The organism is Nocardioides sp. REDSEA-S30_B4 (assembly GCF_001627265.1).
Lineage (GTDB): Bacteria > Actinomycetota > Actinomycetes > Propionibacteriales > Nocardioidaceae > Nocardioides.
Genome location: NZ_LUPI01000054.1, coordinates 1 through 52,807 on the forward strand (window position 1 = coordinate 1; position 52,807 = coordinate 52,807).

A 52,807-nucleotide genomic window follows, 5' to 3' on the forward strand; every position below is an offset into this window, starting at 1 on the left:
GGGGAGGTCGTCGGACGGGAGCCGCTGGACGCCGCGCGGGAGCGGCACGCCCGCTCGCGCGACGCGCTGCCGCTGGCGTCGCGGGCTCTCCTGCGCGGCGAGCCGGTGCTGCCGACGGTGCGCGTCTCCTAGGGTCGGGGCATGACCCGCAGCCCTGACTCCGTGCCCGGCCTCGACGTCTCGCTCGAGCAGGGCGTGCTGCGCCTGACCTTCAACCGTCCGGAGGTCTTCAACGCGCTCTCCGGCGAGATCGCCCTCGCGCTGGCGGACCTGCTGGAGTCCGTGCCGTCGCGCGACGACGTGCGCGTGGTGGTGCTGACCGGCGTCGGCGCCGCCTTCAACGCCGGCGCCGACATCTCCGGCGAGGACGCGCACGAGAAGTTCGACGTGCGGGCGATGGACGTCACCAACCGGATCATCCGGGCCATCGTGGCGTGCGACCGGCCGGTGCTCGCCGCGGTCAACGGCGTGGCGGCCGGCGTCGGCTGCGGGATCGCCCTGGCCTGCGACATCGTCGTGGCGGCCGAGTCCTCGTCGTACCTCCTGGCCTTCACCCGCATCGGCTTCATGCCCGACGGCGGCACGTCCGCGACCGTCGCGGCCTCGATCGGACGGGCCCGCGCGATGCGGATGGCCCTGCTCGCCGAGCCGCTGTCGGCGCAGGAGGCGTACGCCGCCGGGCTGGTCACGCATGTGGCCTCCGACGAGGAGTTCCCGACGCTGGTCGACACCCTCGTGCGACGCATGGCCTCCGGTCCCCCGCTGGCCTTCGCTGCCACCAAGAAGGCCGTCAACGCCGCCACCCTGATCCCCCTCGAGGACGCCCTCGAGCGCGAGCGCACCGGGCAGGTCGTGCTCATGCGCACCGCCGACGTCGCCGAGGGGATGCGCGCCTTCTCCGAACGACGCAAGCCGGTGTTCCGCGGGGAGTAGCCCGCGGCGGTCGGCGGGCCGGAAGGTTCATCGGCGCCCCGATGAAACTCACGCTCCCCCGATGCAGCTGCAGCGGCGTACCGAAAGGCTCGTCGGGGCCCCGATGAAGCTCACAGGTCCAACCCCCAAAGAACTGTTTGACAGTCCCTGCCGCCAGGGTGTCCACTACTCCCCAAGAACTCTTGGAGGGTCAATGGCGGACACCCAGCCCGGGCAGGGCGAGAAGATCGGCGAGATGCGCGCCCTCGCGCACCCGGTGCGGCTGCGGATGCTCTCGCTGCTGACGGGCACGGCGATGAGTGCCGCCGAGGTGGCGCGCGAGCTCGACCTGACCCACGCCAACGCCAGCTACCACCTGCGGGTCCTCGCCGACGCCGGGGAGCTGGTGGTCGACGGCGAGGAGAAGGTGCGCGGCGGACTGGCCAAGCGCTACCGCTACCCGCACGAGCACGAGGGCCGCCACGTCGCCCCGCCGACCGAGCGCAATCGCGACGACGAAGCGCTGCACCTGCGCGCCACCTTCACCGAGCTCGAGCGCCGCATGACCACCAGCACCCCCCGCACCTGGATGTCCGACCTCGAGGGCTGGGTCGACCCGGAGGTCTGGGAGCAGGCCCGCGAGCACATGTACGCCGCCTCCCGGCTGCTCCACGACGCCAACCGCCCGCCCCGCACCGAGGGCACCGTCCACGTCAGCTTCACGGCCTTCGCGTTCGCGATGCAGCCGCCCACCCAGAGCCACACCCAGCCCCCCGCCACCCCCGACGAGGAGCCCGAGCACACCGAGGAACCACGATGACCTGGTCCGCCAGCCTGGCGCCCCTGCGGGAGCCCAACTTCCGCTACTACTTCCTCTCGCGCCTGGTGAACATGATCGGCAACGCGATGGCCTCCCTCGCGCTGGCCTTCGCGGTGCTGCAGGTGACCGACGACGACCCGGCCGCCGTCGGCTACGTCCTGGCCGCCCACACCGTGCCCATGGTGCTGCTGCTCCTGTGGGGCGGGGTCGTGGCTGACCGGTTCGGCCGGGTGGCGGTGCTGCAGTTCTCCAACATCGCCTCGGCGGTGAGCCAGGGCATCATCGCCGCCCTCGTCATCACCGGCACCGCCGAGCTCTGGTCGCTGGTCGTGCTGAGCCTGGTCCACGGCATCGTGTCGGGCGTCGGGTTCCCCGCGATGGCCAGCATGCTCCCCTCGGTCGTCGCCAAGGAGCACCTGCAGCCGGCCAACGCGCTGGTCTCCCTCGCCCGCTCCGGCATCGTCATCATCGGCCCGACCCTGGCCGCTCTGCTCGTCGTCAGCGTCGGCCCCGGCTGGGCGCTGGCGGTCGACGCGACCACCTGGCTCGTCAGCGGGCTGCTGCTGGGCCTGGTCCGGCTGCCCGCCGTCGTACGCCGCAGCACCGGCGCCAGCACGTTCACCGAGCTGCGCGAGGGCTGGTCCTACGTGCGCCGCACGCAGTGGCTGTGGGTCGTGGTCCTGGGCTTCTCGGTGCTCAACGCCATCCACGCCGGCGCCTGGTTCACCCTCGGTCCGGCGCGCGCGAAGGAGACGATCGGCGAGCAGGGCTGGGGCCTGGTGCTCTCGGCCGAGGCCGTCGGCCTGCTGCTGATGACGCTGGTGCTGCTGCGCGTGCGGCTCGAGCGCCCGCTGCTGGTCGGGATGATCGGCATCATGGCGCTCGGCCTGCCGATCTACATGCTCGGCGCCCACCCGCACCTGCTGTGGTTGCTGCTCGCCACCTTCATCGCCGGGGCCGGCACCGAGCTGTTCAACATGGGCTGGAACCTCGCCATGCAGGAGCAGGTCCCCGACGAGATGCTCTCGCGCGCCTACTCCTACGACGCGCTCGGCTCCTTCGCCGCGATGCCGGTCGGGCAGGTGCTGTTCGGGCCGCTCGCGGTCGCGTTCGGGTTCACCGACGTGCTGGTGGTCAGCGGCATCGTCTACGTCGCGGTGTGCGGGCTGGTCCTGCTCTCCCCCGAGGTACGCCGCTTGGCGCGCGCCCCGCAGGCCGACCCGGCCCCGGCGCCGGCCTGACCGCGCGCCCGACTCAGCACCACTTGTCGACCAGGGCGGCGACGACCGTCGGGTTGCGCCAGGTCGAGGTGGTGCCGAGGCACTTCTCGACCAGCGGGTTGGTCAGCTTGGTCCCGTGGACGCCGTCCGCGCTGACCAGCAGGTGCAGCGCACGACCGCCGACCTCGATCCGCTCCCCCGGCTGCGCCTTCTCCCGCAGCCACTCGACGCCCTCGGCGGTCGGCTCGTCCCGCAGCAGCGCGACGTAGTGCTGGCCGTCGTGGTCGACCGCGGAGGCGTGCGTGTGGACCTCGCGCAGCTCGCTCCCGGCGTACACGATCGTGGGGACCTCGAAGCCGCGGTCGGCGAGGTAGGCCTCCTCCAGCGCCCGCTCGATGCGCGCACGGGAGCGCATGCGCGTGCTGAGGCGGACGTTGCCGGTGTTGATGTGGGTGGCGACGTCCTCGAACCCGGCTGCCTCGGTCGCCGCGACGATGTCGTCCTTGGGGAACTTCCGCTTCGCGCCGAGGTTGATCGCGCGCAGGAACGCCACGTAGGTCGCCATGGGCCCGATCCTGCCCCACCCCGGGGACAGTCGTGCCCCTCAGCGGGCGCCATGGCGCCCGCTGAGGGGCACGACTCCCATCACAGGTTGCCGCGGCGCTCCTGCTCGCGCTCGATCGCCTCGAAGAGCGCCTTGAAGTTGCCCTTGCCGAAGCCCAGCGACCCGTGCCGCTCGATGAACTCGAAGAAGACGGTCGGCCGGTCCCCCATCGGCTTGGTGAAGATCTGCAGCAGGTAGCCGTCCTCATCGCGGTCGACGAGGATCTTGCGCTTCTTCAGCTCCTCGATCGGCACCCGCACCTGGCCGATGCGTGCGCGCAGCTCGGGGTCGTCGTAGTAGGAGTCGGGGGTCTCGAGGAACTCCACACCGTTGTCGCGCAGCACGTCGACGGTGCGCAGGATGTCGCCGGTGGCCAGCGCGATGTGCTGGCAGCCGGCGCCGTCGTAGAACTCGAGGTACTCGTCGATCTGCGACTTCTTCTTCGCGATCGCGGGCTCGTTGAGGGGGAACTTCACCCGGTGGTTGCCGCTCGCGACCACCTTGCTCATCAGCGCGGAGTAGTCGGTGGCGATGTCGTCGCCGATGAACTCGGCCATGTTCGTGAAGCCCATGACCTTGTTGTAGAAGCCGACCCACTCGTCCATCCGGCCGAGCTCGACGTTGCCGACGCAGTGGTCGACGGCCTGGAAGAGCCGCTTCGGGTGGCCCTCGCGGCGGGTCACGGTGGTGGAGCGGGCCTCGAAGCCGGGGAGGTAGGGGCCGGAGTAGCGGCTGCGGTCGACGAGGGTGTGCCGGGTCTCGCCGTACGTCGCGATGGCGGCGGTGCGCACGGTGCCGTGCTCGTCGGAGACGTCGTGCGGCTCCTCGAGGATCGTGGCGCCCATGGCGCGGGCGTGGTCGATGCAGCGGTCGACGTCGGGGACCTCGAGCGCCAGGTCGACGACGCCGTCGCCGTGCTTGCGGTGGTGGTCGAGGACCGGGCTGTCGGGGGTGACGCCGCCGGTGAAGACGAAGCGGGCGCTGCCCGAGCGCAGGACGTAGGTCTTGTCCTCGCGGTGACCGGTCTCGGGGCCGCGGTAGGCCTCCAGCTCCATGCCGAGCGCGAGCTGGTAGTAGCCGGCGGTCTGGGTGGCGTTGCCGACGACAAAGACGATCGCGTCCATCGCGGTCACGGGGAACGGGTCGCGGCTGGCGTCGTACTCCACGAGTCCGACCAGCTCCTTGAGCTGCTCGAGGGAGAGGTCGGCCTTGAGCTCGTCTGGGGTCAGCGTCATGCGCGCATGGTGGCCGCGGTCACACAGAGTGTGCAACAGTCGCCCGAGACACTGGACAACCTGCACAGTCGAAGGTGGGCGCATGGACGAGCTGGACGTCAGGTTGATCGACCTGTTCACCGCCGAGCCGCGGGTGGGGGTCCTGGAGGCCTCGCGGCGGCTCGGCGTGGCCCGCGGGACGGTGCAGGCGCGGCTCGACCGCCTCGCTGAGCGCGGGGTCGTGACCGGGTGGGGGCCCGACCTCTCACCCGAGGCGCTGGGACACCCGGTGACCGCGTTCCTGACGCTGGAGATCCGTCAGGCCGCGGCCGACGCCGGCGAGCGTGGCCACGACGTCGTCGGCTCCCACTTGGCCGAGATCGCCGAGGTGCTCGAGGTCCACACCATCACCGGCGCCGGCGACCTGCTCGCCCGCGTCGTCGCCCGCTCCAACGACGACCTGCAGCGCGTCATCGACCGGGTCCTGGCCCACCCGCTGATCACCCGGTCCTCGACGGTCATCGCGCTCGCTACGCAGGTGCCGTACCGCGTGCTGCCGCTGGCGCGGGCGAGCGTGGGATCGGGATAGTCCGCACGCAATCTCACCCTCAGCTCGAGCTGAGGGTGAGAACTCGTGCGGACTACCCCGCGACGCCCGCCGTCCCCGTCGACGCCAGCAGCGCGGCCACCTCGTCGGCGGCAGCGACCACCTGAGGGGCCACGACGGACTCGTCGAGCACCCCGAGGGTGACGATGCCGACCGAGGCCTCGAGGCCGTCGACCTTGCGCACGGGCGCGGCGAGGCCACGGGCGCCGGTCTGCAGCTCCCCCGTGGTCGTGACGTACGCCGGAGCCCGGCCGCCCGCGGAGCGCCCGAGCAGCACGGCCTTCCCGGCCGCGCCCTGGGCGAGCGGGTGGCGGGTGCCGACACGGTAGGAGACGTGGAAGTCGGTCCACGACGGCTCGACGACCGCCAGGGCGAGCGCCTCGGCGCCCTCCACGACGGTCAGGTGCGCGGTGCAGCCGACCTTCTCGGCCAGTCGCCGCAGCACCGGCTGCGCCAGGTCGCGCAGCACCGGCTGGACGGCTCCTGCCAGGTGCAGGATGCCGAGGCCGATGTGGAGCCGCCCCTTGGCGTCGCGTCGCAGGAGCGCGTGCTGCTCGAGCGTGCTCACCAGCCGGTAGACGACGGTGCGGTTGACCCCGAGCCGTCCGGCGAGCTCGGTGACGGTGAGCCCCCCGGGGGACCCGGCCAGCACCTCGAGCACGCGGAGGCCGCGGTCGAGGGTCTGGGAGGTCTCGGCGGACATGGGCCGCAGTCTAGGGACGCGGCGTGTCAGGCACGTTTCCCGGTGGCGAATCTCAGGCCGCGAAGATCATGCAGCTCGACGTGGCGTGGGCGACCAGCCTGCCGGCCTCGTCGACGAGCTGGGCCTCGGCCAGCGCCGTACGCCGACCGCGCGACACCACACGCCCGACCGCCCGGAGCCGACCCGACGCCTCGGTGGCGGGCCGCAGGAACTTCACGGTCAGGTCGAGGGAGGTGTAGCCCTCCCCCGGCGCCAGGGTGGAGTGGACCGAGCAGGCGGCGGCAGTGTCCAGCAGCGTGGACAGCACGCCGCCGTGGACGGTGCCGAGCGGGTTGTAGTGCCGCAGCTCGGGCACGAGCTCGACGGAGATCGAGCCCTCCTCGCCGCCGAAGTTGACCATGCCCAGCGTCTCGGCGATCGGGGCCGGTGGGATCAGGCCGTCGACCATGGCCTGCAGCTGCTCCATCCCGGTCATGGAGGCGAGGTCGGGCATCTGGGTCTCGGTCATGGACCCAGCTTGGGTCGACGATCTGGGTCTGTCAACGAGACTCAGCGTCGCTATCCTGTGGGCATGCCCACATCCCCCACCCACCCCGCGGGTCCGCCGGCGATGGCCTGGAGCACCGACAACTGCACCGTCGGCCGCACGATGGCGATCCTCGGCGAGCGGTGGACGGTCGTGGTCCTGCGCGAGGTCTTCAACGGCGTACGCCGCTTCGACGACATCCGGCGCCACAGCGGCATCCCCCGGCAGGTGCTCAGCAACCGGCTCGCCTCGTTGGTCGAGCAGGACATCCTGCGCCGGGAGCCCTACCGCCCCGAGAGCGGCGGCCGCACGCGCCACGAGTACCGCCCCACCGCCAAGGGCCTGGACCTCTACCTCGTCCTGGTCGCCGTGGCCGAGTGGGGCGACACCTACCTGGCCGATCCCGAGGGCCCGCCGGTGGAGTTCGTGCACCGCGACTGCGGCGAGCAGGTGCACCCCGTCGTCGAGTGCGCCGCCGGGCACCGGATCGACACGCCCCGCGACGTGGTCGGTCGCCCGGGCCCGGGCGCCAAGCCGTTCGAGGGGTAGGGCCCCGGGTCAGGAGGTCTTGCGCGCCGCCCAGTCGCGGACCCGGTCGATCCGGGCGCGCAGCTGGTCGGCGTTGGCGACGGCGGCCGCCGGGCCGCCGCACTCCTTGCGCAGCGCGGCGTGCGTGACGCCGTGCGGCTGGCCGGTGCGGTGGTACCACGCGCCGACGAGGCCGTTGAGCTCACGACGCAGGACCGCGAGCTGCTCGTGGGTGGCCGTCTCCTGCACCGTCTCCCGGGCCGGCTCGGACGCGGCATCAACCGTCGGCCGCTTCGAGGACTTCGCCCGGTCGGCCTGGCGCTGGCGCAGCAGGTCGCGCATCTGGTCGGGCTCGAGCAGGCCGGGGATGCCGAGGAAGTCCATCTCCTCCTCCGAGCCGACCTGCACCTCCCCCTCGTGACCGAAGGTCGCCCCGTCGTAGAGCACGTGGTCGAAGCGGGCCTCGGAGCCGATCGCCTCGAACGTGCCGAGCAGGTCGTCGGAGGCGCCGTCCTCGGCGTTGGCCGCGGCGAGCAGGTCGTTCTCGGCGGCGAAGATGTCGTCCTCGTCCTGCACCTTGCGGCCCAGCACGTGGTCGCGCTGCACCTCCATCTCCGAGGCGAAGCCGAGCAGGTTGGGCACAGACGGCAGGAAGACGGACGCGACCTCGCCGCGGTTGCGGGCCCGCACGAAGCGGCCGACTGCCTGGGCGAAGAACAGCGGCGTCGAGGTGGTCGTGGCCCACACGCCGACGGCCAGGCGGGGCACGTCGACGCCCTCGGAGACCATCCGCACCGCGACCATCCAGCGCGAGGTGTCCTCGGCGAAGGTGCTGATCTTCTTCGACGCCGCCTTCTCGTCCGAGAGCACCACGGTCGCGGCCTCGCCGCTGACCTGGCGCAGGATCTTGGCGTACGCGCGGGCGGAGTCCTGGTCGGTGGCGATCACCAGTCCCCCGGCGTCCGGGACGTGGCGGCGCACCTCGGAGAGACGCTTGTCGGCCGCGGCCAGCACCGAGGGGATCCACGAGCCGGTCGGGTCGAGCGCGGTGCGCAGGGCCTGGTTGGTGAGGTCCTTGGTCAGCGGCTCGCCCAGCCGGGCCGCGACCTCGTCGCCGGCGCGGGTGCGCCAGCTCATCTCGCCGGAGTAGGCCAGGAAGAGCACGGGACGGACGACGTGGTCGGCCAGCGCGTGGGAGTAGCCGTAGGTGTAGTCGGCCGCCGAGCGCGGGATGCCGTCGGGCCCCGGCTCGTAGGTGACGAAGGGGATCGGGTTGACGTCGGAGCGGAACGGCGTGCCGGTCAGGCACAGCCGCCGAGCCGCGGGCTCGAAGGCCTCGCGCACGCCCTCGCCCCACGACAGCGCGTCACCGGCGTGGTGGACCTCGTCGAGGATCACCAGGGTCTTGAAGCGCTCGGTGCGGATGCGCATCGCCAGCGGGTTGACCGCGACGCCGGCGTACGTCACCGCGACGCCCACGAAGTCGCCGGAGGTGCGGCCCTTGCCGGCCGAGAAGGTCGGGTCGATCGGGATGCCGGCGCGTGCGGCGGCCTCGGCCCACTGCAGCTTGAGGTGCTCGGTGGGCGCGACGACGATGACGCGGTCGATCAGCCGGCGACCGAGCAGCTCGGAGGCCACCGACAGCGCGAAGGTGGTCTTGCCGGCGCCGGGCGTGGCGACGGCGAGGAAGTCACGCGGCAGGTCGGCGAAGTACTTCTCCATCGCCGCCTGCTGCCAGGCACGCAGCGACGGCGCGGTGCCCCAGGCCGCACGGTGCGGGAAGGCCGGGGTGAGCGCAGGCGTGAGCGAGGGCCCCGACTCGTCGTCGGGTCGCGGGGCGGCGCTCACGCGTCGGAGCCGCTGTCGTCGTTCAGGGACTCCCAGACCTCTTTGCACTCCGGGCAGACGGGGTACTTCTCCGGGGTGCGGCTGGGCACCCAGACCTTGCCGCACAGGGCCACGACCGGCGTGCCCATGACCATCGCCTCGGTGAGCTTGTCCTTGTCGACGTAGTGGCTGAACCGCTCGTGGTCGCCCTCGTCGGTCGGGACGGTCCGACGGTCCTGCTCGACCCGCTCGTCGAGAGCCGTGCCGCTGCCGAATCCGAATCCACTCACGGGGCGTGACTCTACGTGAGTCGGGCCGTCAGTTCAGGTCCGGATCGGCCGGACGTGTGGAGTGCCACGCCAGCTCGCCCGGCTGGCGGCGCAGCACGTCGCGGGCGAGGTCGACGGCGTCCTCGCGGGTCAGGTCGCCGGCCTCGGCGGGCACGACGTACCAGGCGCCCTCCTCGATCTCCTCCTCCAGCTGACCGGCTCCCCACCCGGCGTACCCGGCGAAGATGCGTACGCCGGCGAGCCGGCCGGCCAGCGCGTCGACCGGCGTGTCGAGGTCGACCAGCCCGAAGGGCCCGGCGACCGGGCGGAACCCGGCATCGGGGACGACCACGCCGTCCTCGAGCAGTGCGACCGCGAGCGCCCCCTCGGTGGAGACCGGGCCGCCCTGGAAGAGCACCTCGGGCTCGGCCACGACCGGCCCCCAGTCCGGGAGGACCTCCTCGACCGGGACCGGGGTGGGACGGTTGAGCACGACGCCGATGGCGCCCTCGTCGTCGGCGTCGAGCAGCAGCACGACGGTGTCGACGAAGTTCGGGTCGAGCAGCGTGGGAGCGGCCACCAGGAGCATGCCCGGGGCCGGCGGGAGCCCGGCTGCCGTCGTACCGCTCATGGCCCCATGATGCGGCACGACCCCGACCCGACGCGGGGAGGGTGCGGTCGTGGGGACCGCGAGGGAGGGAGCGTGTGGGCGGTCGTCTCCGGGACGGGCGCCAGCACCCAGCCGGCACGGGCCTTCTCCTCGATGCGCGCGCCGACGGCGGCGGCGCCGGAGTCGTGGGCACTGGCCTGGCCGGCCATGACGGCCAACAGGATGCGCTCCTTGGCGGTGGCCTTGTCCATCGCGGCGGCCATCTGCTCGTCGAGCGGCTCGGCGCGGTAGTGGTCGACGATCGCCCGGATGCCGGGCAGCTCGGCGGCGGTGGCGCGCCAGGCGTCGACGACGGCGGCCTCGAAGGCCATCGGACGGGCCATCAGCTCGCGCTCGATGCGGCCGGCGAGCCGGGTGTGCCAGCGCAGCTGCAGGGCGCCGAGCAGGGTGAGCTCGTCGCCGAAGGACTCGGCCACGCCCTCGACGTCCCACGGGAGCAGGCCGTCGCGGCGGGCGTCGGCCGTGGCGATCACGGTGCGGAGGATCTCTCCACGGTTGCGGTACGAGGTCCAGGTCATGGGGGGCGCCCTTCTCGTAGGTCCAGCTCGGGTCCAGCCGGGGGTCCGGCCAGGTCACGGCATTCGCATACCGCGAGTACGTACCGAGAGTACGGAGCCATACTCGCGGTATGCAAACACCTCGGGGTGGTCCGTCAGGTGATCCCGCACACGGTCCCTGAGCAGCCCTCCGACCGCCTGTGACGCCGCTCTCGCGACGGCTGCCTGCCCCTTCGGAGCCGCCGCACGGTGGGTGCCCGGGCGCGGCGCGACGGACACCTCCGAGAGGCTGAGACCCAGGTCACTAGACTGCCGGTATGGCCAGGTCGAGCGTGTCCAAGCTGGTGCCCAAGGTGCCTGGGGTCCCTGGCGTCCCCGGAGCGTCCCTGCGCCAGCAGTACTCCGCCTCGACCAAGCGCGGTCTCGTCGACGTCGCCGAGGAGCTCTTCACCGAGCACGGCTACGCCGCCACCTCCCTGGACGCCATCGTCAGCGGCGCCCGGGTGACCAAGGGCGCGCTCTACCACCACTTCAGCGGCAAGCAGGCGCTCTTCGAGGCCGTCTTCGAGCGGGTGGAGTCCGACGCCGCACGCGCGATCCAGAAGGCACTGAAGGGCAAGAGGGACCCCTGGGAGAAGGCCCGCGCCGGCCTGGAGGCGTTCCTCGCCGTGGTGCAGGAGCCGCGCTACCGGCGGATCGTGGTCCAGGAGGGCCCCTCGGTGCTGGGCTACGAGCGCTTCCGGGAGCAGGAGGAGCGCTCGACCTTCGCCAACGTGGTCGACATCGTCCGGGCGGTGCTCAGCGCCGGCACCTGGGAGCTCGACGAGCCGATGATCCAGACCTTCGCGCGGATCTTCTTCGGCGCCATGTCCGCCGCCGGCGAGTCGGTGGCCTCCGCCGACGACGCGATCGTCGCCGCGACACGGGTCGAGGCCGCGATCGGGTTCATCATCGCCGGCTTCCAGTCGCTCGCCGACGCCGGCGTACCCCTCCCCGACCCGGGTGCCGCGATCCTCGAGGTCCCCACCGCGGTCGACGAGTAGGAGCGTCCCGGGCGCAGGACTCAGCCGACGGTGACCGAGCCGGTCGCCTCGGGGACCAGCTCGATCCAGGTCCGCCCGGCCGGGACGCGCAGGGTGCCGAAGCGGTTGCGCAGCTCCAGCGGCGCACCGACGTCGGACTTGGACCAGGTGCCGGAGATCGCGCGGCCACCGTGCAGCAGCAGCGCCTGCCCGCGACCCTCGAGGAAGGTCTCGGGGACCGGGTTGCCGGCTGGGTCCTTGTAGCCGGCGTCGCCGACGCGCACCCGGAGCACCAGCACCGAGTCGGCGAGGAACTGGTCGTCGGCGGCGGCGAAGGTGTTGACGTTGCGGTACCTGCCGTTCTCGAAGGCCCACGTCGTGGTGTGGCCGTAGGAGAAGCGCGCCTGCAGGCTGCGGCCCGGCCGGCCCTTGGGCAGGTCGGCCGCGTCGCCCCACGGCAGGTAGTCGTCGGGCCGGGTGGCGGCCCGCTTGACCAACGTGGCGGTCTCGGCCAGGTCGGTCATCAGGTTGTACGGCGCGGAGCGGGAGGAGTCCCGGAAGAACCCCTTGGCCCCCTCCCCGAAGAACCGGATCCCGGCCTGCTGGATGCGCCGGATCGTGATCGGGGCGGCGCCGCTGGTCACCACCGCGGCGTCGACCGGCTTGACGATCCCGATGTCGCTGGCGCGCATCGAGCGCACCGGCCCGACGGTGCCGGGGATGTCGGAGTAGAAGAACGCCGCCAGCCGGGTCAGGCCGCCCTCGACCAGCTCCTCGACGACCAGGTCGGCGCTGCCGAGGCCGCGCTGCGGGGCGCTGGAGGAGGTGTTGTCCATCTTCAGCACCATCACGGGGAACCGTGAGGCCGCCGACCGGCCGCCCTTGACGGGCAGCCCGGTCAGCGGCCAGGTCTCGGGCGTCACCTCGGCGCCCTTGCTCACCTGCTGGGTCGGCGTCGAGGAGGGCGCGGCCTCCGGCGCCGGCCCGTCACCGTCTCCGCTGCAGGCGCTCAGGGCGAGCGAGGCGGTGAGCAGCGCGGCGGTGGCCACGCCGGCCCGGCGACGGTGACGGATCGGCACGGAAGGGTCCTCCAGAGGTGGTGCTGGGTCGATCGGGGGCGGTCAGACGCCGAGGCTGATGCCGCCGTCGACGTACAGGGTCTGGCCGGTGATGTACGACGACTCGTCGGAGGCCAGGAACGTCACCGCGGCGGCGATGTCCTCGGGGTACCCCACCCGCTTGACCGGGTTGGCGTCCGCGTTCATCTTCCGGAACTCCTCGACGTCGAGCTTGAGGCGCGCCGCGGTGGCGTCGGTCATCTCGGTGGCGATGAAGCCGGGGGCGACGGCGTTGGCGTTGATGCCGAAGGGGCCGAGCTCGATGCCGAGGGTGCGGGTGAAGCCCTGCACGCCCATCTTGGCGGCGGAGTAGTTGGCCTGGCCGCGGTTGCCCAGCGCCGAGGTCGAGGAGATGTTGACGACCTTGCCGTAGCGCTGCTCGACGAAGTGCTTCTGCGCGGCCTTGGTCATCAGGAACGCGCCCTTGAGGTGGACGCCCATCACCATGTCCCAGTCCTGCTCGGTCATCTTGAACAGCAGGTTGTCGCGGGTGATGCCGGCGTTGTTGACCAGCACGTGCAGGCCGCCGAGCTCGCTGACGACCCGCTCGACGGCGGCGTCGACGCTCTCCGGGTTGCTGACGTCGCAGCCCACGCCCACGGACTTCGCACCGTCGACCAGCGACAGCTTGCCGGCGGCCTCGGCGGCGGCGGCCTCGTCGAGGTCGATGATCGCGACCGAGGCACCCTCCTCGGCGAAGCGGTTGGCGGTGCCGAAGCCGATGCCGCGCGCGGCTCCGGTGACGATGACGACGCGACCGTCGAAACGACCCATGGTGGTGGTGCTCCTTCGTGGAGGGGACTGTGGAGGCCCGGCAGGGCCTCCAGCACCTTAGACGGGCCGGCTGAGCCCGCTGCCGGGAGTCCGCCCCCGCGGCTCGGCGCGCTTCACGACGTTGTGCAGGAAATCGGGCGCCTTTTCCTGCAGAACGTCGTGGTCGAGCCTGTGGATGAGGCCGAGCGTGCTCCGGCCACAGTGGGCAGGGTCGAGGCATGGACGTCGGACGGGGTGCTCACGGGGTCACGTGGCCCGTGCCGGTCGACCCCACGGGGAAGGCCGGTCCCACCCGGCACGACACCACCACCGCGCCGTGGCGGCGGAGCAGTCGCGGGTTGTTCGTGCCGGCCGACGTCGTACGCACCCCCGCTCAGCGGGCCGCCGAGGCGGGTGCGGCCCTCACCTCGGACCGGGTCGCCGTCACCGGGTGGGCGGCGCTGTGCTGGCGCGGCTCGCGGTGGGCGACCGGCGTACGGCGCCACGGCAGCCTGCGCCCGGTCGACCTCGTGGCGGAGTCGCAGGTGCTGCGACCGCCGTCGGGGACGCGGCTGTGCCAGGAACGCACCGGTGGCGGCCCCGTCGAGGTGGTGGACGGGCTGCGCGTGACGAGCGCCGTGTCCGCCGTGTGCTTCGCGATGCGGTACGCCGAGTCGCTGGCCGAGGCCGTGGAGGTCCTGGACATGGCGTACCGCGCCGACCTGGTCTCCCTCGCCGAGGTCGCCGCGTGGATGGAGAAGCACCCTGCGCGCCGGGGCATGCCTCGGGCCCGCGCGGCCCTGGGCCTCGGCGACGAGAACTCCTGGTCGCCACAGGAGACCCACGCCCGGCTCGCCTGGGAACGGGTCACCGGCGCGCGCCCGCTGACCAACCGGCCGGTCTTCGACCTCGCCGGACGCCACCTCGGCACGCCCGACCTCGTCGACCCGGTCACCGGGGTGTGCGGGGAGTACGACGGGGACCATCACCTCACCCGCCGGCAACGCCGCCGCGACCTCGCCCGCGAGCAGCTCCTGCTCGACCACGGGCTGCAGACGTTCGTGGTGGTCGGCGGCGACCTGGGCGCGGCGTTCAGCGGCAGGTTGACCTCTGCGCTGTCCCGGGCGCAGCGCGCGACCGGCCCGCGGCGGTGGAGCCTCGACCCACCGGGCTGGTGGGTGGACACCTCCACCGTCGAGCGGCGACGCGCCCTCCAGGGGGTCGAGCGCGAGATCTGGCTCGGATCACGACGTTCTGCAGGCTGAGGGGCCGGATCTCCTGCAGAACGTCGTGATCGGTGGCGCGTGGACTGGGTGTCAGGCCAGTGCGCCGCGGAGACGAGCGGCGTACGCCGCGCGCTCGCCGTCGGCGTACTTGTGCCGGGGCCAGAAGAAGCCGCGCAGGCCGTCGCCCTTGGTGCGGGGCACGACGTGCAGGTGCAGGTGGGGCACCGACTGGCTGACGGTGTTGTTGATCGCCACGAAGGAGCCCTGCGCCCCCAGCTCGGACACGACGGCGGTGGCGATGCGCTGGGCCGCCGCCAGGAAGGGGTCGCGCAGGTCGGCCGGCAGGTCGGGCAGGGTCACGACGTGCTCGCGAGGGACCAGCAGCACGTGGCCCTTGAAGACCGGCCGCTGGTCGAGGAACGCGAGGAGCGTGTCGGTCTCGAGCACGACGTCGGCGTGCACGTCGCCGGCGACGATCGAGCAGAAGACGCAGTCGGCCGAGGTCACCTGCTCACCGTAGCCAGCGCGACCGGGTCAGTCGCACACCTCGGTGGCGCACTCGGGCGGCAGGACGGGCGCGTGCTCGTCGTGCTCGTGCCCGCCGCGCTTCGCCGAGCGCGGCACCGCGTCGAAGTGGTGGTTGTCGGCGGTGCCGTAGGTCCAGCGCAGGCCGTGCCTGCGCATGATCGACACGACCCGGTGCTGGCTCGAGCGCCACGCCACCCGCGGGTGGCTGCGCGAGGCCCACCAGGAGTTCGGGACCAGGCCGTGGGAGGAGCGGTAGGGGTTCTCCCAGGTGTTGATGTCCAGCGACCTCCCCCAGGAGTGCGGCGAGCGGACCCCGGGGCGCCCCACGACCTGGCGGCAGTTGAAGGCGCTGGTGTTGCCCGCGGCCATGGAGGCGTAGTCGTCGGCGCCCTTGAGCCGGGAGGACCACCCGAATCGGTCGGCGCGGACCATCGAGCGGATCGGCAGCCCGGCGTCGTACATGTCGCGCAGGGCACCGGCCATCTGGCCGACGACCGACGCGGCGGCCACCAGCTCGCCTCGGTAGCGGTAGCCGTCGTAGCCCCAGTAGTTGATGCGCAGCAGCCGCAGCTGCGGGCGGCCCACGGGGCAGCCGCGGTGCCAGGTGCGGCCCTTCATCGAGCGCCAGACCTTGCCGGGTATGCGCGTGATGCTCGCGGCCGCTCCGTCGCCCTGGGCGCGTGGTGCCCGCGGCAGGCTGCGGCGCGGGTCCGGCCCACCGAGTCGTACGACGCTGCCGGGCGGCACGTTGTCGACCCGGTGCACGGGGCTCCTCCCCCGCTCCAGCCACGGCTGCCTCGCGGTGCGGAAGCGCCAGCGCGAGTCGTCCCGCGGGGCGATCCGGGTGTGGGCGCGGCCGCGCTCGTCGGTGGTCAGCACCTCGACCTCGCGCCAGCGACCGTTGCGCTTGCGCTGCAGGGCGACCTCCCCGACGACCGGGTCGCCGGAGCCGGTGGTCCACCGCACCGCCACGCGCACGCTGGTCTCGTCGACGACCTCGTCGGGTCCCTTCACCCGCAGCCGGGCGTTGCGGCGCCGCAGCGGCAGCGTCACCGGCCCGGTCGCCTGCGGCTCGTGGGTCTCGTCGCCGGCCCACGCGACGATGACCGGGGCGTCCTGGCCGGCGTACGTCGGTGGCGCGCTCAGCGTGAGGCCGGGTGGCACCTCTCGCGACGCCGGCCGCTCGGCCGGGGCGGCCGCCGCGGGCAGCACGCCGAGCGCGAGCGCGAGGAGGGTGCAGACGACGACCAGAGACTTCCCGAGGACCACCGCCCCACCATGCCCACTAGCACGGCGGTCACGCCCCACCCGTCACGGTGGTCACAGCGGCCGTCAGGGCAGGTCGCTGAACCCCTCCACGGCCGCGCGCTCGCCGGAGACGATGATGACATCGCCCGGGACGACCACGGTGTCGGGCGTGGCGTAGGTGAAGGCACGGGTGCCGCGCTTGATGCCGACGACGGTGATGCCGAAGGCCTGGCGCACGTCGCTGTCGCGCAGCGACTTGTTGAGGATGACCTTGGGCGGCTTGGTCTTGACGAACGCGTAGCCGTCGTCGAGCTCGATGTAGTCGAGCATCCGCCCGCCCACCAGGTGCGCGACGCGCTTGCCCATGTCGTGCTCGGGGCGTACGACGTGGTGCGCACCGACCTGGGCGAGGATCCGTGCGTGCGCCTGGCTGATCGCCTTGGCCCACACCTCGTGAACGCCGAGGTTCACCGCCACCGACGTCGACAGGATGCTCGCCTCGAGGTCGGTGCCGACACCGATGACGGCCCGCTCGAGCTCGTGCACGCCGAGCTGGCGCATCGCCTCCTCGTTGGTGGAGTCGGCCTCGACGACGTGGGTGAGCCGGCCGGCCAGCGACTGGACGGTGCGGGGGTCGGCGTCGACGCCGAGCACCTCGGTGCCGCCGGCCATCAGCTCCAGGGCGAGGGACTTGCCGAAGCGGCCTAGGCCGATGACGGCGACGGCGCCCTTGGGACGGGAGTGCTGCTGCCTAGCCAATGAGGGGCCTGCCTTCCGGGTGGTGGTAGAGCCGTTGCCGCTCGCGCAGCGCGAGCGCCGAGACCAGCGTGATGGGGCCGAGCCTGCCCACGAACATCAGGACGGCGAGCACGAGGTGCCCGGCCGTGCCGACGTCGGCGGTGATGCCGGTCGAGAGCCCGACGGTGCCGAAGGCCGAGACGACCTCGAAGAGCACCAGGTGCGTGGACATCCGGGTGATCTCGACCAGGACGACCGTCGCGGCCGTCACCAGCCCCACCGAGAGCAGGGCGATGGTGAGCGCCTGGCGCACCACCCGTTCCCCGATCCGGCGGTCGAAGGCCTGCACGTCCCGCTCGCCTCGGACCTCGGCCCAGATGACGAGGAGCAGCAGCACGAACGTGGTGACCTTGATGCCGCCCGCGGTGCCCGCCGAGCCCCCGCCGATGAACATCAGCACCACGGTGACCAGGAGCGAGCCCTCCAGCATGGCGCCGGTGTCGACGGAGTTGAAGCCGGCGGTGCGCGGCATCACGGCCTGGAAGAACCCGGCGAGCAGTCGACCCGGGGTGTCGAGCTGGCCGAGGGTCGCGGGGTTGCGCCACTCGTTGGCGGTGATGACCAGGGTGCCGAGCACCAGCAGGACCGCGGTGGCCCACAGGGTCATCTTGGTGTGCATCGACCAGGCCCGCGGGGTGCGCAGCCGCTTGCGGAGCTCGAGGATCACCGGGAAGCCGATCCCGCCGACGATCACCGACGCCGCGATCGGCAGGCAGATCCACGGGTCGGTCGCGAACCGGACGAGACTGTCGGGCCACAGGGCGAAGCCGGCGTTGTTGAACGCCGAGACCGAGTGGAAGACACCGAGGTAGGCCGCACGTCCGGGCGAGACGTCGTACGCCGCCCAGAAGCGCAGCGCGAGCACGACGGCCACCGCGAGCTCGACGACCAGGCTGGTGCGTGCGACGCCGAGCACGACGCCGCGGACGTCGCCCAGGCCGACCGCCTTGGTCTCGGTGGCGGCGGTGACCCGGGCCCGCAGGCCGAGCTTGCGGGAGATGGCGAGGCCGAGCAGGCTGGCCAGGGTCATGGTGCCGAGCCCGCCGACCTGGATCAGCGCCAGGATCACGACCTCGCCGAAGGTCGACCAGTAGGTGCCGGTGTCGACGACGACCAGGCCGGTCACGCACACCGCGCTGGTGGCGGTGAAGAGCGCGGTGACCGGGTCGGTCCAGTCGATGCCGGTCTGCGCCACCGGGAGCATCAGCAGCAGCGTCCCGACGAGCACGGCGAGGCCGAAGCCGCCGACGACCACCTGAGCGGGGTGTCGGAACAGCCGGGGCCGGCGTGGTCGCACGGAGCGACGCTAGGTCACCTTCCGCGTTGTCGGTACTCACCCCTAGCGTGACGCGCATGACACCCGTCGTCCTCTTCCACCACGTCGCCGGCCTCACTGCGGGCGTGGCCGCGATCGCCGACCGGTGGCGCGCCGCCGGTCACGAGGTCACCACTCCCGACCTGTTCGGGGGACGCACCTTCGGCTCGGTGGAGGAGGGGTTCGCGTTCGTGCAGTCGATCGGCGGCTTCGACGAGGTCCGCTCGCGGGCGCTGGCCGCGGTCACCGACCTGCCCGAGGCGGTGGTCTACGCCGGCATCTCGATGGGTGTCGTCGCGGCCCAGCACGTCGCGGCGCAGCGCCCGGGCGCGGTGGCGGGGGTGTTCCTGGAGTCGTTCGTGGCGCCCGAGCACGTCGGCGAGTGGCCGGCGGGCGCTCCGGTGCAGATCCACGGCATGGAGCGCGATGAGTTCTTCGGCCTGGAGGACCTCGAGCCCGCGCGCGAGTTCGCCGCGGGCCGCGACGACGTGGACGTCTTCACCTACCCCGGCGACGCGCACCTGTTCGTCGACAGCTCGCTCCCGTCCCACGACCCCGACGCCGCCGCCCTCGTCGACGAGCGCGTCCTGGCCTTCCTGGCGACCCTGTAGCCGCCGTCCGCCGGTCGAGGAGGCGCGCCAGCGCCGTCTCGAGACCCAGGACCCCAGGTGGTCGAGCAGCGACGAGCGCCAGCGAGGAGCGGGCGTCGAGACCACCTCTCCGCAGGGACCTCAGACCGGCGCGCCGAGCAGACCCAGCACCACGCCGGCCGCGGCACACGCCCCCAGCACCCGCAGCACCGACCACCCGCGCCCGAGCAGCAGGGCAGCCAGCGCGAGCAGCCCGACCGCGACCGGGTCGATGGAGCCGAGGACGGGCAGGTCGATTGCGACCGGCCCCGCGCCGACCTCCCGGGTCCGGCCGAAGAGCGTCGCCAGCGCGAAGAGCACCGCGAGGTTGGCGATGACGCCGACCACGGCGGCGGTGATGCCGGTCAGCGCCGCCGAGAGCCCCTCGTGCCCGCGCAGCCGCTCGACGTAGGGGGCGCCGAGGAAGATGAAGACGAAGCACGGCACGAATGTCACCCACACGGTGAGCAGCGAGGCGAGCACGCCGGCGACCCAGGGGTCGAGCGAGCCGGGGTCGCGGTAGGCCCCGAGGAACGCCACGAACTGCACCACCATGATGAGCGGCCCGGGCGTGGACTCGGCCAGCGCCAGCCCGCGCACCATCTCCCCCGGCGCGAGCCAGCCGTAGACGTCGACAGCCTGCTGCGCGACGAAGGCCAGCACCGCGTAGGCACCGCCGAAGGTCACCAGCGCCGCCCCGGAGAAGAAGACCGCCTGGTCGACGAAGACGGTGTCGCGCCCGAGCAGCACCACGAACCCGAGCACCGGCGCCATCCACAGCACCACGCCGACGGCCAGCACCACGAGGCTGTGGCGCCGCGTGGCGGGTGCGGTGTGCAGGGCGTCGTCGGGGATGAGCGGCGTGGGCCCGGCGTCCTCGGGAGCGGTACGCCGGTGAGGCAGCGCATCCGGCACCCACCGCCCCAGGAGCCAGCCGATCACGGCCGCGCCGGCCACGACCGCGGGGAACGGGACGTCGAGGGCGACCAGCGCCACGAAGGCCGCCACGGCCAGCCCGATCAGCGCCGGGCGACCCAGGGCCCGGCCCGACAGCCGCCACACGGCCTGCGCGACCACCGCGAGCACGGCAGGGGCCAGCCCCGCGAAGAGCGCCTCGACGACCGTGGTGTCGCCTGCTCCGACGTACAGGGCGGAGAGGGCGAGGAGCGCGACGACCCCGGGGAGCACGAAGAGCGTGCCGGCGATCAACCCGCCCCTGACCCCGTTGAGCAGCCAGCCGACGTAGATCGAGAGCTGCTGCGCCTCGGGGCCGGGCAGCAGCGTGCAGAACGACAGGGCGTGCAGGAAGCGGCGCTGCCCGATCCAGCGGCGCTCGTCGACGAGCTCGCGCTGCATCATCGCGATCTGGCCCGCGGGGCCGCCGAAGGTCTGCAGGGAGATGCGGAACCACGCCCTCGTGGCCTCACGCAGCGGCACCACGTCGGAGCGGGCGCCCGTGGGCTCGGCTGTCACGGCGCACAGCATGACGGTCGATGGTGAACGGCTGGTGCCGGGGGCCGGGACGACGAACGCGTGACCTCGATCCACCGGGTGGGTCGGGATCACGCGCTTGTCGTGAGTGGAGCTGCGGGGAATCGAACGCCGCCCAGGCCCCCTTCTGATTGACGAGTCCCGCCTATCTGAGCGTGAAATGCGGGGACTCAGACGACTGGAAACGAACAAACCTTTGACTAGTCAATGCCCATCCTCGGCTAGTCGCTGCTGGAGGTAGCCCCGTTCGGACGGGTGGAGGTGGCGAAGGCGACAGCGGAGCAACTGCTCATCCACCCAGAGGTCGTCGGCGGCCTCGGCGAGGTCGCGCGCCCAGGCGAGCGCGTCGGCGACGCGATGCATGTCCGGCAGCAGGAGTCGCGCCGTCTCCTTCTCCACGCGCAGCTCCTCGCGCGCAGCGAGAGTCGTGAGCGCCGGCCCGCGTTCGATGTGCAGGCACTCGTGCAGGACGGTGCTGCGGCGCTCCGCCTGCGTCATGCCGCGGCGGAGGCTGATCGTCTGGGCCGCGAAGTTCGTCACGCCCTTGGGGCCGCCGTCATGCCAGAGCAAGGTGACGTGGGCCAGTTCGCGTAGCCGTCGCCAGGGATGCATCACCCGGCGAAGGTAAGGACGACCGCCGACAGTCAGCCGTCGGCGCCCTCGTCGTTGCGTGCCGCGTCCGTGATCACGGTCGGGAAGGTGCGCTTGCTGGTGGGGGCGGAGTCTCCATCTCCATCACCTCCCTCACGGGCATCCATCACGCGGAGCATGCTCCGCTCAAGGCGAGCAATGCGGGTTTCTAGTTCGCCTAGCCGATCCTCCATATGAGCCCAGGTGACCGGCTCGTCAGCCTCGTCTCCGGAAGGCGAAGTCCAGTAACTCGACTCCTCGGGGCTCGCCAGAGCCTGCCGGTCAACAGCGGCCTGGTGTTCGGCTTCGGCCCGGAGTCGAAGCTCGCTCCAGGTGGCTGCGGCCTCGCCCGTCTCGAGGGTGTCGTAGAGGGCCCACGCGGCTACGCCTAGAGCCTGCGCGACGGCTTCGATTGTCTTTGGTCCGACGGCCTCGCCGCGCTCGAGTCCCAACACCTGTCGCGTAGACCGGCCTACGGTCGCGGCCCACTTCTTCGTGTCGCTGTATCCAGCCTGCACGCGAGCCCCGGCAACCCAACTGCCGAGTGCCCTCCAGTGCTCTGGCGAGTACGTCTTCATAGCAGGAAGCGTGTCAGCAGAAAGCCGGAAGAGTCTAGGCAGGACCGGAAGAGGTTCCGAGGGCCCTGCCCGGAAGCCGTTGAGCGTAATTACACGCGTGAGAGGTGGGCTGACCTGCCCTGATGCTGTGTTGCTCGATCTCTTCCGCGTTTCTTCTTGCCTTCCGCCGGAATCCCTCCTAATCTCTTCCACATGACCTCTACATCCCTTCCGGCTCGCCGCCACAACGGCGCTGCGATCCGCGCGTTCCGCATCAAGGCGGGGATGAAGCCCGGCGAGTTCGCGAGCAAGGCGTCCATCTCCTACTCAACCCTCGACAACATCGAGAACGAGCGGAAGAACGCCAGCCTCGAGGTGCTTTACCGCATCGCCGCCGCACTCAAGATCCCCGTCGAGGCCATCGTCCGCGACCCGACCGCTCTCGAGATCAAGGCGAACGCCTCGTGATCGGCCTGACATCCCCGAAGGCCCTCGGCCTTCAGCTCGGCGAGGGCGTCGACCACCGCAAGGTCGTCGAGTGGACCCGCCGCTACGGCTGGCCGCACGTCCGCGTCGGCCGAACGATCGCGTTCACCGATGACGACGTCGAGCAGATCATCGCGGCCCACCACGTCGCCGGCACCAAGCAGCACAGCGCTGACGCCATCGACGGTCAGACGGCCCTCTCGGCCGCGAGGTCGGCATGACAACCCACGCCCCGCAGGGACACATCCGGCCACGAGTCTGCGCCGCGACGCTCGCCCTGCAGGCCCTCGCCTACATCGCCGGCCGCAGCGCCGGCGCCGTGGTCCGCCGCGCCTGCCGCTGACCCCAGAACAAGCCGGAGCCCCGGCCGCCTCCTACAGCAAGACCGGGGCTCACGAACTGAAAGGCATCGTCCCATGACCCACCCCAACCTCGCGCAGCGACAGGCGGACGCGATCAAGGCCCGCCGCGCCGACATCATCACCGTCCGCGAGGGCCAGGTCACCGCCACCATCGACCTGCGCCGCCTCACCGCCCTCGCCGACTGCACCACCATCACCGTCAGTGGTGGCCGCGCCACCCTCGCCCGCAACTGGCCCCGCCTCTCCTCCGGCGAGGAGCTGCTGTGGTCCGTTGCCGCCTGGCTCAACGGCCACGCCGACCTTCCCCCGATCGACACCCTCCGCGACGGGCTGGACCGGTCGAACTGGATCGTGGTCCGGCACATCATCTCCGGCACCGACGCCGTCGACTCCCTGATGGCTGCCGTGTGTGATGCCGAACGGCGCGCACGAGAGGCACACGACGACGGCCGCTGCGGCGAGTCCGGGTGGTCCTGCTCCTACTGCGAGCAGCGGGACGCCTCGTGAGCGCCGCACAGTGGTTCATCCTCGGCGCCCTCGTCGCCGTCGGCCTCCTGGCCGTGGCCGGCGTGATCCACCAGCTCGCCACCGCGGCGTGCAGGGAGCACTACCGCCGCGCCGGCGTCCGCTTCGACCGCCACGTCGACGACGCCCTCGAGGTGACCCGCTGATGGCCTGGTCGATCACCACCCCCGTCGGCGTCTGCGCCTGCCCCAGCTGCGCCCACGTCGGTCCCGAGGCCGAGTCCACCCGGGGCGGTCCGGTCTCTCTCGGCGTGAGCATCGCCGAGCTGATGGCCCTGCTCGAGGCCCGGCGTCAGGAGGGGCAGGCGTGACCCGCAACCGCGCCAGCGCCAAGAAGGCCGGCACCGCATGGGAGACCGAGATCGTCCGCTTCCTCGTTGAGCGTGGCTGGCCGCACGCCGAGCGTCGCCGCCTCGCCGGCGTCAACGACAAGGGCGACCTGGCCGGCATCCCCGGCGTCGTCATCGAGGCGAAGAACACCAAGGGCTACGACCTCGCCACCGCGGTCGATGAGGCCCTGGTCGAGCGCGACAACGCCGGCGCCCGGTTCGGGTTCGCGTGGCTCAAGCGCAAGGGCAAGACCTCGGCCCGCCACGGCTACGTCGTCATGGACGGCGAGACGTTCGTCGAGCTGCTGCGAGAGGCGGGCTTCTGATGACCCAGCTTGCCCTATTCGACGGCTACGCCCCGCCGACCCGGCTCCGCGCATCGGACGCGGTCATCTGCGTCCTGCTCGAGGTCGCCCACTGCATCGACGCCGGACACGACGACGGCATCGGAGCCCCGGCCATCGGACACAACAAGCGCAGCGTCGAGTCCGCTGTGGCGCACGGATGGCTGACCCGCTCCTACGTCGGCAACTCCGACACCGAACAGGGTCCTCGCCGTCTGCACATCACCGACAGTGGACGTCACCAACTCGAGCACTTCCTCGGCGGTGTCCGATGACCGCCCTCGTCTCCGTCTCCTGCGACTGCGGCTTCGCCGGGTCCTACGACTCCGACGCCCGAGCCGCCTACGCGTTGCGCCGTCACTCCTGCCACCGGTGGTTGAACAAGGCCGCCTCGGCTGCACGCGGACGTCTGCGCGCCGCCAAGGTGGATCGCACTCCCAAGCCGTGCCTGCACAAGATCGCCGACCACCAGCACGGGACCTATGCCTGCTACACCCTCGACGCTTGCCGCTGCGCGCCGTGCTGCGAGGCCGTGAAGGCATACGAGCAGAACCGGGTCCGTCAGCAGGCGTACGGCCGGTGGGACAACCTCGTCGACGCCCAGCCCGCTCGTGATCACATCACGCGACTGATGGCCGCAGGTATGGGGCTGAAGCGGATCGGGGTCGCCGCCAACGTTTCCACCGGCGTGCTGTCGAAGCTGCTGTACGGGCGCCCGACGGACAGCAGCAGCAGGAACCCTTCTCGCCGCCTCACGAAGGCGGTGGCCGAGCGCCTGCTAGCGGTCGAACTCGACCTGGCCGACGGCGCCTACGTCGACAACACCGACACCGCCCGCCGCCTCCAGGCGCTTGTCGCCAACGGCTGGTCCATGTCGGCGCTCGGCCGACTCCTCGACATCCAGCCTGGAAACTTCAACCCCGTCATCACCGGAGCTCGTCGACGGGTCACCGCCGGCACGGCCCGCCGAGTCCACGCTCTCTACCTCGAACTCGCCGAGAAGGCGCCGCTCGAACAGACGCACCACGAGAGGGCAGCGGCCTCGCGGGCGCGCAACCACGCCGCCCGCAACGGGTGGCCGCCGCCCCTGCGGATCGGCGGCCGCCTCCACGTCGGCCCCGCGCTCCCGCTGCCCGAACTCGACGACGCCCAGGTCTTCGAGCTGGAGACCCACGACTACGACGAGGCCGCCGTACTGCGCCGGCTCTCTGGCGACACAACCGCACGGATCAAGAAGGCCGACCGGATCGAGATCGTCCGCCGCGCCCGCGACGCCGGCTGGTCGCTGCTCGACATCGAGCGCCGCACCGGAATCGGCCGCCCCGACCGCTACCTGACCCAGAACTACTCCGAGGACGCCTCATGACCACCCTGCACACCCCCGAGCGCGACTTCGACCGCGACCGCTGGCAGCGACCCCTCATCATCCCCGCCGGCGGCGGGAAGCCCGTCGCCTACCGACGCTGCACCTCCTACGTCGACGTCATTGCCGACAAGTACACGCTCCAGCAGTGGGAGAAGCGCCAGGTCGCCGCCGGCCTCGCCCAGCGCGACGACCTCCGCCTCAACGTCCTGGCCCACCTTGACGACAAGAAGGTCCTCGACCGGGCCTGCCAGGACGCCAAGGAGTACGCCCTGGCAGGCGCCAAGGCCACCAAGGGCACCGCGTTCCACGCACTCACCGACATCGTCGACCGCGGTGGCGACCTCCCCGCCGGGCTCCCCGACAACGTCCTCCGCACCCTCGACGCCTTCCGCGAAGCCACCCGCGACCTCAAGGTCGTCCACATCGAGTCCAAGGTCTGCCTCGACACCCACCTCGTCGCCGGCACCCCCGACCGCGTCTACGCCTACAAGGGCGAGCGGTTCATCGGCGACACCAAGACCGGAAACACCCAGTACGGCGTCCAGAAGATCGCCTCGCAGCTCGCGATCTACTCCCGCTCCTACCTGTACGACGTCGCCACCGGCGCCCGCGACACCCACGGAGCCTCCACCAACCGCGGCATCGTCATGGACGTCGACCTCGACGCCTACACCGTCGACCTGCTGTGGATCGACCTCGAGGCCGGCTGGCAGACCGTCATGGTCGCCCAGCAGGTCTGGGCCCAGCGAGGGCTCGACAAGCGCAACCTCCTCGTCGAGCCCTTCGGCCCCACCGAGCGGCCCTCCCTGCACCTCGAGAAGCGCGACCAGGCCAAGACCGAGTCCCGCGAGGACCACGAGCGCGCCGGCGTGCTCCGCCAGATCGCCGCCTGCGACGACCCAGCCATCATCCGCAGCCTCTGGTCCACCTATTCGTCGATCTGGACCGACGAGCTCACCGAGGCCGCCAAGGCCCGTATCGCCAGTCTCCCCGCGTCGGCCTGACGTCGGGGTCCACCAAGAAGACAAGGAAGTACGCACCATGACTCAGTTCGCAGAGTTCACCGAGCCGGTCCCCGGCGACCGCTTCATCCCGAAGGACAACATCGGGCACGTCATCGTCGTCAAGGCGCTCGAGCACAAGACCGGGATCATCACCTCGAACTCGCCCAACGGCACCGACGCGATCGGCGCCGACATCCTCGACCTCGACGCCCCCGGCGGCCCCGCCGTCTACCGAGACACCCTGCTGTTCGGTGGTGCCTACGTCGACGCGCTCAAGACCTACATCGGGCAGCTCGTCGTCGTGAAGGTCGAGACCCGCAAGTCCAACAGCGGCCGCGACTACACCGTCCCGGTGGCTGCTGACGACGCCGCCAAGGCCCGCGCTCAGGCCGAGTTCGCCAAGGGCGACCCGTTCGCCCCCGAGCTCCAGACCGTCGCCCCGGCGACCGGCGCCCAGCCCCCGTTCTGACAGGTCCTGTCGCCCACCGGCCCGGCCGGTGGGCGGCGGAATCCGCCAGAGAACTCAGACATTCGATCAGGGAGCAACGATGACCCCGCACACCCCGGAGGAAGCCGAACAGGCCCTCCGCGACGCCATCGACTCAGGCGACCCAGCCCGCATCGCCGCCGCCGAGGCCGACGTCGAGCGACTCGACAACCCCAAGCCGCTCGTCCCTCTCATGAGCTCCGCGCTCTGGTACGCCTCGCACGACATCCCCGTCTTCCGGCTCCTCGCCGGCCGCAAGCACCCCTTCCCCGGCTCCCACGGACTCAAGGACGCCACCACCGACCTCGACCAGATCCGCGCCTGGTGGTCACGCACGCCCGAGGCCAACATCGGACTCGCCACCGGGCACAAGTTCGACGTCGTCGACATCGACGGACCCCTCGGCCAGAAGTCCCGCGCCGAGCACTGGGACAGCGTCTTCGCCACCATCGACGCCAGCCAGATCGCCAAGGTCCTCACCCCCCGCCCCGGCGGGATGCACATCTACGTCCCCGCCACCGGCGACGGCAACGGCGCCGGGATCGCCCCCGGCGTCGACTACCGCGGGCAGGGCGGCTACGTCGTCGCCCCACCGTCCGTCATCCCCGCCGGCAGCAAGGACCACCCCGGCCGCTACCGCTTCCTCGGCACCCCAGCCTTCACCACCCTCGGCGGAGCCGCCTGATGGTCGACTCGTTCATGTCTGCCATCAAGGCGACGCAGAAGCTCACCGTCGTCGAGACGACGTCCTCGAATGTCACCCCCATCCGACGCAGCCACCACGACGGACTCCATCCCTACGCCCGCACCGTCGTCGACGCCGAGCTCGCCCGCCTCGACCAGTGCCGGCTCGCCCCCCTCGGCCCCCCGCCGCACTGGGACGAGACCACCTTCTCCGTTGCCTGCAACCTCCTCGAGATCGCCAACAGCCCCTGGTCTGGCTACAGCCACACCCAAGCCCGCGCAGACCTCGAGCAGCGCGCACCCCGCGACGCCGGCTTCGACGACCGCCGCATCGAACAGAAGTGGGAGAGCGCCGAGAACAAGGTCGGAGGCGCCGGACGCCCCGAGCCGACCCTGCGCGACGCCCCCACCGTCACCGTGCTCGAGCAGCCCCAAGCAACCACCCCCGACCTCGAGCAGGCCGACGAGGACGCGTTCTGGGACGCCAGGCCCCTTCTGCGTCACCTCCATGACTTCGCCCGCGCCCGCCTCGTCTCGCCGTGGGCCGTCCTCGGGATCACACTCGCGCGGATCGTCACGGCCACGCCTCACCAGGTCTGCCTGCCGCCCACGATCGGCGGCAAGGCCTCCCTGAACCAATTCGTCGGGATCGTCGGCCCGTCGGGAAGTGGGAAGGGTGCCGCCGAGGCCGTCGCCGCCGAGGCGCTCCTGCTCGGCAAGAGCATCGTCAGCCACAACGTCGGATCCGGCGAGGGCATCGCCCACGGTTACATGCACCGGGCCAAGGGTGAACTCAAGTGGAACGACGACGACCATGCCGTGCTGTTCTCGGTCCCTGAGATCGACAGTCTCGCCGCCCAAGGCGACCGACGTGGCGCCACGCTCATGCCACAGCTCCGCTCAGCATGGACCGGAGAAGGTCTCGGGTTCGGGTACGCCGACCCCACCAAGCGCATCCTCATCCCCGCCCACGAGTACCGGCTCTGCCTCGTCGCCGGCATCCAGCCAGCTCGGGCGGCGTGCCTGCTCGACGACGCCGACGGCGGCACCCCGCAGCGGTTCCTATGGATGCCCGCCACCGACCCCGGCGCTCCCGACGTCGCACCCCCGGAGCCGCAGCCCATGACTTGGGGTGGGGTCGATCTCGGCCGCTTCGTCACCTTCGGCGGCGTGCGGATGAAGGTCTGTGATGTCGCCGTCGACCTCATCAAGACCACCCATCTCGCCCGCGTGCGAGGCCAAGGGCACGGACTGGACGGCCACGCGCTCCTGGCGCGACTCAAGGTCGCCGCCGCCCTGGCGCTGGCCGACTCCCGCCTCGAGGTCACCGAGGAGGACTGGGACCTGTCCGAAGTCATCGCCCGCAAGTCCGCCGCAGTGCGCGGCCAGGTCGTCGCATTGCTGGCTCAGCGCAAGGCCGAGGAGAACACCGCACGAGCTGAGGCCGAGGCATCCAGGGCGGTGCGGATCGACGAGCGGAAGGCCGACGAGGCGGTCAAGCGCGCCTGCTCGGTGCTCGTGCGACGACTGCGAAGAGAGGGCGACTGGCTGGCCTCCAGCTCGTTGCGAAAGGCCCTGGCTGGTCGTGAGCGCGAGCACTTTCAGGCAGCCCTCGATCGCCTTCTCGATGCAGGTCAGATCGAGCTTGACCCGAGCGCCACGGGACACGGAAACAGCACTGGCAAGTACCGCCTACGGGGCGACTCGTGAGCGCCCTCGCTGAGGTGGACAGCCGTGGACATGTCCACCCCGGCGAGCGATTCGGCCAGTCGCGGGCTACGGCGTTTCCCCAGGTCACAACACAAATTGCTCATCCGCACGTACGAGGCGGATCGAGGGCCGGGGTGGACATGTCCACCTTTGTCCACCCCGGCGATGGCTCGCAGATACCCACTCAGGAGAAATCATGACCACCACCACTCAGGGCAACCCCTGGCTCTACGTCGGCCGCCACCGTGCCGACAAGCCGCAGCTCACCCGCCTCCCCCACCACACCTTCATGCCCCGCCACTGCGCCGGCACCCTCTGCCTGCACAACCACGGCGACGAAATCCGCCCCCGCATGACCATCTGGAAGCGGAGGGCGGCATGAACCCCCACGGCATCACCCACGAGGCCGCTCCGACCGTGCTCAAGCCGCTGTGCGCCAACCGCATCGCGATGTTCGACTCCCTCGACCCGAACGTCTCCGCCTTCGCCCGCAGCCTCTGCGACGCCTGCCCGCTGCTCACCGGCTGCCGCGAGGAGCGCGACGACTGGCTCGGCGCATCCACCACCAACCGCGCCCAGGTCACCGGGACGTGGGCCGGCCGCACCTACGGCGACGCCACCTCCGAGGAGCAGAAGCGGGACCGCCGCCGGCGGGCCGCGGCGAAGGCGTCCGCGACCCGAGCCGAGAAGGCCGCCACCGAGCCGCCCCGCACCCACTGCATCGAGGGCCACCCGTTCGACGAGGACAACACCTACATCAACCCCACGACCGGCCGCCGGCAGTGCAAGACCTGCCGCCGGAAGTCGTCGGCCCGCCACCGCGCCAGGAAGTCCGCGGCATGACCGCGTGCAGAAAGAAGAACCCCGCCCGGCGGTGCAACGCCAGACGGGGCCTCAACCACAACCGACCCCTCGGAGGTCAGATCATGAACACCACCCACGATACCCACGACACGCTCCCAGCCGTTGTCTCGTCACTCAGCAACGTCGAGATCGCCTACGCCGGGTTCCTCGGCCGCTTCCACGGCAACACCCTCGAGCTCTACAAGTACCACCTCGGGGAGTACCTCAAGTGGTGCCAGGGCCACGGCCTGCACCCGCTGGACGACGTCAAGCGCGTCCACATCGAGTTCTACGTCCGGCACCTGCTGGAGGACTTGAAGCTCAAGCCGTCCTCCATCGGCACCCGCATGTCCCCGGTCAAGGGGTTCTACAAGTTCGCCGTGATCGACGAGCAGATTCTCCGCAACCCCGCCGAGTACGTCGCGCTCCCGAAGATCACCTACGAGAAGTCGCCGCTGGTGCCGTACCGCGACCTGATGCTGTGGCTCGAGGTCGCGAAGGAGACCAGCCCCCGCCACTGGGCGCTCACGTCGCTGCTGTCGGGGATGGCGCTGCGGATCTCGGAGGCGGCGTCGCTGCGGGTGGAGTCGTACCTGCCGAACATCGAGCAGGGGCAGCACATCATGAAGTTCACGCAGAAGGGCGGCGGGCCGGCTGCGATGCCTGTGGCACTGCCGGTGCTGCACGCGCTCGAGGCGGTGCGCGCCGGCCGCACCGAGGGGCCGCTCGTCCCGGGGCTCGACGGCCGTCAGTTGTCCCGCTCGGCCGCCGCGGGGCTGGTGCAGACCGTGAACCGGCGTGCCGCCAAGCAGGGCATGACGCGCAGGATCAACCCGCACCTGCTCCGCAAGATGGCGATCACCGAGCTGCTCGAGTCCGGCGCCACCATCCGCGAGGCGCAGCTCCTGGCCCGCCACGTCGACCCGCGCACCACGTCGCAGCACTACGACCTCGGCCGGTCCAACCACTACCAGCACCCCACCCACGTCATCGCCGCGCGACTGGCGGCCTGAGGAGTGAGCGCCATGACCACCCATTCGCCCACGAATGGAGGGGCCGCATGAGCGTCGCCCAGCACCGGTTCAACAACGCCTTGCGCTACCGGACCGACGACCACGAGATGCAGCGGCAGCTCACCCCGCCCTACGTGCTGGAGCCCGTGCGCGACGCGCTGCGCGGCATCCAGCTCGACCCCTGCACCGAGCCCGACAACCCCACCGGGGCCGACCGGTTCTACACGGCAGCCACAGACGGCGCCGAGGAGCCGTGGGACGCCGACACGATCTACGTCAACCCGCCCTACTCCAAGGCGCGGGAGCGGTGGGTAGCGCGCTGCGTCGACGCCGCCGAGCAGGGATCGCAGGTCATCCTCCTGATCCCCTCGCACACCGACACGCGCCTGTTCCACAAGGCGCTGGAGACGGCCTCGCATGTCGTCTTCATCAAGGGCCGGGTGAAGTTCGGCATCCTCCGCGACAACGGACGCCAAGAGGCCGCCTCGCACCCGTCCTGCCTCATCTGCTGGAACCTGCCCGACCCCTCGCCGCTCGCCCACCTTGGCCGCGTCTGGGACCTCGGCGTCGACCAGTCATTCCGTCCCGAGCGAGGTGCGGAATGAACGCGCTCGACGCCGGGAGGCCGCTGACTGTGCGCGAACTCCGCGAACGCCTCGCCGACTCGCCGGACTACGCGGGCGTGTACGTCGAGACGATCGTCGGAGGGGACCTTGGCACCGACGACACCCCGCTCGTCGCTGCCGCTCTCACTAGTGACCGCGACGGCTACATCCTGCGGCTCCAGCCCGACCAGGATGATCCGTATCGGACTCGTGAGCTCATCGACGACGCCCTGCTTGCCCGCGAGGTCGTCACAGACCTGATCGACGAGTACGCGGGTCAGTACGACGACCAATCGCTCATCCACACCCGCGACGGCGACTACTGCGCCGACGACTGCGTGGGGTGCGCGGTCCTCAAGATCGTCGGCCGCCTCAAGTGGCTGCACGAACGTCTGGAGGGCCGCGATGTCCTCGTCCGCTGACCAACGCCCCACCACCCGCACACCCGAGGAGAGCCCCGATGAGTGAGACTCCGCGAGCCCAGTACGTCATCACTGACCTGACCATCGACGACGTCGCGGTCTTCATGAGCGGGCGACGCCCCGAGCGCACGCCCATCGGCCCGTTCCCGTCCAAGCAGGCCGCCTGGGATCACGCGCACTACCTCCAGACCCGCTACGGACGCGGCGGCGGATCGGTGTCCGTCTCCGAGCTGCACGCGCCTGAGGACGAGACCCGATGAGTGAGACCACCGAAGAGCGCATGGCCGCCCGCAAGAAGGCCGAGGACGACCTGCGAGCCAACCTGGCCGAACTGCAACTCGACGGCCCGCATCGCCTCGCAGCCGGAGGGGGATTCGACCCCATCTCGTCGATGTTCGGCGAGCCGCGCACCCGCTACTGCATATGCCTTCGCTGCGGCGCGATGGTCGTGCTTGACGACGCCGAGACGCTCGACGACGGTCGCGTGATCGAGCGCAGCGTCCGCCTGCACACTGCCTGGCACGAGCAGGTGAAGACCCGATGACCGCCCACGACCCGCGCGTGACGCTGACGGAGGTGGAGACGGACCTGCTTGGCCCGTTCATCTGGGGCGGGTGGATCGGTGTCGTTGAGGACAAGCGCGCCGCCTTCTCGGAGGAGCTGCGCGCCACCGTCGAGCAGATCATCGCCGCCCGCCTCGCGCCGATCCGGGCCATCCTCGACGCCTGGGACGCCTGGGACGGATCGCCTGGCCCGGACGGACGCCCGCACCCGGATTCATCCTCGCCGAGAGACCGCGAACGCCTCCGCAAGGCCCTCGACGCCCCGCAGGACGCCCCACGCGGGCCTGTGGGCGGCGAACAGGGCACGGAGGTGGCTGGGGGCCGGTCGGAGGATGACGAGCGCGCATGGCTAATCGCCCTCTGCGAGCGTGGCGTCGTCCCTGAGGGGCGGTGGCGCAACCGCGACACCGCCGATGCTCAGCGCCAACTCGGCGAGGCCCTGGCCCTCCTGCGCGCCGGGTGCTCGTTCCGCATCGCCGAGTCGCCCGAGAGCGACGAGCGAACCCTGTGGGTGCTCATCACGTTCAAGGGCTTCGCGCACTTCGAGGGCGACGACGAGCTCGACGAGGAGTTGTTCTACATCCCCACCGAGAAGCGACTGGAGGCCCGCGATGGCGACTGGTACTGATCCCCGATCGCCCGAGAAAGACACGAGAGGCTTCAACTTTTACCGGGTGGTCAGCCATCCGTTTGCAAACCAGGCACAGATCGCCCGAGCGCGCCGCTTCGCCGACGTGGAACTGGCGGTGGCCGCGATGGGAGACGGTTCTGTGGTGCGCGATCGAGGCGAACTGGTCGCGTTCCACGAGCGACACCTTCCGGCTTTGGAGCGTGACTTCTCGACCGAGGAGATAAGCCGTGGCTAACGACGACTTCGGCACGTGGCCCTTGGGTCCGTGCCATGTCCTGACCGAACCTGGCGGCTCGTGCGTAGAGAACTGCCCCCACCCGGAGCACATCATTCCGCCCGGAATGGCAGGCCCCGATGACTGACGCCTGGCGCTGCCCGTCGACCGCTGGCCCCGGCGACTGCCTGAATCCCACGCCCCACCACGAGCCCCGCGGCTGCTACCACCAAGCGTCCTGGGCTCCCGACCGGCACGACCGCAACGAAGGGACCGACGAGGAATGACCTGCCTGCACTGCCAAGCGACCACCACCAATGGCCTCGCGCTGTGTGACCTGTGCCAGATGCTCGCATCCCGCTGCCTCGAGCTGCTGCCGGTCTACTTCCGCAACCTCGCCCGCTGGCGACCAGGCCGCGCGGGCAGCCGACCAGTCCCCGGGTCGCGTGAGCCATCCAGCGGAGCAACGGCGGCAACCGACCGCGTGTCCGTGGCGCTCGACGAGGTGGGCAACGACCTGACCACCTGGGCGCGCGCACTGGCCGACGACCGCATGACCGACGACCTGCCCGCCAGCAACGACGAGCTCGGCGCGATCAAGGTCGCCTGCTGGTTCCTTGGCTCCAACCTGACCAGCGTCGCCACCCTCGACTGGGCCGGCCTGCTGATCGTCGCCCTGGCCGACCACGAGGAGCGGCTGCGGACCCTGACCGAGCAGGTCGCCCCCGGCTGGTACGCGGGCGAGTGCCAGCGTGACGGGTGTGCGGCTCCGACCTACGTCGTGCCGGGACTGACGTGGGTGACGTGCCGTGAGTGTGGCGCGACGACCTACGCCCACGACCACCTCGACATCGTGCTCGGCGAAGCGCGCGGGTGGATCGCTCCCCCGATGCGGCTGGCTGAGGCTGTCGTCGCGCTGACCGAGACCGAGACCTCTATCGTCCGGCTGTACGAGCGCATCAAGAAGTGGGGCCAGCGGGAGCACATCGAGACCATCCGCCGACTGGACCGCGACGGCGATCCGTGCGGGCCGAAGAAGCACCGACTCAGCGAGGTGCTGGACCTGCTCAACCGCGAGGGTGCGACACGACTTGATGGTTCGCATAGGCGAGCGTCGTGACCTGCGCTACGCTTGTCCCGGTGGACGTGGTATTGCCGTCCCCTCATGACGCCCGGTTCGGACGGGCGCCTTCCATCTCGGGACATTGTCCGGGCTGCCAGGCCGCGAGGTTCGAGGGGCAGCGCAACCGTGCGCCGCGCCGTGAGAACGGCGCCGAGGTCTGACGGCGTGGCGTTCACGGCCCAAGGAGGTCGGCATGTCCACGGTTGTCCGCGTCACTGACGACACCACGCTCGAGGAACTGGCCGACTGTCTGCGCCTGCTCAACGACGCAGCCAAGCGAGTGCCGCATGTCAAGGGCGTGTGTGCGCCTTCGAGCTGGGACGTAGCCCACAAGCGCATCGACGCCGTGCTCGACGACTACGAGCTCGTGAGCCGGCGGACGATGCCGGAGCCTGCGTGAGCGAGACCCCCGACCCGTGGCGCTGCTCGACCTGCAAGCGCCATCACGTCGTCCCGTCCCTCGCGCTCGACTGCTGCAAGGCCGAGCGTGAACTGGAGCAGTAGCGACCGACGCTCGCGTCTCCCCCGCGACTGGCCCGCGCGAGTTGCCGCCACGAAGCAACGAGCAGGCGGACGCTGCGAAGGGCTCAGCCTCAACGGCGAACCACGCTGGCACGTCGCTGCGTGCGACGGCATCGGACACGACTGCGACCACGACCAGCGAGGCGACGACCACTCGCTCGCGAACCTGCGCTGGCTCAACCGCGAGTGCCACAAGCGCAAGACCCAGAACGAGAAGCCGCAACGCAAGCGGCCTCAACCACGACACCCAGGAGCGATCGCATGAGCGCAGTCATCGGGGACCCGCGCAAGGCCGGCGAGACCGGACCTGCTGGCGACACCCGCAAGGCAGGCGAGTCGGGTCCGGCCGGCGACACTCGTCCGTCGGGCCAGGAGCGCGCCACCGAGGCCAAGGCGGAGACCTCGACCGAGGAGTCGAAGCCCGCCAAGAAGACCGCGGCCAAGCGGTCGACCAAGAGCTGACCGACCGACCCGCGAGGGGTGGGGGGTGACCCTCACTCGCTCACGGCGACAGGACCGAGGGGATAGCACCTCGGATCCTGCGTGCGGCTCTCCCCCGTTTTTCAGGCCCCAGGAGGGCCACCCACCGAGCCCCAGGAGGGCTGCCCCATGAGCAAGCCGAAGCCCCCGAAGCACCTCGCCGACACTGGCGCCGCCCTGTGGCGCGAGGTCGTCGAGAAGTGGGACCTGCGCGCCGACGAGCTGCGAATCCTGTCGTCTGCCTGCGTGGCCGCCGACATGGAGGCGGAGTTCATCAAGGCGTGGGGCGAGCTCGGCCGGCCGTACATGAGCAAGGGCAGCATGGGCCAGGAGGTCGAGCACCCGATGATCGGGTCGATCGACAAGGCCGCGAAGTCCAAGGCGACCCACCTCAAGGCCCTCAAGCTGCCGGATGAGACCGGCGGCGAGGACGCGGGCGAGCGTTCGTCCCAAGCGCGCTCGGCGGCGAATGCCCGCTGGTCGCGTCGTGGCGCGTAGTCGCTCAGCAGCGGTCGCCACGGCGGACTCGGAGTTCGCCGAGATCATCGCCTGGTACGAGGATCTGCTCGAGCGGACGGTTCCGCCGACGGACCTCGCCTGGGAGCCGGTCAAGATCGGCCCGACGTGGCAGTGGGACTCAGGCTGGGTCCTGCCGCGCCACTCACTCGGCTGGCGGGTGCTGGCCTGGTGCGGCGTGTGGCTGCGTGACAAGCACGGCAACCCGTGGCAGTTCACCCCCGAGCAAACCCGCTTCCTGCTGTGGTACTTCGCCGTAGACGAGGACGGCGACTTCCTCTATCACTCGGCCGTCCTCCAGCGCCTCAAGGGCTGGGGCAAGGATCCGGTGGCCGCATGCCTGGCGGTCGCGGCGTGCTTCGCAGAGGTCACCTTCGACCACTGGGACGGCGACCAGCCCATCGGGCGCGAGGAGCCGAACGCCTGGGTGCAGGTGGTCGCGGTCAGCCAGGAGCAGACCAAGAACACGATGAAGCTCATGCCGTCGCTCATCAGCGCGGAGGCTCGGCGGCACTACGGGATCCAGGTCGGCAAGGTCAACGTCTACGGCCTCGGCGACACTCGCCAGATCGAGGCCGTGACCGCGTCGCCGCTCGCGATCGAGGGTGGGCGCCCGACGCTCATCATCCGCAACGAGACGCAGAACTGGCTCACGGGCAACCAGGGTCACGAGATGGCCGGCGCGATCGAGGGCAACGCAGCGAAGTCCGAGGGCGGCGCTGCGCGGATGCTCGACATCTGCAACGCCTACCGCCCCGGCGAGGACTCAGTCGGGCAACGCGTCCGCGAGGGCTTCAATGCCACTCAGGGCGACACCCCGACGGCGATGCGGTTCGGCCTGCTGTACGACAGTCTCGAGGCCCCGCCCGAAGCCCCTCTGACCGCCGACACCGCGCCCAGCGTGGTCGCAGCCATCAAGGGCGACTCGTCCTGGCTCGACACGCGCCCCACGGGCCGCATCGTGAAGTCGATCCTCAACCCCGCCAACCCGCCGAGCGAGTCCCGGCGCAAGTGGTACAACCAGATCACCGCCACCGAGGACGCCTGGGTGGATCCGCAGGAGTTCGACGCCTGCGCGAACCGCGCCGAGGTCGTCAAGAGCGGCGAGCCGGTGGTCCTGTTCGGCGATGGGTCGAAGTCCGACGACGCGACCGCGATCGTGGGATGCCGCCTCTCCGACGGCTTCGTGTTCACCGTCGGCGTCTGGCAGCGCCCGCCTCGCGCCGAGGAGTGGGTCGTGGACCGCGCAGCGGTCGACCTGCGCGTCCGCGAGGCGCACAAGACCTGGGACGTCCGAGGCTTCTTCTGGGACCCCTCGGATGCCCGCGACGACGAGACCGGCGAACGCTACTGGGAGCCGTTCTGTGACACCTGGGCCGCGGACCTGTCCGCCGGCTACGAGCTGCTCGCACAGAAGGACGGGGACCGCCGCCACGCGGTCATCTGGGACATGAGGATGCCCCGTCACGTCTCGCTGTTCGTCGAGCACGCCGAACGCTTCACCTCCGACGTCTCGGAGCAGACACTGACCCACGACGGGTCCGCGCGGCTGCGAGAGCACGCCCACAACGCTCGCCGTCGCCCCAGCAAGTTCGGGGTCTCGCTCGGCAAGGAGCACCGAGAATCCGCCCGCAAGATCGACGCCGCTGTCTGTGCCGTCGGCGCCCGCATGATGTGGCGCCTGTGGCAGATGACCCGCAAGGAAACCGTGACGCACACAGGGGAGGTCTGGTTCTAGATGCTCTCCCAGTCCGATGTCACCGACCTGATCCACGACCGGCTCTACCCGCTATTCCGCCAGGAGCGCGAGCGGCTGGAGTGGATCGGGAAGTGGATGCACTCCGAGCACGAGCCGATCGAGCTGCCGGCGAACGCGACCAAGGAGCAGAAGACGCTCCGCGACCTCGCCCGCACGCCGTGGCTCGGTCTCGTGGTCGCCTCCACCTCGCAGGCCCAGATCGTCGACGGCTACCGCTCGCCGGACCAGACCGACAACTCGACGCCCTGGGGCGCATGGGAGCGCAACCGCTTCTCCCGCCTCCAGCACTCGATCCACCACGCCGCGAACGGCTACGGCTACTGCTACGGCAAGGCCATGCCGGGGACCATCGGCGGCGAGCGTCGCGCCCGCCTGACGGCCGTGGACCCCTCGCACGCCCTCACCGTCTACGCCGACGACCTCGAGGACGAGTGGCCCATGTACGCGCTGCACGGTCGACCGGCCGGCAACGAGTGGGTGATGAAGCTCTACGACGACGAGTTCGAGTACTTCGTGCGCGTCGGCGCCTCAGGCGACGAGGTCGACTTCATCGAGTGGCGCGGCCACGAGGTCGGCGTCTGCCCGTTCGTGCGCTACGCCCCATTCACCGACCTCAAGGGCCAGCCGGTCGGCGAGGTCGAGCCGTTCATCAACCTCGCGAAGCGGCTCAACAAGAACGTCCACGACCGGCTGCTGGCGCAGCACTACAACTCGTGGAAGATCCGCACCGTCTCCGGCGTCGACCTCGGCAAGGGGCTCAAGGAGCCCACTGCTGAGTCGACCGTCGAGGAGTGGGCGGAGTACCGCGCCGAGGTCGAGCGTCGACGCATCAAGCTCTCCCAGTCGGAGATGCTGGTCGCCCGCGACCCGAACACCAAGTTCGACACCCTCGACGAGACGCCGCTCGACGGCTTCGTGCGCGTCGACGAGTCCGACCAGAAGACCTTGGCGGCCGTCTCGCAGACGCCCATCACGGCCTTCGCCGAACTCTCCAACGTCTCTGCCGACACCATCGCTGAGATCCGCAACGGCTGGGCACAGAAGGTCACTGTGCGCCGCGACGGCCTCGGCGACGCTCACGCTCAACTGCTCCGCCTCGCAGCCCACATCGAGGGCGACGAGGCCGCGGCGCAGGACTTCCGGGCGCGGATCACCTGGCAGGACATGCAGGTCCGCTCGCTGGCTCAGGCGGCCGACGCGCTCGGCAAGCTGACTCAGATGCTCGGCGTCCCGCCCGAGGCCCTGTGGTCGATGGTCCCCGGCGCGGAGACCGCCGACGTGGACGAGTGGAAGGCCCTCGCTCGCCGCGGTGCCGCTCGCGACCGCCTCGCAGCGATCGCCGACGCTGCCGCCGAGGCGCGGCAGAACCCCACGGTCGCCGGACTGGTGAACCGCCTTGGCGACGCAGGCTGAGGCCATCGCGCACCGCGAAGCCCTCGCGGACGTCATCACCCTCGCGATCGCCGAACTGGTCACCGAGTGGCCGTCGCTGCCACTGGACTCGCCCGAGGCTGCTCGCGTGGCACTGGCCGGCCTGCTAGGCGACCTGCTCGACGCGTTCCACCCGGTCGCCGGCGGACTCGGCGCCGACTGGTACGACGACCTGCGACTGGCCGCCAACGTCCCCGGATCCTTCACGGCACCACTCCCCGACCTGCCGCCCGTTCAGCAGATCGAGAAGACCGCCTCGTGGGCCGCGTCCGGCCTGTACGTCGACGTGGACAAGGCACTGGCCGACTCCGCTGCTGCGGTCGAGCGCCTGCTCGCCCTCGCCGACCGCGAGGCGATCGAGACGGCCGCCGACCGCGACCCACAGCCCGCCCGGTGGGCGCGCTACGCCAGCCCCAACGCCTGCGCGTTCTGCGCCCTCAATGCCACCCGCGGCCCCGTCTTCCGCAGCGAAGACACCGCGGCGTCGAAGTACCACAATCACTGCCGATGCATCGCCGTGCCGGTCTGGTCGATGAGCGACTACGACGAGGCCCCGTTCGTCGCCGACTGGCGTGAGACGTACTACGCCGCCCGTGACGCTGCCGGCCCTGGCGCCGATGCGAAGGCGATCCTCGCGCAGATGCGCCGCCTCGGCGGCCTCCGCTGATCTTCCGCCCCCGGTGGGCGGCAGCACCATCCCCTAGCCCCAGGAGGGCATCCATGTCCGAGCAGGACACCACGCAGGAGACCGAGGTCACCCCCGAGGAGGCCGAGGACCAGAACCCCACTGCTGAGCAGCCGGAGTCCCAGGAGGACGACGGAGACGAGGCATGGGACCCCGAGCGGGCCAAGCGCAAGATCGGCAAGGTCAACTCGGAGAACAGGGCTCTCCGCGAGCGCGCCACCAAGGCCGAACAGAAGGCCGCCAGCGTGGACGACCTCACCAAGGAGAACGGCGGCCTCAAGGCGACCGTCCTCCAGCTCGAGGTCGGCTACGAGCTGGGTCTGCCGCTCGCGATCGCTCGGCGCCTCCAGGGCGCTACCCGCGAGGAGATGCTCGCCGACGCCGAGGCGCTGGTCGAGCTCGTGGCCCCCACCAAGCGCCCGCCCTCCCAGCGCCCCACCGAGCAGTTGCGCGGTGGTGGCCAGCCGGAGCGCGAGCCCGAGGAGACGGACACGCGCAAGATCGCCGCCCGGATGTTCCAGCACTGATGCCCCCGCACGGCCCCGCCACGGGCTTGCTGCGGTCAACCCGACGACCATAGGAGGTCACCGTGGCGAACACCCTCTACACCCCGGAGCAGGCGGCGCGGTCCACCCTCGCCGCCCTGCGCTACCTGACCACACTCCCGCGCACCGTCCGCCAGGACTTCTCGCAGGACTTCGTCGCCGGTCGCGGCATGGTGGTCAACATCAAGAACCCGATCACCGCCGGCGCGGCGCGGACCTACACCCAGGCCAACCGCACCGCGCGCGACGCGATCGTGTTCGACGAGCTCGACCAGGACACCATCCCGGTCACGATGGACACGCAGGTCTACAAGGCGATCCGCCTGCCCGACGACTTCGCCACGTTCACCCTGACCAGCCTCGAGTCCGAGGTCATCCGCCCGATGGCCGAGTCGGTCGTCGACGGCGTCACCGCCCCCCTACTGACCGAGATGAACGCCGTCGCCACCGACGCGAGCATCCCGGCCCTCGCCGCGGACGGTTCCAACGCCCTCGCAGTGCTGATCGCCGCCCGTGCGGTGCTCAACGCTCGCAAGGTGCCGATGAGCGACCGCTACTTCGCCCTCACCCCCGAGGCCGAGGCCGCGTTCCTCAACGTCGAGCAGCTCCAGAAGGTCAACGAGTCCGGCACCGACGGTGTCCTGCGCGACGCCATCATCGGTCGCCTCCTGGGCTTCACGATCGTCACCGACCCCAACCTGACGACCTCGGTGGCCTACCACCGGGACGCCTTCGCCCACGTCACCCGCCCCTCGCGGGCGCCCGAGGGTGCCGGCTTCTCGGCCACCATCGCCCAGGACGGGTTCGCGCTGCGGTACCTCCAGCACTACAACCCGCTCCAGCTCGAGGACCAGGCCGTCGCCGACACCTTCGTCGGCGCGGAGACGATCAGCGCCACCCGCGCTGTCTCGGTCCCCGACCCGGTCTGATCGGAGCATGACGATGGCACTGCCCTCGCTCGCACAGGTGAGTGACCTCGCCTCGTGGGTCGGTCAGGAGATCCCTGACGCGGACCCGCGGGCGAGGGCGGTGCTGTCTGCCGCGTCGGCCCTGGTCCGCGCCCACACGGGCCAGACCTGGGTCGACGAGGCCGAAGCGCTCACCGACGTCCCCGACGTCGTCTCGGTTGTCGTGGTGCAGGTCGCGTCCCGCGTGTGGCTGAACCCTGCCGGCCTGACCTCGGTCACGGTCGACGATGCCACCCGCCGCTGGGGGGAGGCTGGCGCGACCGGCCTGTACCTCACCGAGTCGGAGAAGAACACGCTGGCCGACTACTCCGCGAGCGGCCAGCCCAGCGACCTCGGCACGGTGTCGGTGACGCGCGGGACCCTCGGCGACTCGACGATCTACGTCCCGACCGCTCCCGCCCCGTCCGGCCCGCCGTTCCCCTGGTACTCGGCGGACGACCTGCCGTGAGCGTAGATCCGTACCTCGAGCAGATGCGCGGGGATGCCGAGTCCCTGATGCTCGACACGTTCACCGCCTACGCCGCCACAACGCAGCGCGTTGACGGCCTGAATCAGACGGTGTGGGTCGAGCAGTACGAGACCCCCGGCAAGATCGCCGGCCGCTCTCGCGACAGCGACACCGACGGCCGCACGGTCCGAGTCGGCGGCGTCGACCGCCTGGTCGTCGAGGGCGGACTTCACCTTCCGATGTCGATCGACCCGCTGGACCTTCCGAAGGTCGGGTGGCAGTTCGAGTGCAGCGCAGTTGGCCCCGCTTCTGACCCGTCACTTCTGGGTCGTCGCTGGGAAGTCGTGGACGTGCCTGCAAAGTCCTACGCCACCGCGAGGCGGCTCGATGTGGTGGAGGTGACCGAGTGAAGGTCCGAGTGCTGCACACGGTCGGCGACCTGTCCGACGACCTCCGCGCCGTCACCATCCGCTCCAAGCGCGACATGCGCGACACCGTGGCGGACGGGGTCAAGGCCGGAGCTGAGATCGCCAAGGATCTCGCCCGCACCCAGAATCCTCCTGGCTCCCATGCCAAGCACTACCCCAGCAAGATCTCCTCGCGCATGTTCGCGGGGGCCGGCCTCTTCGGTAACACCTACTCCGGTGAGTACGGCCCGTTCCCGAGTGGGCAGGGTCTTCTCGGCCTCATCCTCGAGAACGGCACCCGCAATGGCAACCGTCCGCAGATGAACATGGCCCGCTCAGCGGACATCATCGGGCCTTCGTTCGCTGCCGAGGTGCGCCGGCTTCCCGACCGGTGGTTCTGGTGAGCGAGGAAGCGCACCTCGACGAGGTCAAGTCCCTCCTGACGGCCGCTGGGGCCTCGCCGCACACCCTCGGCGAACTGGCTGCGCTGACCGCCCTCCCGGCCTACTACACCGAGGTCATGGTGATGCGCCGCGAGACGGGCGCTCCCCGCCGTGGTGGTGCGGCGTCCCAGGTGACCGGCTGGCGGGTCCTGACCCGCGCTGTCGCCAAGGACTACATCAACGCGCTCGAGATGCGGCGCCGCACTTTCGCAGCCCTTCACGAGGCGGCCCTGACTGTCGACGGAGAGTCCTTCTTCGTCGAGCACGCCGTGACGGACGACCCGATCGGCCCCGATGACGGCTGGTTCTCCGGCACGTCCGAGTTCACCTACTGACCAAGGAGGGCTCCATGCCCGAGTACGTCCGCGTCACCGACACCGACACCGGCCACAAGCGGTCGGTACTCGCTTCCGAGATCCCGCACGGGAACTACCGGCGGCTCAAGGAGTCCCCGGTCGACGCCAATGGCGACCCGCTCCCCCCGGAGTTCAACGCCACCAAGCCCCTGTCGAGCACCACCGAGGGCCAGAAGGCCACCGACAACACCACCAAGGAGTAGAACGATGGCCGCACCTCTTCGCCCCGCAGCGACCAAGGCGTACCTGCGCGAGAAGTGGATCTTCGTCCCCGCGATCTCGGGTGCCGCAGGTCCGACCGTTGCCGAGGCGACCGGCGCTTCCGCGCTGGACGTCACGAACATGATCTTCGCCAGCGCCGCCCGTCCCTCGCAGTCGACCAACGTCGCGCGCACCACGCGCCGGCTCGGTGACGCGAACACCTACGAGTTCATCGGGGAGTCGCAGCTCACCCTCGGCGAGCTCCGCTACGCCTTCAACCCGCAGGGCGCTGCCCTGTCGGACGGCAAGAAGGCGTTCGAGAAGTTCCCCGAGGGCACGACCGGCTTCCTCGTGTGCCGCCTGGGCATCGACCGCGACACCGACATCGCGGCCGACCAGTTCGTCACCGTGTACCCCGTCGAGTTCGGTCCCCAGCAGGAGACCACCGAGGGTGACGCGGAGGCCGCCGAGGTCGCCATCACGCAGTCGGTCGCGATCACCGGCCCCAAGCGGATGAACACCGCCGTCCTCACCTGAGACGTCGGGGCGGGTGGGGTTCGACAGCCCGCCCGCCCCGACTCACCACCTGTCGAAGCCTGTCGATCTGTCGAGGAGTACCCGCATGACCACCATCACCCCACGAACAGCCACGGTCGCGATCTACCACGGCGACGACCTCGAGCACCTGGCAGAGCTCTACCGCGCAGCAGAGTTGGCACAGCGCCGGGCTGCTGGAACCGCTCTGCGCGTCGGCGACGACGACGCCGAGGCCCAGACGGCTCGCGATGCCTACGACGCTGCCGCCGACGAGGCAGCCGAGCGCGCGGTGATCGTGCGGCTGACCCAGGTGGGCCGCAAGGCGTTCCGCGCGCTCCTCGTCGAGCACGCCCCCCGCGAGGGCAACGAGGACGACGAGCGCGTCGGCTACAACGAGGACACGTTCCCCGAGGCCCTGCTGCTGGAGTCGGTCACCGAGCCGGAGATGAATCGGGCCAACCTGACCGCCTTCCTCGACGCCGTCTCAGACGGGGATTTCGAGAAGTTGTTCACGGCCGCGTACATGCTCAACAGGACGCCGGGTGCGGACCCAAAAGACGTGAAGTTCTCGGCCGGCACCCATTCCTCCGCCGAGACCTCGAGCTCGCCCGCTCGCTTGGGCTGACCTCTGAGGAGTGGTACCGGCTCCCCGAGGATGAGCGCGACTTCTGGGTCGCCGACTGGGAACTGGACAGGACTGCTTGCCGCCAGTGCGGACGCCCGCTCTCCGAGTGCAGTGACGCGGAGCGCGACTTCTACCCCTCGGTGCAGGTCTGCTACGCCACCATGCAGCGCGCGGCGCTCATGCGTTCATGGCGGGACATGCACGGCGGCGAGTACCACGACGGGTCATTCCGGCGCTGGTCCAAGGAGCCGAGTGAAGAGTTCCGCTTCCATCGCGACGACGGCGTGACGCTCACTGTCGCGGACTACGACGACGGCTCGTGGGACGCGCTGCTGGGGTCAGAGGCTTCTGCTGACCGCGACGAGGATGCCGAGCAGTACGAGGAACATCAGTAGTACGCCGACGATCTCGATTGGCGTCCGCGCTTCTTCGCGCTCGCCCTCGCCGCGCCACTTGCCGTCCCCGATGAACATCCCAGCACTTTACTTCCATGTCAGGGGGCTAGTCGATGGTTACTCGCCGCGAGCGCGTCGTCCTCGAACTGGAAGACAACTTCTCTCGGGGGATCGCCCAGGCTGCTGTGGCGACGAAGGCGTTCGAGCGGTCGCTGCGAGACCTCGACGGGACCTCGACGCGTTCTCGCGGGAGCATGGACGGCCTCGACGGCGAGGTTCGTCAGGTCTCGCGCTCCTCGCGCGAGGCTGACCGGTCGATCAACCAACTGACTGGCCGGCTGCGCCTGCTGACCGACGTGGCGCTGACCCTCGGGCCCGCGCTGGTCCCTCTCGGCGGCGGCGCCATCGTCGCGGTCGCGGGTCTTGCCGCGCAGTTCGGCGCGCTCGCGGGCGGTATCGGCGTCGCCATCGGCGCGCTCAACGGCGTCGGCGACGCTCTCGACGCGCTCAACGAGTACCAGCTCGAGCCGTCGGCGGAGAACCTGGCGAAGGTTCAGGAGGAGTTCGCGAAGCTCGGTCCCGCGGGCGCTGACTTCGTCGTCTTCCTCGAGTCGATCACCCCGCAGCTCCGCGAGATGCAGATGCTCGCGCGCGAGGGGTTCCTCCCTGGCTTGGCCGACGGCATCGAGGACTTCCTCGCTCGCGGCACTCAACTCAACAACATCGTGAGCGACCTCGCGGAGGCTCTGGGCGACCTGTCAGCCCGTGCCGGCGACGCCCTCGGCGGTGAACGTTTCGACGCCTTCTTCGAGTACCTCGACAACGAGGCCGGTCCACTTCTGACCGAGTTCGGCAACTCCTTGGGCTACATCGCCGAGGGCCTCGCGAACATGATGGTGGCGTTCGCGCCTGCCACCGAGGACTTCTCGTCCGGCATGGAGTCCATGACCCGATCGTTCGCCGAGTGGTCCCGCGGCTTGCAGGACAACGACTCCTTTCAGGAGTTCCTCTCCTACATTCGGCAGAACGGACCGGCCGCGGTCGACTTCCTGGGCTCGTTCGTAGACGCTCTCGCGTCGGTGGTCGAGGCGGCCGCTCCCTACGGTCAGGCCGTCCTCCCGATCCTGACGAAGGTTCTCGACGTCTTCGCCTCGATCGCTGGCACTCCGATCGGCAGTTCGCTGCTGACGGCTGCCGCGGCGTTCGTGGCGTTCAACCGTGCGGCGTCGGTCGTGACGCCGATGGTGAGCAAGCTCGGCGACGCGCTGTTCCTCACCGATCGAGCGTTCCAGCAGACTGGCAACTCGGCGACCGCAGCGGGCGGTCGGATCGGGACTGCGTTCAAGTTCGCGGGCGTCGTGGCGGGCATCATGCTCGTGAACGAGGCCGTCAACACCCTCGGCAACTCGCTCGAGAGCGCCGACCTCGCACGAAACCTTGAGGCATGGGCGCGCGGCGCCGATGTCGCCGACTTCGAGTCGGTGGGCTACGACATCGAGGTCATGGCGTCGGCACTTCGCACTGCCGAGGAGCCGCTGCTGGAGTTGACCAGCGGCTTCGGCCTGCTGGGCGACACCGCCCGCGACAAGGCGGGGAAGAACATTGAGTCGCTGGACCAGGCCCTTGCGTCGCTGGTGGAGGGCGGCAATGCCGAGATGGCGGCGGCCGCTTTCGAGCGACTGATCGCCGCGGCCGTCGAGCGGGGCGTGGATGCAGACGAGGCCGCGAGCCAGTTCGACTCCTACGCCACGGCTCTGGACAACGCCGGCTCCGAGGCTGACGAGACCGCCGTGGTTCATGGCGAACTGTCGGGCCAACTCGACACGACGACCGGGTCCCTCGACAAGATGCGAAACGCCCTCCAGTCCGCGCGCCAGGACTGGAAGGAGCAGCGGCAGGACGCGCGCAGCGTCGCCGAGACCTTCTTCAACCTCGGGGAGTCACTCAACGATGCCGAGAAGTCCCTCGGCGAGTGGCTGTCCGAGATGGAGAAGAACGCCCGCGCCCTACAGGAGTTCCAGAGCAACGCCCGCAAGGCGGCCAAGAATGGCCTCGACGAGGGCCTCATCAAGTCGCTGCGCGATGCCGGCTCCGAGGGTGCTCTGCGAATGCGGCAGCTCGCGAACGCCACAGATGACGAGATCGAGCGCGCCAATCGCGCTTGGTACAAGGGCCAGGGGGCGGTCAAGGACTTCGTCAAGGAAGTCGGTGGCGTCAAGCCGAAGTACATCACCAAGCTTGAGGCGCAGATCGACGAGGCGCTGGCCGAGATCGCCCGGCTCAAGCGCGAACTGAACATCCCTGACGAGCATGTGAACGTGTGGGTTACTCGTCGCACGGTCAACGGCGGCGGCATGGGTCCTGTGCCGGCCGGCGCCGATGGCATGACGGTGCCTGGCCCTCGCCGACCCTACGGCGACAAGGTGCTCGCTTTCATCGCTCCCGGCGAGGAAGTGATCTCCAATCGCTACGGGCAGGCCGACCGACACCGCTCGCTGCTGAAGGCGATCAACGCCAATCGCTACGCAGACGGTGGCACCGCTGGAGGGCCTCGCTTCGGCCCGAACAACCCCTTGTCCGGCATCGGCCGCGACTTCCTCTCGGCCAACGAGCTGGGTGTGCGCCTGTCGAACCTGACGCTGCGGCAGCTCGCGGCTGTGGGCGCTGACATGGAGCGCCTGGGCAAGGGTCCGCTGGCGAAGTTGGCGAAGGCGCTGGAGAAGGCCAGCGACCTGTCGGAGCAGGAACTCGAGGCCAGCAAGCGGAAGCTCGAGGCGCTGCGGGATGAGCGGGACAGCATCGCGGCCACGGTTGAGGCGCGGCTCAAGACCGCTGACCTGTTCGGCCAGGGCAACAGCGCGCAGTTCACGATGAGCCGGCCCGACAACTGGGCTGAGATGTCTGAGCAGGCGCAGGCTTCGTTCCTGCGGGCTCAGTGGTCGATCGGTCAGTCTCTCGGCTACGGGCAGACCCAATCCCCGGTCGACATCTTGCGTGCCGACTTGGCTCGCGCGCGCGAGGAGCGGGAGATGATCCAGCGCCTGCGGAAGCGCGGCCTGTCTGGCGACGCGCTCCAGTACGCGATCGAGTCCGAGGGTGGGCTGGAGGGCGCGCTGGAGTTGTCCCGCCGCGAGCTCAAGCAGTTCGAGCGGTTGTACGACAAGCGCGACCGCGTGGCCGGCGCTGTCGGCGACTTGGCTGGCAACGCTGTCCTGGGGCAGGAGATTCGCCAGCAGACCCGCGAGGTGCGTAGGCAGACCGACATCGTGCAGGCCATCCGCCAGGAGGACCGCGACACCAATCGTCGGCTCGAGCGCATCGAGAAGATTCTCGCCAAGGCGCCCCGCGAGACGGGCGACGCGGTCGGCAACGCCGTTAACGGCGCAGCCGGCCGCGGCCAGAGCCAGCGGCGACCGGGCTAGAGCATTCCGAGGTTCATCCGCAGATCAGAGTCTTCCGCGAGGTCCCTGTCGAAGACGAAGCGGATGGGTGTGGAAGCCGGAACCCACTGAACGCCGTAGCCCGGCGTCGTCGGCTGCTCACCGTCTGCGGCGGGAGCGCTGCCGAAGTAGACCCAGCAGCCACGCCGGTCCGACTGGAACGCCGCGTGCACGTCGACCAGGAAGTCGGCAAGCAACTGGTCGTCATCGAAGTCGATGGAAGCGCTTCCAAGACCCGGAGAACCGAAGACCACTTTCGCCATGCAAGGAGCGTGCCACATGATCGCGACTTTGGGCCGGGTCGATGGCTGAGACATATGGGCTGGAGTTCGGCGACCTGAACTGGTCCCCGTGGGCTCAGATCGGCGAGGTGCAGGTGCGGGTCTACGGCCTGCGCCGCGGTCGCCCCGTTCCGGTGACTTCGGTGGTGGACTCGCTGATTCAGGACGGCTCGTTCGAGCGGCTGGATCGGCACGACAACCGCGAGCAGCAGGTCATCCTCGCGATCGAGTCGTCTGACTCCCTGGCGCTGGCCGAGTACGAGGCCGCGATGTTCCTGGAGGCGCAGAAGCCGCGCAACGAGTTGCGGTGGACCCCGCCGGACGGGTTCGGCGCAACGGGCGTGTTCGACGTGCTGTGGGCCGACCTGGAGTTCCTCGACACCGACATGTGGGATCTCGAGGAGGTCCAGCTCGGGCGCCGCAACTACCTGCTGACGTTCCGCTGCCTCCCCTTCGCCCGCTCGGTCGACCCGTTCACGGTCACCGGCGTCACCTCGACGGGCACGACGACGACCACGATCAACGACGCCACGTCGGCGACCGGCTGGTCTGCTGTGGGCGGCACGTTCGGACAGTCGGGTAGCGAGGTCGCCGTCGAGGTCGAGGCTGGCACCTTCGTGGACACGGGGTCGCTGATCTATGCGCCTGCGTCGCCGGTCGATATGACCAGTCGGCCCTATCTGCGGGTGACGTGGCGCCCCGACGGCCTGTACGCCAACGACCCGGGGCCGACGGTGTTCGCTGACGGGGTGTCTCTGGCGCGCCTGGCGACCGAGTGGCTCCCGTCCGGCAAGGCCGTGTCGACGTTCGCGTGCCCGGATGCGTCGGTGGATGTGTTCCGGATCAAGTCGCCGCGTATGGCTGCGATCGTGGGAACGTCGACGACCGGGTCGTTCAAGGTCGACAAGCTCGAGAAGTCCGACGTCGCACCGACCACGACGACGCTGCGGCAGAAGGTGACGGCGGTCAACGTGCCGGGCTCGGCTCGCACACCGGTGTCGCTGTCGCTGTCGCACGAGACCGACGCGCTGGGCGACGTACTGATCTACACCTCCCCCGCGCTGGCCGCTGGGTACGTTCCTGCCCTGTCGCCGTTCGCGACCTCGTCGGGCAGCACGGAGGCTGGCAACGTGTCGGGGCGGAAGTGGACCAACTTGGTCACCTTCGATGTTCCGGCTGCGATGCTGCCGCGGGGCTCGTTCCAGCTGGTGGTGCGGTCGCTGTCGGGGTCGGCGATCGGTCGCACCGTGTTCACCTCGACAGCGAACACGCGTCTCAACGGCGTGACCCAGGCGCCGACCTTGACGGAGGTGGTGTCGGTTCCGCGGACCTCGAACACGGCCTACCGGTACGTCAACCTCGGCTCGTTCGAGCTGCCCCCCGCGTCGGTCCCTGAGACCTCCAGCGCCCTGGTGCGGGTCACCATCGACACGGATTCCAGCGAGACGATCGACGAGGCGTGGCTGTTCTACCTCCCCGACGATGAGTCCGCGCACGTGTCGCAGATCCAGTGCGGCACGGGCACACCGTCGGCCGGCGGCCCTGCCAGCCGGGTGTGGCTCGACTCGCCGTCAGTCGAGAGGGAGTACCCGGCGGCCTACATCGGGACCGCGGAGGACCGCGCCGACGCAGTGTCGCCCTCTGGCGTGCCTTCGAACTGGGACGAGCACCGGATGGTTGCGGGCGAGAACCTCGTGTTCGCGGTGACCCCCGGCGCCCTAGACGCTCTGGTGAGCGTCACCGGCTACGCGGCCTGGCACACCCACCCGGCCGACCCGGCGGCCTGAGATGGCGCGGCTCAGGGTCGGGGGACAGCTGCTCCACGAGTTCACTCGCGTGAGCGGGCTGCGGTGGCGTCACGGCATCGATGGTGGCTGTCTGAGCGCGGAGTGGACTGTGTCGCGGCGCCCGTCGTCGATGACGCACCCAGCGTTCAAGCGGGGCGCGCTCGTCGAGGTCTTCCACGGCCTACAGCGGGTGTGGGTCGGCCGGCTCTCGGAGCCGGGCGACGACACCTCGCAGCTCTACGCAACGGGCCTGCTGGCTCAGGCAGACGGCTACATGGCGTTCGACGGGACCGCGGTGACCGACGACGTGGACGACGCGTTGACGTATGCGACGGCGAACGGGCTGTCGTTGACCTACCTGGGCGACGCGCCCGCGAACGTGGTGCCGGCCGAGGAGCCGCAGAAGCTCGGTGCGTTGATCGCGATGCACGCCACCGCGAACAGTGTCCGTGCGACGGTGCGTGCGGATGGGATCCTGCGGTGGGAGGCCGACCCGACCACCCCGACGCTGGCGATCCTGCCTGGTGTGGGCGTGCTGGGGCGGGCCGACGAGGACTTCGCGACCCGCGTCCAGTGCCGCTACATCTCCAGCGTCGCCGGCACGCCTCCGGTACCTGACGGGTATGCGGTGGCGGAGAAGATCAACGCCGACGCCGAGGCGGTCTACGACAGGTCAACGCTGTACGTCGACATCACCGACCGCGGCCTGTTGACGGCCACGGAGGCGGGCTGGATCGCGCAGGGCATCCTCGACAAGTTCGGCGCCCGCCTGTCGTTCACGAGTGGGGTGACGGTGAACAGTCGCCAGCTCGTGACGGTCGGTGGTGGCCGGGTGGCGCTCCAGACGATCCGTGCGGGTCAGATGGTGCGATTCCTGGGCGCTCGGACGCCGTCGAGCTTCGCTGGCGGCGCGTTCGACGTGGTGATCGGCTCGACGGACTACACCGACGGCTCGGGCGAGATCACGCTGAACCCGTTGGGTCTGGTGCCTCGCACGTTGGCCGACATCATCGCGTCGGTGCCCACGATCCACACGGCGCTGAACCCGATGCCTGGCGCTGGGGCGGTGCAGGCCGCATGAGCGCGGTGGTGATCTCGGGGCCGTTCGTGCGGTCGGTGAACGTGGACATCGTCAACGCCGCTGGCCTGACCGAGGTCGCGTGCGTGCGGATCGACCGTGACGGCGTGTGGTTCGCCGAGCCCCTGACCGGCGCCGACGAGTTCGCGGTCCGCGAGTGGCTCTCCAGCCGCGACGACGCCGACCTCGCCTGGCGTGCCGCGTTCCGGGCGATCGCCTCGACCACCGAGGCGGGCGAGCTGGTCAACGGCTTCGAGATCCTGCGCGCCGGCATCCTCGGCGACCCGCTGCCCGAGCCGGTCTACGCGCCAGCCACACCCGACCCGCCACAGGAGGCGTGATGAAGACAGTGAGGATCGTCCTGACCAGGGGCGGCACCTTCGAGGGCGGCTTCGACCTGATCGACGAGGGCGGCTACCCGCTGGACTCCTCGTGGACGGGCCGGCTCGAGGTGCGGGACCGGATCGGCGGGACGCTGCTGTTCACCTTCGCCGACTCGGGCGCGGACGGGACGCTGACGATCGACGACTACGGCCACTGCCTGCTCGAGCTGCCGTCGTCGGTGACCGAGGGCATCCCGGCGACCGCTGACTCGCTGGGCAACAACTCCCGCGTCTATCTGGGCGGGCTCGAGGTGTGGCAGGCCGCCGCGCCGACCAACAGGTACACCGTCAACGACCTGCCGATGCGGGTCTTCGTGCGTCCGGAGGTAGTCACGGGATGAGTGAAGTCATCAAGGTCAATGGTCTGAACCTGACCCGCGAGGTGCAGGCGGCCCAGACTGCCGTCACCGACGCTGAGGCTGCGCAGACCGCTGCCGAGACCGCCCGGGCCGGCGCCGAGGCTGCCGAGACCGGAGCCGTCGCTGCGAAGACCGGCGCTGAGACTGCTCGAGACGAGGCCGTGGCGATCGTGATCGCCGACGCTGACGAGGCGATGGCGACTGCCATCGAGACCCCCGGTAGCCAGACGGCTTCCGCTCTTTCGGCCTCGATTGCCCCGCGGGTGTTGGACCAGTTGGAACTCGTGCCGACATGGATCAAGGGCGACTCGTGGTCCGGCGGAGGCGGCTCGACGCGCGACGGCACGCTGTTCTGCGACCGGGTGGTCGCCCGCAATCGGATGCTGTTGGTCTCCAAGATCATGCAGTCCGGCAAGCGTGCCGACGAGATCCTCGCCAGCATCGAGTCCACCTGGACGCCGAACGTCACCGGCCTGGTCCTCATCGCCGACGTGATGCTCAACGATGTCAACCAGTTCTCCGCCGACGACACCAACGGGCGCCGCACCACCAAGGAGGCGCTGCGTTCCATCCTGGCGAACCTGTCCGCCTGGTCGGTGCAGGGCACCGGATCGGCGTCGCTGTTCTACGGCCCCGGCTGGACCAGTGGCACCAGCGACGGCACCGCAGGTCGCTACGTTGATGTCGCTTGGACCGGCCCCGAGGCGTTCATCCGCATCGGATGTGTCACCGGTTCCGG

Annotated in this window: 71 protein-coding genes (1 of these 71 cut by a window edge); 53 read left to right on the top strand and 18 right to left on the bottom strand. The window is 70.5% G+C overall.

The genetic code is table 11. From position 1 onward, the window contains the following. The first annotated feature begins 141 nt into the window (after positions 1–141). The 3 genes from A6R01_RS11205 to A6R01_RS11215 all read left to right on the top strand — a co-directional run bounded on the left by A6R01_RS11205 (position 142) and on the right by A6R01_RS11215 (position 2,973). The gene (locus tag A6R01_RS11205) at positions 142–933 is read left to right on the top strand and encodes an enoyl-CoA hydratase (protein ID WP_292605855.1); all 792 of its coding nucleotides are present in this window, start codon (positions 142–144) and stop codon (positions 931–933) included. Positions 934–1,126: 193 nt separating this feature from the next. Continuing rightward, entirely contained in the window at positions 1,127–1,732 is a 606-nt protein-coding gene (locus A6R01_RS11210) for a helix-turn-helix domain-containing protein (RefSeq protein WP_292605857.1), read from the top strand. Next, positions 1,729–2,973 carry an MFS transporter gene (locus A6R01_RS11215; protein WP_292605859.1) on the top strand — a complete coding sequence of 415 codons (1,245 nt, stop codon included), beginning with the start codon at positions 1,729–1,731 and terminating at the stop codon, positions 2,971–2,973. The genes A6R01_RS11210 and A6R01_RS11215 overlap by 4 nt, the downstream gene beginning before the upstream one ends. Positions 2,974–2,986: 13 nt before the next feature. Here A6R01_RS11215 and A6R01_RS11220 read toward each other — a convergent pair whose 3' ends face one another. Beyond that, positions 2,987–3,517, bottom strand: a complete 531-nt coding sequence (locus A6R01_RS11220; protein WP_292605861.1) for a DUF1697 domain-containing protein — start codon at positions 3,515–3,517, stop codon at positions 2,987–2,989. An 80-nt stretch (positions 3,518–3,597) separates the two neighbouring features. Then, positions 3,598–4,791: a 4-hydroxyphenylpyruvate dioxygenase gene (gene hppD / locus A6R01_RS11225; protein ID WP_292605863.1), complete on the bottom strand. Its 1,194-nt coding sequence runs from the start codon at positions 4,789–4,791 to the stop codon at positions 3,598–3,600. Positions 4,792–4,873: 82 nt separating this feature from the next. On the opposite strand from hppD, the gene A6R01_RS11230 reads away from it, so the two are divergent. Then, positions 4,874–5,359 (top strand): Lrp/AsnC family transcriptional regulator, encoded by a 486-nt coding sequence (locus tag A6R01_RS11230; RefSeq protein ID WP_292605865.1) that lies wholly within the window; start codon positions 4,874–4,876, stop codon positions 5,357–5,359. 52 nt (positions 5,360–5,411) lie between these two features. Here A6R01_RS11230 and A6R01_RS11235 read toward each other — a convergent pair whose 3' ends face one another. After that, positions 5,412–6,080: a helix-turn-helix domain-containing protein gene (locus A6R01_RS11235; RefSeq protein ID WP_292605867.1), complete on the bottom strand. Its 669-nt coding sequence runs from the start codon at positions 6,078–6,080 to the stop codon at positions 5,412–5,414. Positions 6,081–6,132: 52 nt separating this feature from the next. After that, positions 6,133–6,588 carry a PaaI family thioesterase gene (locus A6R01_RS11240; protein ID WP_292605869.1) on the bottom strand — a complete coding sequence of 152 codons (456 nt, stop codon included), beginning with the start codon at positions 6,586–6,588 and terminating at the stop codon, positions 6,133–6,135. Between the two features lie 63 nt (positions 6,589–6,651). Here A6R01_RS11240 and A6R01_RS11245 point away from each other — a divergent pair, with 63 nt between their 5' ends. After that, positions 6,652–7,155 carry a helix-turn-helix domain-containing protein gene (locus A6R01_RS11245; RefSeq protein WP_292605871.1) on the top strand — a complete coding sequence of 168 codons (504 nt, stop codon included), beginning with the start codon at positions 6,652–6,654 and terminating at the stop codon, positions 7,153–7,155. 9 nt (positions 7,156–7,164) lie between these two features. Here A6R01_RS11245 and A6R01_RS11250 read toward each other — a convergent pair whose 3' ends face one another. From A6R01_RS11250 to A6R01_RS11265, 4 genes are read right to left on the bottom strand one after another with little or no spacing between them, the layout of a single operon-like run. Beyond that, positions 7,165–8,982 carry a DEAD/DEAH box helicase gene (locus A6R01_RS11250; protein WP_292605873.1) on the bottom strand — a complete coding sequence of 606 codons (1,818 nt, stop codon included), beginning with the start codon at positions 8,980–8,982 and terminating at the stop codon, positions 7,165–7,167. Continuing rightward, a complete protein-coding gene (locus A6R01_RS11255) occupies positions 8,979–9,251 on the bottom strand; it encodes a DUF3039 domain-containing protein (RefSeq protein WP_292605875.1) in 273 nt (90 codons plus the stop codon). Before A6R01_RS11255 ends, A6R01_RS11250 begins: the two co-directional genes overlap by 4 nt. 28 nt (positions 9,252–9,279) lie before the next feature. Then, complete coding sequence (locus A6R01_RS11260; protein WP_292605877.1) at positions 9,280–9,861, bottom strand: YqgE/AlgH family protein; 582 nt, start codon at positions 9,859–9,861, stop codon at positions 9,280–9,282. After that, the gene (locus tag A6R01_RS11265) at positions 9,858–10,418 is read right to left on the bottom strand and encodes a hypothetical protein (protein WP_292605879.1); all 561 of its coding nucleotides are present in this window, start codon (positions 10,416–10,418) and stop codon (positions 9,858–9,860) included. The genes A6R01_RS11260 and A6R01_RS11265 overlap by 4 nt, the downstream gene beginning before the upstream one ends. 296 nt (positions 10,419–10,714) lie before the next feature. Here A6R01_RS11265 and A6R01_RS11270 point away from each other — a divergent pair, with 296 nt between their 5' ends. Next, positions 10,715–11,440 carry a TetR/AcrR family transcriptional regulator gene (locus A6R01_RS11270; protein ID WP_292605881.1) on the top strand — a complete coding sequence of 242 codons (726 nt, stop codon included), beginning with the start codon at positions 10,715–10,717 and terminating at the stop codon, positions 11,438–11,440. Positions 11,441–11,460: 20 nt separating this feature from the next. Here A6R01_RS11270 and A6R01_RS11275 read toward each other — a convergent pair whose 3' ends face one another. Next, positions 11,461–12,498 (bottom strand): DUF3048 domain-containing protein, encoded by a 1,038-nt coding sequence (locus A6R01_RS11275; RefSeq protein ID WP_292605883.1) that lies wholly within the window; start codon positions 12,496–12,498, stop codon positions 11,461–11,463. Between the two features lie 42 nt (positions 12,499–12,540). Next, on the bottom strand, positions 12,541–13,311 hold the full coding sequence (gene fabG / locus A6R01_RS11280; RefSeq protein ID WP_292605885.1) for an SDR family NAD(P)-dependent oxidoreductase: 771 nt from the start codon (positions 13,309–13,311) through the stop codon (positions 12,541–12,543). A gap of 218 nt (positions 13,312–13,529) precedes the next feature. Here fabG and A6R01_RS11285 point away from each other — a divergent pair, with 218 nt between their 5' ends. Further along, positions 13,530–14,555, top strand: coding sequence for a hypothetical protein (locus A6R01_RS11285; RefSeq protein WP_292605887.1), 1,026 nt, complete (start codon positions 13,530–13,532; stop codon positions 14,553–14,555). A gap of 51 nt (positions 14,556–14,606) precedes the next feature. On the opposite strand, the gene A6R01_RS11290 is transcribed toward A6R01_RS11285, so the two are convergent. From A6R01_RS11290 to A6R01_RS11305, 4 genes are all read right to left on the bottom strand, one after another. Continuing rightward, positions 14,607–15,023, bottom strand: a complete 417-nt coding sequence (locus A6R01_RS11290; RefSeq protein WP_292605889.1) for an HIT family protein — start codon at positions 15,021–15,023, stop codon at positions 14,607–14,609. A 27-nt stretch (positions 15,024–15,050) separates the two neighbouring features. Next, a complete protein-coding gene (locus tag A6R01_RS11295; protein WP_292605891.1) occupies positions 15,051–16,313 on the bottom strand; it encodes a M15 family metallopeptidase in 1,263 nt (420 codons plus the stop codon). Positions 16,314–16,376: 63 nt separating this feature from the next. Further along, a complete protein-coding gene (locus tag A6R01_RS11300) occupies positions 16,377–17,051 on the bottom strand; it encodes a TrkA family potassium uptake protein (protein ID WP_292605893.1) in 675 nt (224 codons plus the stop codon). Next, positions 17,044–18,387 carry a potassium transporter TrkG gene (locus A6R01_RS11305; RefSeq protein ID WP_292605895.1) on the bottom strand — a complete coding sequence of 448 codons (1,344 nt, stop codon included), beginning with the start codon at positions 18,385–18,387 and terminating at the stop codon, positions 17,044–17,046. Before A6R01_RS11305 ends, A6R01_RS11300 begins: the two co-directional genes overlap by 8 nt. A 47-nt stretch (positions 18,388–18,434) precedes the next feature. On the opposite strand from A6R01_RS11305, the gene A6R01_RS11310 reads away from it, so the two are divergent. After that, positions 18,435–19,016 carry a dienelactone hydrolase family protein gene (locus A6R01_RS11310; RefSeq protein ID WP_292605897.1) on the top strand — a complete coding sequence of 194 codons (582 nt, stop codon included), beginning with the start codon at positions 18,435–18,437 and terminating at the stop codon, positions 19,014–19,016. A gap of 120 nt (positions 19,017–19,136) precedes the next feature. Here the strand turns inward: A6R01_RS11310 and chrA are convergent, their stop codons facing one another. The 3 genes from chrA to A6R01_RS11325 all read right to left on the bottom strand — a co-directional run bounded on the left by chrA (position 19,137) and on the right by A6R01_RS11325 (position 21,733). Further along, complete coding sequence (gene chrA, locus A6R01_RS11315; protein WP_292605899.1) at positions 19,137–20,507, bottom strand: chromate efflux transporter; 1,371 nt, start codon at positions 20,505–20,507, stop codon at positions 19,137–19,139. Positions 20,508–20,729: 222 nt separating this feature from the next. After that, complete coding sequence (locus tag A6R01_RS11320; protein WP_292605901.1) at positions 20,730–21,140, bottom strand: hypothetical protein; 411 nt, start codon at positions 21,138–21,140, stop codon at positions 20,730–20,732. A gap of 29 nt (positions 21,141–21,169) precedes the next feature. Then, the gene (locus A6R01_RS11325; protein ID WP_292605903.1) at positions 21,170–21,733 is read right to left on the bottom strand and encodes a hypothetical protein; all 564 of its coding nucleotides are present in this window, start codon (positions 21,731–21,733) and stop codon (positions 21,170–21,172) included. Between the two features lie 192 nt (positions 21,734–21,925). Between A6R01_RS11325 and A6R01_RS11330 the strand changes: the two genes are divergently transcribed. The 40 genes from A6R01_RS11330 (at position 21,926) to A6R01_RS11525 (ending at position 48,162) form a co-directional block, all read left to right on the top strand. Further along, positions 21,926–22,180, top strand: coding sequence for a helix-turn-helix transcriptional regulator (locus A6R01_RS11330; protein ID WP_292605905.1), 255 nt, complete (start codon positions 21,926–21,928; stop codon positions 22,178–22,180). Next, a complete protein-coding gene (locus tag A6R01_RS11335) occupies positions 22,177–22,419 on the top strand; it encodes a hypothetical protein (RefSeq protein ID WP_292605907.1) in 243 nt (80 codons plus the stop codon). The genes A6R01_RS11330 and A6R01_RS11335 overlap by 4 nt, the downstream gene beginning before the upstream one ends. Next, positions 22,416–22,541 (top strand): hypothetical protein, encoded by a 126-nt coding sequence (locus A6R01_RS11340; RefSeq protein ID WP_292605908.1) that lies wholly within the window; start codon positions 22,416–22,418, stop codon positions 22,539–22,541. Before A6R01_RS11335 ends, A6R01_RS11340 begins: the two co-directional genes overlap by 4 nt. Positions 22,542–22,614: 73 nt before the next feature. Next, positions 22,615–23,067, top strand: a complete 453-nt coding sequence (locus tag A6R01_RS11345) for a hypothetical protein (RefSeq protein WP_292605910.1) — start codon at positions 22,615–22,617, stop codon at positions 23,065–23,067. Then, a complete protein-coding gene (locus tag A6R01_RS11350) occupies positions 23,064–23,231 on the top strand; it encodes a hypothetical protein (RefSeq protein WP_292605912.1) in 168 nt (55 codons plus the stop codon). The genes A6R01_RS11345 and A6R01_RS11350 overlap by 4 nt, the downstream gene beginning before the upstream one ends. Then, positions 23,231–23,395, top strand: coding sequence for a hypothetical protein (locus tag A6R01_RS11355; RefSeq protein WP_292605914.1), 165 nt, complete (start codon positions 23,231–23,233; stop codon positions 23,393–23,395). The genes A6R01_RS11350 and A6R01_RS11355 overlap by 1 nt, the downstream gene beginning before the upstream one ends. Next, entirely contained in the window at positions 23,392–23,739 is a 348-nt protein-coding gene (locus tag A6R01_RS11360; protein WP_292605916.1) for a hypothetical protein, read from the top strand. Before A6R01_RS11355 ends, A6R01_RS11360 begins: the two co-directional genes overlap by 4 nt. Next, positions 23,739–24,032, top strand: coding sequence for a hypothetical protein (locus A6R01_RS11365; protein ID WP_292605917.1), 294 nt, complete (start codon positions 23,739–23,741; stop codon positions 24,030–24,032). The genes A6R01_RS11360 and A6R01_RS11365 overlap by 1 nt, the downstream gene beginning before the upstream one ends. Then, positions 24,029–25,123, top strand: coding sequence for a hypothetical protein (locus tag A6R01_RS11370; RefSeq protein ID WP_292605919.1), 1,095 nt, complete (start codon positions 24,029–24,031; stop codon positions 25,121–25,123). Before A6R01_RS11365 ends, A6R01_RS11370 begins: the two co-directional genes overlap by 4 nt. Further along, positions 25,120–26,127 (top strand): hypothetical protein, encoded by a 1,008-nt coding sequence (locus tag A6R01_RS11375; protein WP_292605921.1) that lies wholly within the window; start codon positions 25,120–25,122, stop codon positions 26,125–26,127. Before A6R01_RS11370 ends, A6R01_RS11375 begins: the two co-directional genes overlap by 4 nt. A gap of 37 nt (positions 26,128–26,164) precedes the next feature. After that, a complete protein-coding gene (locus tag A6R01_RS11380) occupies positions 26,165–26,596 on the top strand; it encodes a hypothetical protein (protein WP_292605923.1) in 432 nt (143 codons plus the stop codon). 79 nt (positions 26,597–26,675) lie between these two features. Next, positions 26,676–27,299, top strand: a complete 624-nt coding sequence (locus A6R01_RS11385) for a bifunctional DNA primase/polymerase (RefSeq protein WP_292605925.1) — start codon at positions 26,676–26,678, stop codon at positions 27,297–27,299. Beyond that, positions 27,299–29,008, top strand: a complete 1,710-nt coding sequence (locus A6R01_RS11390) for a hypothetical protein (RefSeq protein WP_292605927.1) — start codon at positions 27,299–27,301, stop codon at positions 29,006–29,008. The genes A6R01_RS11385 and A6R01_RS11390 overlap by 1 nt, the downstream gene beginning before the upstream one ends. Before the next feature lie 196 nt (positions 29,009–29,204). After that, positions 29,205–29,390: a hypothetical protein gene (locus A6R01_RS11395; RefSeq protein ID WP_292605929.1), complete on the top strand. Its 186-nt coding sequence runs from the start codon at positions 29,205–29,207 to the stop codon at positions 29,388–29,390. Next, the gene (locus tag A6R01_RS11400) at positions 29,387–29,851 is read left to right on the top strand and encodes a hypothetical protein (RefSeq protein ID WP_292605931.1); all 465 of its coding nucleotides are present in this window, start codon (positions 29,387–29,389) and stop codon (positions 29,849–29,851) included. The genes A6R01_RS11395 and A6R01_RS11400 overlap by 4 nt, the downstream gene beginning before the upstream one ends. 83 nt (positions 29,852–29,934) lie before the next feature. Continuing rightward, positions 29,935–30,864, top strand: a complete 930-nt coding sequence (locus tag A6R01_RS11405) for a tyrosine-type recombinase/integrase (protein WP_292605933.1) — start codon at positions 29,935–29,937, stop codon at positions 30,862–30,864. 47 nt (positions 30,865–30,911) lie between these two features. Beyond that, a complete protein-coding gene (locus tag A6R01_RS11410; protein WP_292605935.1) occupies positions 30,912–31,469 on the top strand; it encodes a DNA N-6-adenine-methyltransferase in 558 nt (185 codons plus the stop codon). Continuing rightward, entirely contained in the window at positions 31,466–31,891 is a 426-nt protein-coding gene (locus A6R01_RS11415) for a hypothetical protein (RefSeq protein ID WP_292605937.1), read from the top strand. Before A6R01_RS11410 ends, A6R01_RS11415 begins: the two co-directional genes overlap by 4 nt. Before the next feature lie 38 nt (positions 31,892–31,929). Continuing rightward, positions 31,930–32,151 (top strand): hypothetical protein, encoded by a 222-nt coding sequence (locus A6R01_RS11420; RefSeq protein ID WP_292605939.1) that lies wholly within the window; start codon positions 31,930–31,932, stop codon positions 32,149–32,151. Beyond that, complete coding sequence (locus A6R01_RS11425) at positions 32,148–32,435, top strand: hypothetical protein (RefSeq protein WP_292605941.1); 288 nt, start codon at positions 32,148–32,150, stop codon at positions 32,433–32,435. Before A6R01_RS11420 ends, A6R01_RS11425 begins: the two co-directional genes overlap by 4 nt. Continuing rightward, positions 32,432–33,082 (top strand): hypothetical protein, encoded by a 651-nt coding sequence (locus A6R01_RS11430; RefSeq protein WP_292605943.1) that lies wholly within the window; start codon positions 32,432–32,434, stop codon positions 33,080–33,082. The genes A6R01_RS11425 and A6R01_RS11430 overlap by 4 nt, the downstream gene beginning before the upstream one ends. Next, positions 33,066–33,320, top strand: a complete 255-nt coding sequence (locus A6R01_RS11435) for a hypothetical protein (RefSeq protein ID WP_292605945.1) — start codon at positions 33,066–33,068, stop codon at positions 33,318–33,320. Before A6R01_RS11430 ends, A6R01_RS11435 begins: the two co-directional genes overlap by 17 nt. Before the next feature lie 469 nt (positions 33,321–33,789). Next, entirely contained in the window at positions 33,790–34,419 is a 630-nt protein-coding gene (locus tag A6R01_RS11440; protein WP_292605947.1) for a hypothetical protein, read from the top strand. Between the two features lie 196 nt (positions 34,420–34,615). Beyond that, positions 34,616–34,822, top strand: a complete 207-nt coding sequence (locus A6R01_RS11445; RefSeq protein WP_292605949.1) for a hypothetical protein — start codon at positions 34,616–34,618, stop codon at positions 34,820–34,822. 383 nt (positions 34,823–35,205) lie between these two features. Further along, the gene (locus A6R01_RS11450) at positions 35,206–35,406 is read left to right on the top strand and encodes a hypothetical protein (protein ID WP_292605951.1); all 201 of its coding nucleotides are present in this window, start codon (positions 35,206–35,208) and stop codon (positions 35,404–35,406) included. Between the two features lie 147 nt (positions 35,407–35,553). Further along, positions 35,554–35,922, top strand: a complete 369-nt coding sequence (locus A6R01_RS11455; RefSeq protein ID WP_292605953.1) for a hypothetical protein — start codon at positions 35,554–35,556, stop codon at positions 35,920–35,922. Beyond that, entirely contained in the window at positions 35,912–37,678 is a 1,767-nt protein-coding gene (locus A6R01_RS11460; RefSeq protein ID WP_292605955.1) for a hypothetical protein, read from the top strand. The genes A6R01_RS11455 and A6R01_RS11460 overlap by 11 nt, the downstream gene beginning before the upstream one ends. Continuing rightward, positions 37,679–39,112 (top strand): phage portal protein, encoded by a 1,434-nt coding sequence (locus A6R01_RS11465; RefSeq protein WP_292605957.1) that lies wholly within the window; start codon positions 37,679–37,681, stop codon positions 39,110–39,112. Next, on the top strand, positions 39,096–39,797 hold the full coding sequence (locus tag A6R01_RS11470) for a hypothetical protein (protein ID WP_292605959.1): 702 nt from the start codon (positions 39,096–39,098) through the stop codon (positions 39,795–39,797). The genes A6R01_RS11465 and A6R01_RS11470 overlap by 17 nt, the downstream gene beginning before the upstream one ends. A gap of 53 nt (positions 39,798–39,850) precedes the next feature. Next, positions 39,851–40,342 (top strand): hypothetical protein, encoded by a 492-nt coding sequence (locus A6R01_RS11475; RefSeq protein ID WP_292605961.1) that lies wholly within the window; start codon positions 39,851–39,853, stop codon positions 40,340–40,342. A gap of 62 nt (positions 40,343–40,404) precedes the next feature. Continuing rightward, on the top strand, positions 40,405–41,289 hold the full coding sequence (locus A6R01_RS11480; protein WP_292605963.1) for a P22 phage major capsid protein family protein: 885 nt from the start codon (positions 40,405–40,407) through the stop codon (positions 41,287–41,289). A 7-nt stretch (positions 41,290–41,296) separates the two neighbouring features. Then, on the top strand, positions 41,297–41,776 hold the full coding sequence (locus tag A6R01_RS11485) for a hypothetical protein (RefSeq protein ID WP_292605965.1): 480 nt from the start codon (positions 41,297–41,299) through the stop codon (positions 41,774–41,776). A 23-nt stretch (positions 41,777–41,799) separates the two neighbouring features. Then, entirely contained in the window at positions 41,800–42,186 is a 387-nt protein-coding gene (locus tag A6R01_RS11490; protein WP_292606035.1) for a DUF6093 family protein, read from the top strand. 8 nt (positions 42,187–42,194) lie between these two features. Further along, positions 42,195–42,587, top strand: coding sequence for a hypothetical protein (locus A6R01_RS11495; protein ID WP_292605966.1), 393 nt, complete (start codon positions 42,195–42,197; stop codon positions 42,585–42,587). Further along, positions 42,584–42,961: a hypothetical protein gene (locus A6R01_RS11500; protein ID WP_292605968.1), complete on the top strand. Its 378-nt coding sequence runs from the start codon at positions 42,584–42,586 to the stop codon at positions 42,959–42,961. Before A6R01_RS11495 ends, A6R01_RS11500 begins: the two co-directional genes overlap by 4 nt. Positions 42,962–42,975: 14 nt before the next feature. Next, on the top strand, positions 42,976–43,185 hold the full coding sequence (locus A6R01_RS11505; RefSeq protein WP_292605970.1) for a hypothetical protein: 210 nt from the start codon (positions 42,976–42,978) through the stop codon (positions 43,183–43,185). 4 nt (positions 43,186–43,189) lie between these two features. Continuing rightward, the gene (locus A6R01_RS11510; RefSeq protein ID WP_292605972.1) at positions 43,190–43,720 is read left to right on the top strand and encodes a hypothetical protein; all 531 of its coding nucleotides are present in this window, start codon (positions 43,190–43,192) and stop codon (positions 43,718–43,720) included. A gap of 85 nt (positions 43,721–43,805) precedes the next feature. Further along, positions 43,806–44,345, top strand: a complete 540-nt coding sequence (locus A6R01_RS11515; protein WP_292605973.1) for a hypothetical protein — start codon at positions 43,806–43,808, stop codon at positions 44,343–44,345. A gap of 140 nt (positions 44,346–44,485) precedes the next feature. Continuing rightward, positions 44,486–44,740, top strand: a complete 255-nt coding sequence (locus A6R01_RS11520; RefSeq protein ID WP_292605975.1) for a hypothetical protein — start codon at positions 44,486–44,488, stop codon at positions 44,738–44,740. 113 nt (positions 44,741–44,853) lie between these two features. After that, complete coding sequence (locus tag A6R01_RS11525) at positions 44,854–48,162, top strand: hypothetical protein (RefSeq protein ID WP_292605977.1); 3,309 nt, start codon at positions 44,854–44,856, stop codon at positions 48,160–48,162. Here the strand turns inward: A6R01_RS11525 and A6R01_RS11530 are convergent. After that, positions 48,159–48,443 carry a hypothetical protein gene (locus tag A6R01_RS11530; protein ID WP_292605979.1) on the bottom strand — a complete coding sequence of 95 codons (285 nt, stop codon included), beginning with the start codon at positions 48,441–48,443 and terminating at the stop codon, positions 48,159–48,161. The two genes, A6R01_RS11525 and A6R01_RS11530, sit on opposite strands and share 4 nt — an antisense overlap. A 107-nt stretch (positions 48,444–48,550) precedes the next feature. On the opposite strand from A6R01_RS11530, the gene A6R01_RS11535 reads away from it, so the two are divergent. The 5 genes in view from A6R01_RS11535 to A6R01_RS11555 are tightly spaced (at most 49 nt apart) and all read left to right on the top strand, a layout consistent with a single transcriptional unit that may run on beyond the window. Next, entirely contained in the window at positions 48,551–50,248 is a 1,698-nt protein-coding gene (locus tag A6R01_RS11535; protein WP_292605981.1) for a hypothetical protein, read from the top strand. 49 nt (positions 50,249–50,297) lie between these two features. After that, positions 50,298–51,329 carry a hypothetical protein gene (locus tag A6R01_RS11540; RefSeq protein ID WP_292605983.1) on the top strand — a complete coding sequence of 344 codons (1,032 nt, stop codon included), beginning with the start codon at positions 50,298–50,300 and terminating at the stop codon, positions 51,327–51,329. Continuing rightward, on the top strand, positions 51,326–51,667 hold the full coding sequence (locus A6R01_RS11545) for a hypothetical protein (protein WP_292605985.1): 342 nt from the start codon (positions 51,326–51,328) through the stop codon (positions 51,665–51,667). The genes A6R01_RS11540 and A6R01_RS11545 overlap by 4 nt, the downstream gene beginning before the upstream one ends. Continuing rightward, positions 51,667–52,050 (top strand): hypothetical protein, encoded by a 384-nt coding sequence (locus tag A6R01_RS11550; protein ID WP_292605987.1) that lies wholly within the window; start codon positions 51,667–51,669, stop codon positions 52,048–52,050. The genes A6R01_RS11545 and A6R01_RS11550 overlap by 1 nt, the downstream gene beginning before the upstream one ends. Beyond that, positions 52,047–52,807 carry the 5' portion of a fibronectin type III domain-containing protein gene (locus A6R01_RS11555; RefSeq protein WP_292605989.1) on the top strand. Its footprint extends 1,345 nt past the window's final position, so only the first 761 of its 2,106 coding nucleotides appear in the window; it begins with the start codon at positions 52,047–52,049; its stop codon lies beyond the right edge, outside the window. The genes A6R01_RS11550 and A6R01_RS11555 overlap by 4 nt, the downstream gene beginning before the upstream one ends.

Excerpts from the sequence above, each read along its gene's own strand:
- A6R01_RS11375 (WP_292605921.1), top strand. The coding sequence starts at position 25,120 with ATGACCACCCTGCACACCCCCGAGCGCGACTTCGACCGCGACCGCTGG.
- A6R01_RS11505 (WP_292605970.1), top strand. The coding sequence starts at position 42,976 with ATGCCCGAGTACGTCCGCGTCACCGACACCGACACCGGCCACAAGCGG.
- A6R01_RS11230 (WP_292605865.1), top strand. The coding sequence starts at position 4,874 with ATGGACGAGCTGGACGTCAGGTTGATCGACCTGTTCACCGCCGAGCCG.
- A6R01_RS11270 (WP_292605881.1), top strand. The coding sequence starts at position 10,715 with ATGGCCAGGTCGAGCGTGTCCAAGCTGGTGCCCAAGGTGCCTGGGGTC.
- A6R01_RS11365 (WP_292605917.1), top strand. The coding sequence starts at position 23,739 with ATGACCCAGCTTGCCCTATTCGACGGCTACGCCCCGCCGACCCGGCTC.
- A6R01_RS11410 (WP_292605935.1), top strand. The coding sequence starts at position 30,912 with ATGAGCGTCGCCCAGCACCGGTTCAACAACGCCTTGCGCTACCGGACC.
- A6R01_RS11240 (WP_292605869.1), bottom strand. The coding sequence starts at position 6,588 with ATGACCGAGACCCAGATGCCCGACCTCGCCTCCATGACCGGGATGGAG.
- A6R01_RS11415 (WP_292605937.1), top strand. The coding sequence starts at position 31,466 with ATGAACGCGCTCGACGCCGGGAGGCCGCTGACTGTGCGCGAACTCCGC.
- A6R01_RS11420 (WP_292605939.1), top strand. The coding sequence starts at position 31,930 with ATGAGTGAGACTCCGCGAGCCCAGTACGTCATCACTGACCTGACCATC.
- A6R01_RS11265 (WP_292605879.1), bottom strand. The coding sequence starts at position 10,418 with ATGACCTGGACCTCGTACCGCAACCGTGGAGAGATCCTCCGCACCGTG.
- A6R01_RS11405 (WP_292605933.1), top strand. The coding sequence starts at position 29,935 with ATGAACACCACCCACGATACCCACGACACGCTCCCAGCCGTTGTCTCG.
- A6R01_RS11475 (WP_292605961.1), top strand. The coding sequence starts at position 39,851 with ATGTCCGAGCAGGACACCACGCAGGAGACCGAGGTCACCCCCGAGGAG.
- A6R01_RS11370 (WP_292605919.1), top strand. The coding sequence starts at position 24,029 with ATGACCGCCCTCGTCTCCGTCTCCTGCGACTGCGGCTTCGCCGGGTCC.
- A6R01_RS11325 (WP_292605903.1), bottom strand. The coding sequence starts at position 21,733 with ATGAAGACGTACTCGCCAGAGCACTGGAGGGCACTCGGCAGTTGGGTT.
- A6R01_RS11395 (WP_292605929.1), top strand. The coding sequence starts at position 29,205 with ATGACCACCACCACTCAGGGCAACCCCTGGCTCTACGTCGGCCGCCAC.
- A6R01_RS11435 (WP_292605945.1), top strand. The coding sequence starts at position 33,066 with ATGGCGACTGGTACTGATCCCCGATCGCCCGAGAAAGACACGAGAGGC.
- A6R01_RS11260 (WP_292605877.1), bottom strand. The coding sequence starts at position 9,861 with ATGAGCGGTACGACGGCAGCCGGGCTCCCGCCGGCCCCGGGCATGCTC.
- A6R01_RS11425 (WP_292605941.1), top strand. The coding sequence starts at position 32,148 with ATGAGTGAGACCACCGAAGAGCGCATGGCCGCCCGCAAGAAGGCCGAG.
- A6R01_RS11210 (WP_292605857.1), top strand. The coding sequence starts at position 1,127 with ATGGCGGACACCCAGCCCGGGCAGGGCGAGAAGATCGGCGAGATGCGC.
- A6R01_RS11530 (WP_292605979.1), bottom strand. The coding sequence starts at position 48,443 with ATGGCGAAAGTGGTCTTCGGTTCTCCGGGTCTTGGAAGCGCTTCCATC.
- A6R01_RS11450 (WP_292605951.1), top strand. The coding sequence starts at position 35,206 with ATGAGCGCAGTCATCGGGGACCCGCGCAAGGCCGGCGAGACCGGACCT.
- A6R01_RS11355 (WP_292605914.1), top strand. The coding sequence starts at position 23,231 with ATGGCCTGGTCGATCACCACCCCCGTCGGCGTCTGCGCCTGCCCCAGC.
- A6R01_RS11515 (WP_292605973.1), top strand. The coding sequence starts at position 43,806 with ATGACCACCATCACCCCACGAACAGCCACGGTCGCGATCTACCACGGC.
- A6R01_RS11220 (WP_292605861.1), bottom strand. The coding sequence starts at position 3,517 with ATGGCGACCTACGTGGCGTTCCTGCGCGCGATCAACCTCGGCGCGAAG.
- A6R01_RS11445 (WP_292605949.1), top strand. The coding sequence starts at position 34,616 with ATGTCCACGGTTGTCCGCGTCACTGACGACACCACGCTCGAGGAACTG.
- A6R01_RS11345 (WP_292605910.1), top strand. The coding sequence starts at position 22,615 with ATGACCCACCCCAACCTCGCGCAGCGACAGGCGGACGCGATCAAGGCC.
- A6R01_RS11330 (WP_292605905.1), top strand. The coding sequence starts at position 21,926 with ATGACCTCTACATCCCTTCCGGCTCGCCGCCACAACGGCGCTGCGATC.
- A6R01_RS11285 (WP_292605887.1), top strand. The coding sequence starts at position 13,530 with ATGGACGTCGGACGGGGTGCTCACGGGGTCACGTGGCCCGTGCCGGTC.
- A6R01_RS11245 (WP_292605871.1), top strand. The coding sequence starts at position 6,652 with ATGCCCACATCCCCCACCCACCCCGCGGGTCCGCCGGCGATGGCCTGG.
- fabG (WP_292605885.1), bottom strand. The coding sequence starts at position 13,311 with ATGGGTCGTTTCGACGGTCGCGTCGTCATCGTCACCGGAGCCGCGCGC.
- A6R01_RS11400 (WP_292605931.1), top strand. The coding sequence starts at position 29,387 with ATGAACCCCCACGGCATCACCCACGAGGCCGCTCCGACCGTGCTCAAG.
- A6R01_RS11455 (WP_292605953.1), top strand. The coding sequence starts at position 35,554 with ATGAGCAAGCCGAAGCCCCCGAAGCACCTCGCCGACACTGGCGCCGCC.
- A6R01_RS11550 (WP_292605987.1), top strand. The coding sequence starts at position 51,667 with ATGAAGACAGTGAGGATCGTCCTGACCAGGGGCGGCACCTTCGAGGGC.
- A6R01_RS11340 (WP_292605908.1), top strand. The coding sequence starts at position 22,416 with ATGACAACCCACGCCCCGCAGGGACACATCCGGCCACGAGTCTGCGCC.
- hppD (WP_292605863.1), bottom strand. The coding sequence starts at position 4,791 with ATGACGCTGACCCCAGACGAGCTCAAGGCCGACCTCTCCCTCGAGCAG.
- A6R01_RS11525 (WP_292605977.1), top strand. The coding sequence starts at position 44,854 with ATGGTTACTCGCCGCGAGCGCGTCGTCCTCGAACTGGAAGACAACTTC.
- A6R01_RS11385 (WP_292605925.1), top strand. The coding sequence starts at position 26,676 with ATGACCCCGCACACCCCGGAGGAAGCCGAACAGGCCCTCCGCGACGCC.
- A6R01_RS11235 (WP_292605867.1), bottom strand. The coding sequence starts at position 6,080 with ATGTCCGCCGAGACCTCCCAGACCCTCGACCGCGGCCTCCGCGTGCTC.
- A6R01_RS11510 (WP_292605972.1), top strand. The coding sequence starts at position 43,190 with ATGGCCGCACCTCTTCGCCCCGCAGCGACCAAGGCGTACCTGCGCGAG.
- A6R01_RS11215 (WP_292605859.1), top strand. The coding sequence starts at position 1,729 with ATGACCTGGTCCGCCAGCCTGGCGCCCCTGCGGGAGCCCAACTTCCGC.
- A6R01_RS11390 (WP_292605927.1), top strand. The coding sequence starts at position 27,299 with ATGGTCGACTCGTTCATGTCTGCCATCAAGGCGACGCAGAAGCTCACC.
- A6R01_RS11465 (WP_292605957.1), top strand. The coding sequence starts at position 37,679 with ATGCTCTCCCAGTCCGATGTCACCGACCTGATCCACGACCGGCTCTAC.
- A6R01_RS11430 (WP_292605943.1), top strand. The coding sequence starts at position 32,432 with ATGACCGCCCACGACCCGCGCGTGACGCTGACGGAGGTGGAGACGGAC.
- A6R01_RS11490 (WP_292606035.1), top strand. The coding sequence starts at position 41,800 with ATGCGCGGGGATGCCGAGTCCCTGATGCTCGACACGTTCACCGCCTAC.
- A6R01_RS11380 (WP_292605923.1), top strand. The coding sequence starts at position 26,165 with ATGACTCAGTTCGCAGAGTTCACCGAGCCGGTCCCCGGCGACCGCTTC.
- A6R01_RS11205 (WP_292605855.1), top strand. The coding sequence starts at position 142 with ATGACCCGCAGCCCTGACTCCGTGCCCGGCCTCGACGTCTCGCTCGAG.
- A6R01_RS11485 (WP_292605965.1), top strand. The coding sequence starts at position 41,297 with ATGACGATGGCACTGCCCTCGCTCGCACAGGTGAGTGACCTCGCCTCG.
- A6R01_RS11545 (WP_292605985.1), top strand. The coding sequence starts at position 51,326 with ATGAGCGCGGTGGTGATCTCGGGGCCGTTCGTGCGGTCGGTGAACGTG.